We start from the raw sequence: 52,473 nt of genomic DNA on the forward strand, positions 1-52,473 counted from the left end.
AAGACCTCGACACCTATCCCGCGATCGCCGCGCGGCCCGACCTACACTCTCAACTGCGAAGAGCCCCGAATTGTCCGATCTGACCTTGGCCGAGAAGGCTTCCCTCGCCAGCGGCGCGGATTTTTGGAGCACCAAGACTACCCGCGGCCTTCCCGCTATCTATCTCACCGATGGGCCACACGGAGTCCGCAAGCAGGGTGACAGCGTCGACCACCTCGGCGTTGCGATGAGCCACCCGGCGACATGCTTTCCGCCGGCCTCCGGCCTAAGCCAGTCGTGGAATCCCGACCTTCTGCGCCGAATTGGTGTCGCGCTCGGCCAGGAGGCGAAGTCGCTCGAGGTGAATGTCCTGCTCGGCCCGGGGATCAACATCAAACGGCATCCCCTCGGTGGGCGCAACTTCGAATATTTCTCAGAGGATCCTCATCTCACGGCAGTCCTCGCTTCAGCGTGGGTCGACGGAATCCAATCGGAAGGGGTTGGAGCGTCGCTCAAACATTATGCCGCGAACAATCAAGAAACTGATCGCCACCGGATCAGCGCAGACATCGACCCACGCGTACTTCGGGAAATCTATCTTCGAGCATTCCAGAGGGTAGTCCAGGATGCGGATCCGTGGACTGTGATGGCGTCCTACAACCGCCTCAACGGGATCCCGGTATCCGAGAACGAATTCCTTCTCACTCAGGTGCTCCGTCATGAATGGGGATTCAGAGGCGTCGTCGTCAGCGACTGGGGAGCCGTAGACAACCGTGTCGAGGCGGCGCGCGCCGGACTCGATTTGGAGATGCCCGCGGCCGAGGGCACGGATGATCAGATGCTCGACGCTGTCATGGACGGATCGCTCGCGGTTGAAGTGCTTGACAGGATCGCGCAGCGGATGATCGACCTCGCGCACAAGGCGCGAACTGGGGCTCGATCTGCGGCAACACCGCCGGATCTTGAACAACACCACGCACTAGCCCAAGAAGCCGCATCCCAAAGTATCGTTCTCCTGAAAAACGAGGGTTCCCTGTTGCCGATCTCGGCGGATCGATCGGTTGCGGTGATTGGGGAGGCGGCACTAAAGCCACGGTTCCAGGGTGGCGGCAGCTCCTTTGTGAACGCGACGAGAGTCGATCTGCCTCTCGACGAGATTCGTCGGGTCGCCGGCGAAAGCCTTGTGAGCTTTGCGCGGGGATATTCCGCCGATCCAACGGCAAATCCCGAAGAGCTCGTCGATGGAGCCATGAAGGCGGCACGCGCGGCTGACGTGGCCGTCGTTTTTCTCGCGGCTCCCCTCGAATCCGAGGGAATTGATCGCCCCGACCTGGAGCTTCCTCAGGATCAGGTCGACCTCCTCCTGGCGGTTCATGCGACGAACCCGAACACTGTGGCCGTACTCGCGCACGGCGGCGTGGTGCGACTCGCTCCGATCTCTGTCGTGCCCGCAATCCTCGACGGCGCATTGCTCGGCCAAGGAGTGGGCCGCGCGATCGCCGACGTCCTGTACGGAAACGCCAACCCGTCCGGACGCCTCGCGGAAACCGTACCCCTCCGCATCGAGGACACCCCTGCCTTCGGCAGTTTCCCCGGTGAGCACGGACATGCACGCTACGGCGAAGGGCTACTGGTGGGATACCGCTGGTATGACACCCGCGAGATGGACGTCGAGTACCCGTTCGGTCACGGCCTTTCCTACACAACGTTCGCCTACTCGGACTTCGTACTCGACTCCAACGACAACGGCATTGACGTCACCATTACGATCACCAACAGTGGGGATCGATTCGGCCGCGAGGTCGCCCAGTTCTATGTGTCGCTTCCCGGCTCGGAGGTCCTACGCCCCAAGCGAGAACTCAAAGGGTTCGTCAGCCTCGAGCTTGAGCCAGGCGAAAGTCAGACAATCACTACCCGGCTGCATCGCGAGGATCTCGCCTACTGGGACACCCGAAGCGATCGATGGATACTCGAAGGTGGAACCTACCTGGTAGCAGCAGGCGCTTCCAGCCGCGATCTCCGTGCCATTGAAGCTGTCGAAGTCGAAGGAGATTACGTGCACGTGGAGTTGACAATGCATTCCACCATCGGCGAACTCCTCGCAAATCCGATCACAGCCCCCGCGATAGAGAGTGCGCTTACCGCTGCGTTCGGCGCGGTGGACAATGCGGCAGTCGGCGGAAACGTTGTTCAGATGATCGCACCAAGCCCACTGAATTCAGTTGTGGGACTCCTTGGCGATTCGTTTGACGCAGACGATTTCACCCGACTTCTGGACTCTGCAAACTCGAGCGCGATCGCCGTGGCGGGATGAGTCGGCGCCCCGCCGAAGACTGACGGTACCGACGCCAGACTGGACACGCTAGCCAGCCTCATCGCCAGCTCGCGAAGTCCCGGCGACCGCGGGGAGCGCATTCGTCGAAGGCAGCACGATGCTGCTGCCAGCGATGGTCTACACGAGGACTCGGATCTGGGCCCCGATCTGATCCATGATGTCGTCGACGCTAGAGTGTACGTTCTCGCTGGCCGCCATGCTGAGAAACATCACTGCCGAGACGACTCGAGCGGTCGTTGCGGCGCTCTCCTCGTCAATTCGCTCTGCACGCTTCAGCACGGACGCAATGGCCCCTTCGGTTCGCGCAACAATCTCAAGCGCTTCGCGATGACGCGGCTCGGTCGGGTCGCCGAAAACCATCTCCCGCAAGTAGGTGCGCCCATTGTCAATCTGAGTACGATTGCACTCCACGATCGGGCGGACGAGGGCCAGGACCGCATCGAGGACCCCCGGGGCGCCTTCGGCGTTGGCCCAGCCCCGGTCAAGCGCATCGGCGTAAGCCGCGTTCTGCACCAGGAGAAGGAGTTCACCCTTGGTCCTCACGTAGAGGAAGAGGGTGCCGGCACCAATGTCTGCCCTGTCAGCAATCTGTTGAGTTGTGACATCGTCGATGCCGTGTTCCGTGAACAGCTCACGAGCAGCATCGATGATTCGATCAAGCTTCTGCTGTTTGTTCCGCTCGCGCCGACCAATCGGCGGGGAGATGACAGACATGGAAAGTCCTTTGGAATAGTATTTGACTACGCTCAGTTATGAGCTGTGTCATTACTGTCTGGGTTCGAATATGCCTTCGGTCATTGTCCCATGTTCGCGGCGAGAATCGCTTGTCCGCCTGCAGCGATGACGCCAGTTACCGTGTTCAACCTTTAGGAACAGAGCCTCAATGCCCACACTTAACGGATCCGTCGTCCTCGTCACCGGCGCCAACGGCGGGATCGGCTCTCATTTCGTCCACGAAGCCCTCGCCCGCGGCGCATCAAAGGTCTACGCAACCGCCCGCAGGCCCCAGTCGTGGGACGACGAAAGGATAGTCCCCCTCGCCCTCGATGTCACCGACGCCGCTTCCGTTAACGCCGCACTTGTCGCCGCACCCGACGTGACGGTACTGATCAACAATGCCGGCGCCTCACCGTCCACTTCGAGCATCCTTTCTCACTCGGACGAAGAGATTCGTGCCAATGTGGAGACGAACTTTCTCGGCCCACTTTTTCTGGCCCGCGCGTTCGCGCCGGCCCTCTCGGCAAATGATGAATCGGTGATCATTGACATTCATTCCGCTCTGAGTTGGTGGGCTGTGGCCGGCATCTATAGCGCCACGAAAGCCGCGCTTTGGTCTGTCACGAACTCGTTGCGTTTGGAGCTCGCCCCCGCCGGCGTCCACGTCGTCGGGGTGCACGTCGGCTATGTCGACACGCCGATGGCAGCCCACGCAACCAGCCCAAAGCTTGACCCCGCTGACCTCGTGCGCCAGGTGTTCGACGCGACCGAAGCAGGCCAATACGAGGTCCTTGCCGACGATGCGTCTGTTCAGCTCAAAGCAGGCCTTAGTGCGCCCCTCGATGAGCTCTATCCGCAACTGGCTACGCGAACTGCGAAATAGCCTCCTATGGGGCTGCGGACTTGACCCGGACTAGGTCGCGGCCCCATAGTGTCGAACACGGCATCGGACCTCGGGTGCCCTCCAAGGAGTCAACCCATGACACTTGACGATCTCGCTGAACGGACCCCGATCGCGATCGGAGTGCCCGGACACCCCGCCCGGGCCGTTAGCCACGACAGCCAGGTCACTTCCGCTAAAGGCCTCAAGAAAGCCCTCGTGCGTGCGATGGAGGCCGATCCGGTGACGAGGCAGTTGTCTCTGCTGCACCTCGGGGTGACGACCGGGGTGGCTTTCGAAGCCATCCCGAGCTCCGGGCTTACTGTCGCCACCGCGGCTGCCCTCGGCGATCTTGCTGGAACCGGGAGAGCCGACTGATGTTCACCTCTTTGTCGACCAGGCGCGCAGTTCGTGCGATCCTCTTCGATACTTTTGGAACGCTCGTTGACTGGCGTTCGGGCATCGTCGCCGCAATCGATGAGTTCACGGTCTCCGCTGGGCTCCATCTAGATCCTGAACGGATTGCGGACAAGTGGCGGGCACGCTACCAACCCTCCATGGAACCGATTCGGACTGGTGAGCGGGATTACGTCACCCTTGACGTCCTCCACGACGAGAATCTTCGCGCGGTGCTCAACGACTCCGGCGTACACCCTGAGCGTTTTGACGCGGAGTTGCTCGAACGCTTGAGCCGGGCATGGCGGCGGCTGCGCCCATGGCCGGATGTCGCTGGGGGTGTCGACCAGTTGCGCCGGTCGTATCCAGTCGGACCGCTCTCCAATGCGAACACAGCGTTGCTCATCGACCTCTCCCGGTTCGCGAAACTCTCATGGGATGTAGTTCTCGGATCGGATGTGTTTCGCTCATATAAACCCGACCCGAAGGTGTATCGGAGAGCGGCTACCTTCCTGGGACTGGATCCGGGTGAAGTCATGCTGGTCGCCGCGCATAACGACGACTTGACTGGCGCGCGGCGGGCGGGGCTCGCGACCGGATTCGTGCTGCGCGCAAACGAGTACGGGGCGGGCCAGGTGAGCGACCTCACGGCCACGGGCGACTGGGATGTGATTGCGCGCAGCGTCCCGGACCTCGCTCAGTGGCTTGTCCGCTGAATCCCTGTGATGCACTGCGGAATCTGACCGCGCACTAAGTCCGGCGTTGGCTGTTGGGCGACACGGATGTATCGCCCAGAGGGTACTCCAGCCCGATATTCGCTTCCTCGGCGACGGCGCCTGCCGGCAGGCAGGGAACCCGTCAGAACCCTCGCTAGCTGGAAAGCGCGGTCGTGTGGGTGGGACGAATGAGGGGTTCGGAGACGCCGCCCCCGTGGCGACCGACCGCGCCGGGCCCTCGATCGTTTCCGCCGCCACGCGTGCAACGCCGGATGCTTGTCATCGCCAGGTCGGAGGCCCTAGTCAGTTTCACGAGATCCTCACAGCGGCACCGCCCACGACCCGCCGAGAAGGGTGGGCGTCCACCGCGGCGCGATCGAAATGAAGAAGCCCGGCCTTAACCTTCCGAGCGCAGCGAGTTCCTAGTCGTCGGCTTGTGCCTGACGATCTCAGTCAGAGGCGCGACCGTCTCACCGGCGACTGAGGTTCACGGATAGTCGGCGAAAGTGACGCGGCGATCCGTGGCGGGGCGCGCCCGCCTCTGATGGTGCTCCACGCCGTCTTGGTCACGCTCCTCGTCATTCGTGTTGCCGCACGCGAGATCCAGGATGCTCGCCCTTCGACTGCGCCGCCCGACGAGTCGGTTACGCGTCTTCGAGGGCGAGGAACCGCGCGGCAACCGGAGCGAACGCCTCGTGGTACTGGAAGATGCCGCCATGTCCGGAGTCGGGATAGATGATCAGCTCGGAACCCTTGATACGGCGGTGGAGGTCTTCCGAAAGGATCGAGGGAACCATCCGATCATGGTCGCCGTTCGCGATCAGGGTCGGCTGAGTGAGCCGCGACAGGTCCGACGGCTTCGAACGGCCATACCGTTGGATTGCTTTCAGCTGCGTCTGGAACGCCTTGAGGCTGATGTCCTTGTCGCGGTCAATCGTTCGTTCCTTCAACCGGTTCACAAACGCCTTGCCTGCCGCCTTGCCGACGGCGTTGCGGCTGAAGAACAGGAACTCCTTCGGATCCGACCGGGTGAGCGTGGCCCGAAGGATGTCCCAGTAGGTGGTGCCCACAACCTTGTCCATGTCCCTGCCGCCGCGCGGGCCGGTGCCGGTAAGTACCAGCTTGCGGACCAGGTCCGGGTGCTTGATGGCGAGGTCCTGGGCGATCATTGCCCCCAACGAGAAGGAGAAGACGTCGATCTTGTCGAACCCGAGGGCTTTGATGAACAAGTAGGCGTCATCAGCTGATTCCTCAATGGTTCCGGGTACTTTCCCCGTGGAGGCCCCGACACCAGCGTTGTCGAAGGTGATCACGTGCCGGTTCGCGGCGATTGGGTCAACGATGCGTGGGTCCCAGTTGTCGAGGGTCGCGGCGAGGTGGGTGAAGAAGACGACGGGAATGCCGCCCTTCGTCCCGAGCTCACGGTAAGCGAAGGTGATTCCGCCAGCCGTGATTGTCTTGGCGGGCGCTTTCGCGTAGGAGCTGATGGTGGGTTCGTTTCCGGTGGTGCTCATAGTAGGTGTTCTCCTTTGGGTGGTGGTGATGCGAGTGTTGGCGGTGCTTTTAGCGGGTTCCGGTGATGACCGCTTTTCCGCGGATGCCACCGCCAGCGAGGGCCTGCAACGCTTGCGGTGTCTCGTTGAACTCGAAGACCTTCCCGACGACCGGGCGCAGCATCCCCTCATCGACGAGGCCCGCGATCTGGCGGAGTTGGTCACCGCTGGCGCGCATGAAAAGGAATTGGTAGGACACGCCGAGCTTTCTTGCTTGTCCACGGATCTTTCTGCTGAGCGCGGTGATCGCCAGGCGCAGCACCGGGTTCAGTCCGGCTTCACGTGCAAAGTCGGGGTCAGGGGGGCCGGAGATGCCGATCGCTTTTCCGCCCGGCTTGAGGATCCGCAACGACTTCTCGAGGTTTGCCCCGCCAAGGCTGTCCAGTACGAGGTCGTAGCCGCTGAGGAGCTGCTCGAATTCCTGGGTCCGGTAGTCGATGATGATGTCGGCACCGAGGTCGCGGACGAAGTCCGCGTTGGCGGCGGAGGCTGTGGTGGCGACGGTCGCGCCGAGGTGCTTGGCGAGTTGGATGGCGATGGATCCGACCCCGCCGGCCCCAGCATGGATGAGGACTTTCTGCCCCTGCTGGACGTTGCCTCGCTCGACGAGCGCCTGCCACGCGGTCAACGCGACCAGCGGAAGGGAGGCCGCTTCCACGGCACCTATCGTCGTTGGTGCGAGGGCAAGGTCGGTTTTGGCGACAGCGACCCGTTCGGCGAACGTGCCGATCTGATCCTTGGCCGCCCGGGCGTAGACCTCGTCGCCGGGCTTGAAGCCGCGCACGCTCCTGCCGACGCGAATGACGGTGCCGGCGACGTCATGGCCGAGGGTCAGGGGCAGCCGATATCGCAGGATTTGCGCGAACTCGCTGGTCCGGATCTTCTCATCCAGCTGGTTCACTCCTGCGGCGTTCACCCGGACGAGGACGTCTCTGTCTCCGACGGTAGGTTCAGGCACGTCTGCTTCCTGTAGCGGACCCTTGTACTTGGTGATGACGAACGCTTTCATTGCGGTGCTGCTCCCTCTGTGGTTTCTTGTTGCTATCGATTCGCGCCGTCACCGGCGGAGAAACTCGCGTGCCCTGTCCACGAATGCCCGGTGGTTTTGGAAGACAACCCCGTGACCGGAATCGGGGAACACTGTCAGAGTCGCATCGGGCAGGGATCGCACCAGGACGGTCGCGTTCGCCGGTGGAACCATTCGGTCGTTGTCGCCGTGGACGATGAGCACCCGCGAGGCCAGTGCGGACAGGCCGGCCGGAGCCTGAGCACCCCAGGCGCGTACCGCAGAAAGCTGCGCCCGATACACGGCGGGGGTAATGGCATCGTCGCGCCCAACAACGCGATCCTTCAACCGCGCAATGTACTGATGCGCCGCCGACTTTTCTACTTTGGAACGGGTGAAGAACAACAGCGTTTTGGGATCGTTGAAGGTCAGCACCGCGCGCAGCACCGCGCGAACCGCGACACGGGTCATTCCGGTCAACCCTGGACCGCCTGCGGGTCCGGTCGCGGCGAGAATAAGCCGATCCACCAGTTCTGGCGCCTGGGCGGCGACGGCTTGCGCGACCATCCCACCCATTGAGAGACCGAACACATCGACCCGGTCATAGCCGAGCGCCCGGATGACGGCGCGCGTGTCGGCTGCGATCTGCTCGATCGTGTCGCGGATCGTCCCAGCCGAGGCTCCGACCCCGCGATAGTCCACCGCGATCACGTGCCGCTCGTCGGCTAGGCCGTCGACCACCGCCGGATCCCAGTTGTCCAGATTCCCTCCCAGATGGGTCAGAAGCACCAAAGGCACACCCGCCTGCGAACCGTATTCCCTGTAGGCGAAGGTTGTGCCGGACGCACCGATTGTCCGCGTTGCCACGTCCCGATACCTCAGGGCTGTGTGCTCGGTCATCTTCTTCTTCCGTGTTCGCGCCTGCTCGGCATTCCCGAGTACACTCAATTATGAGCACTCTCAATAATATTGTCAAGGAGACGACGATGCCAGCAAGTGGAAATCCGCCCGGTCGCCGGGAACGGGCCAAGCAAGACAAGCGCGGCAGGATCATGAACGCGGCACGCGAACTGTTCGCTGAGCGCGGCGTCAGCGCTGTCACGACGCAACAGATCGCGGACCGTGCCGATGTTGCGATCGGGACGCTCTACCTGTATGCGTCCACCAAGGCAGAACTGTTGATCATGGTGCAGAACGAGAAGTTCGCCGCCGCCATCGACGACGGACTCCAAACCGCGTCTACCGTTGTCGGGCAGGGCGCACTCAAGGAAGTCATTGCAGTCGTCCGCCCCGTCGTCGCGTGCTTGCGGGAGCAGGTAGAGAACGGCCGAACTTACCTGCACGAGCTCGTCTTCGGCGACCCGGCCGAGCCCAATCGGCGCGAGGGCCTCACCATCGCGGGCCGATTGGAGGACGGCATCGCCTTGCTCATAGCGCGCTGCGCGTCCACCGATCCGGCTGATGCAGTCACGCTCGCGCGGGTGGTCATCGCAGTCATCCATGTCAGCACCACCGCCACCATCTACCTGCCGAGCAGCGACGAAGACGTTCTCGCCAACATCAGCGCGCAAGTTCAGGCGATGCTCGCCCCACGGCAACTGCCGCCTAGTCACCCCTCAATACCCTTGAACCCCCAACGAAAGAGAATCCCATGAGCGACCACTACGACATCGTCATCCTCGGAGCCGGCCCGGGCGGCTACGTTGCTGCAGTGCGCGCCGCCCAGCTCGGCAAGCGGGTAGCCGTAATCGAGAAGCAGTACTGGGGAGGAGTCTGCCTGAACATCGGCTGCATCCCCTCCAAAGCGTTGCTGCGCAACGCAGAACTGGCCCACACATTCGCGCACCAGGCCGAACAATTCGGGATCTCAGGCGACGTGACCTTCAACTACGGGGCCGCCTACGAACGCAGCCGTCAGGTCGCCGACGGGCGCGTCAAGGGCGTGCATTTCCTGATGAAGAAGAACGCGATCACCGAGATCGACGGCCACGGCACCTTCACCGACGACCACACTGTTGACGTCGCCCTGAGCGGGGGCGGCACCGACACGGTCACCTTCGACAACGCCATCATCGCCACCGGCTCCACCGTCCGTCTGCTTCCCGGTGTCACGCTCAGCGAGAACGTTGTCACCTATGAAGCGCAGATCCTCTCCCGAGATCTACCGGGGTCCATCGTGATCGTCGGCGCCGGCGCCATCGGAATGGAGTTCGCCTATGTACTGGTGAACTATGGCGTCAAAGTCACCATCATCGAGTTCCTCGACCGGGCGCTCCCAAACGAAGACATCGAGGTATCGAAGGAGATCACCCGCCAGTACAAGAAGCTGGGCATCGACATCCTCACGTCGACCAAGGTCGAGACGATCGACGATGTCGGTGCTGGCGTCACAGTGACCTACGTCGCGCCATCGGGTGACCGGTCGAGTATCCGCGCCGGCAAAGTACTGATGTCTGTCGGATTCGCTCCCCGCACGGGTGGCTTTGGGCTCGAGACCACGGGCGTGGAACTCACCGACCGGGGCGCCATCGCCATCGACGACTACATGCGAACCAACATTCCGCACCTCTACGCGATCGGTGACGTCACCGCCAAGCTTCAACTCGCTCACGTCGCCGAAGCTCAAGGCGTCGTCGCCGCCGAAACAATTGCCGGGGCGGAAACCATGGCGCTCGGGGACTATCGAATGATGCCCCGCGCAACGTTTAGCCAGCCCCAGGTCGCCTCCTTTGGCCTCACTGAACAGCAAGCCCGCGACGAGGGGCATGACGTGAGAGTTGCGAAATTCCCCTTCAGCGCGAACGGCAAAGCTCAAGGCCTCGGCGAACCCGGCGGGTTCATCAAGCTCATCGCCGACGCCCGCTACGGCGAACTTCTCGGCGGACATATGGTCGGCTCGGATGTTGCCGAGCTTTTGCCCGAACTGACCCTCGCGCAGAAATGGGATCTCACCGCCACCGAACTCGCCCGCAACGTTCACACCCACCCCACCCTCGGCGAAGCACTCCAAGAAGGATTCCACGGACTCAACGGGCACATGATCAACATTTGAGATCCGGCCGATGACGGCGGCGGGCTCCGGGCATTGTCCGGGCACGGCGATCGGTTCGCTCCGCGGGGCCGGTCTCACCATTTCCTGACGGGATTCTCAACCGCTGCATCGCGGACGGCGCGGACCCAGACCGAGATGCGATCGACTTGTTCGCTCCGTGCGCACCAAACGCGCCATCGCCCTGCTTCGACTCGATCATCGCGGCATCGGCGTGGCATGAGAGGTTGCTCGGGAGTTGCGTGGGGCGAACGCGATCCTGAAGTACGCGGCGGTTTTTCTTCGCCGGAACTGAGCCTGACGTCGCTCATCCTCGCCTTCGTCGGTGGACGACGTCGCAACCACACTAGGGGCGTGCAGATCGCCGCAACCCCTCGGCCTGTGAGGTCGCCGATTCGCGGATCGATGGCGCGGATCACATCGGAGACGCCGTGACTTCTGCCAATCGATTGGGATGAAGGAAGACGCGGTAGTCATCGCTCGAGACTCGTCGCTCACAGATCATCGAAGACGCGCACCGTGAACGCTCTGATCCGGTACCGGCGACAGAGGCCTAAGGGACGGTTGCTTTGGGAGCCGCGAGTCCTCGACGTAATTGCGATAGTGCCGCGCACAGAGTAATCGCACCGTTTATTTCACCTGTTGCATCTGATACATTTACACCATCTGAGAAAGGCATTCTCTGCCATGCACACTATTGATAACGCCACTATTGCTACCGCGGATATTGACGACATCGTGAACGCCCTAGAGGCGCTCCCCCACAACACCGCTACGGACGAGATCCGTTCTTTTGCTGAGAAGCTTCGAAACACCACGATCACTCTCATTGAGGATGACGAGGAGCTCACACCGAATCAGGCTGCACAGTTTCTGCGTATGAGCCGCCCGATGGTGGTTGCCCTGATTGAGAAGGGCGAACTTCTCGCGAAAATCGTCGGCAAACGGGATCGTCGGATCCCAATGTCTGAGCTTCGCGACTTCCAGGCGCGCCGTAACCGCGCGTCGAAGCAGTTCGCCGAGGCGCTCGCGCAAAGCAGCGACGACACCCGTCGCGACTCCGTTTTGCGTCGCGCGGGAGTGTCCTCAGAGGACGCCGCCGAGCTGGGCTTCTAAGAGCGAAAGAGGATTTCGCGGACTAGTGAGTCCGCCTCGAGCTGGTCGAGGCAGGCATTGCATTCCGGCATGTTGTCTGGGTTCTGCCTGGAGACAAACCAAGTTCCACAGGCCGCGCGCATGGATGTGCCGAGAACTACGGAGCCCACGATTTCCCGCTTCGGCACGTAGTGCGCAACAGTCGTTGGGTGTGGATCCCGCAACTCTACGTCGGCGGCCATCTCCACGTCGGCAGCGAAAAGGAGCGCCCGAACATCCCGCATTGACAGGTCGACGCACAGCAGGTGAGAGGTGGGATTGGTCACCGACTCGATCGGGTTCCATCTGGTCTCGTCCGGCTCCAGAACGCCAACGATCGTTCGCAGTGCGTCCCGTCCGAAACCCTTGAAGAAGTTTGCCGGCGGGTTGATAGTCACCGCCACCGTGACGATCGAGTCGTCTGCGGTGATGTCCTGATTGTCGTTCCGGGCGACTTCGAAAATCAGGTAGCCGACGTTCTCGTCGCCCTCGCCGGGCATCGGTGGGATGTCACATGCGACAGCAGTGCCTCCTGACAGCCAGGCCCCCTTGAATCCGTGAAGGACGGTCATCGCGATTGTTTTTCGCCACTCGATGTGGTCCAGCGCGTATTGAGCATCGGCAAGTTTGAGGGCGCGCAGCTTCACGTCCTTGTCCGTCGGCTCCATCGCCTCACGGGACTGCTGTCGGCTGAAAAGGGAGGTCGCAGTCGAGTGAAACCGGTCATGTCGGTCGGCCATCACCGACCACCGAATGGAAAGGTGCGAGATCACTGCGGTGCGCCAGCCAGGACCGCTCCCGATGTCACGTGCTTCCCACACCGGATACTTTGCCTTGGCGGTTGCGGTCTTGTAGATGGTGAAGCGGTCGCTGTCTCGATTGCCCTCGAATCCATGTGTGGCACGAATCGCCGGGTGCGCAAGTGCGTCGAACAGGGGGAGTTCCTTCCACCGCTCGGCGCGTACCGCGGCTTCCTGTTCGGGGTCCTCCCAGCCTGAGTTGAGAGCGCGAAGGAAATGTAGTGTCGGCCAGGGCATGCTTCGACGCTAGCCGATAGCTCCGACGCCGTTGCGCAGTTGGCACCTTCATTGGGGCCGCCGACCGCCGCCGTGCCCGACCCGTTCACAGATCACCGAATGATGGACTGGAATCAGCAACCTCCAAGTTCTGTTGGGTGAGAGTACCGACAGGACGACGCCGAGGGCGCCGAGAAAGCGCGCGTCGCGGTCCAAGAGCAACGATCGTCGTCCGCACATGACCCGGTGGGCTCGATGAAGACGCCGACACACACACACACACACACACACACACGACGATCGACTGGCACGAGTTGGCAACAGGCTGGATGCCGGCGAGTCCTACTCGGCGACGCAGACCTTCGCGAGACCGAATTGGAGATTGCGCGCGCGCTCGATTGAACTCATATTGCGGGAAAGGCCCCAATCTCCCAAACCGTTACGACTCGTCGAGACCTAATTGCTTGCGAGTGGTCCGCAGCACATTATGGAGTCAGCCCTGGACCGGGTAGAGCACCAACCCAATGCCATTGCGTGCTGCAACATTGAGTATCCACGTTTGCGCGGCGCCCTCTACTTCGCTTGAATCTGGATTAGCCGCTCCTGGATTCGACTGCCGACCCGGCGCTCCGCAGGCGTCGCAGCCAACCAGCGTTCGAGCACCGCGATCTCCTCTTCACGCCGCTCACTTGTGCTTAGCTGTTGCGCGTAAATCTTCGGGTACTTCGAGGCTTAGATTCGCTGCGGTCCATCTCGTCGAAAGAACCGCGGTGCGCTCCTTCGCGTCTTCTGGATACCTCAAATGCGGAAACACGTCCCCGGTATGTTGGCTGAGTTGCGGAACTCGTTGACGCCGCTGACGGCCGAAGAGTTCCTCCGCGACGGGTTCTAGCGGGCGGATTCCCTGCCGTGCAACGTTCCCACCAAGCGCGGCGGGGCCCAACCGTCGAGCTCTTCGGCGAACCATGCTGGGACCTTTTCGTGGCTTTCCGCCGCATTGATCAGTGTGTTGATCGCGTTCTCCTCTTGGTCGTCGTCGATCTCGAATACACCGGCGATCAGCTCATCATTGAGAACCCGGTAAGCGATCCGTTTTCCACTTTGCGGGCTCTTCCCAAGCCCGACCATCGGATACGGTGAACCCTCTTCGACGATGACGATGCCTGGCTGCTCTAACCACGCGCGACCGACGTTGCCGTCCGGGACGGTCCACCCCGCCGCGGCAAACAGGCCAGCGAGGCTGTCGCTGATTTCTGCGATGACTTGGTGGTATCCGGTCTCGTGAGCGCCTTCGACGACCGCGGCGAGCAGCCGCGGTCCGACCTCGTCAAGATCTGAGGCGGTCTGCAGGTGCATCTCCCGGATGACAAGTGTGTTCCCGCTCATAAGTAGTTCGCCGGTGTCGTTCGCCTCTTCGAAGTGAGGGGTGGACACGACCAACCCGATGAAGGAGGCGTCGTCGGCTTCGGCGACAACGGTGATGCGGGCGTCTCGGAATGCGCGGACGGCGTGTGCGAGGTCGGGTGCGGGGTCGTCAACGAGTGTGTAGGTGAATGGTTCCCGCTCGACCGCGGACGCTTCCTGACCTTCGAAGAATCGAATTGTGAGCGAGTCGTCAACGTAGTGATGCATGTGGATCTCCTGCCGCGCATAGGTGCATTTGTCAATTTGTCCCAACCGAAAGGCACCGATCATGACCTCCGCTGAGAACGCGAACCCGTCGATCCGAGAAGTGATGCACAACGTTCCGATCCTGCTGTTTATCACGAAAGGTAGGAATGTCGTGTCCATCACAGAGCACTACCGTGGTCAGCGGCGGCAGCTGCCGAAAGACAGCCATTTCGTTGTGATCGGGGGACGCTCAGAGAACTATCGGCAGCCGACCCCGCTCGGTTAGCGTCCGCTCGTCATCGCGATTCACGGCGAGGCTCGATCGGAAGTCGCATGACCCTGACGGCAGGCCATTTGGGTCTACGTGGACCGGTGACGGCCTCGCCGAGTCCGTACCCGTACCCGTACGCTCGAGACAGCGCGTTGGCCTCCTAGCCGACGCTTTCCTGCCATGACTCGAAGGAGCCATCGACATGTATGAGAGGTATGGGGCCAGCGCGCGCGTCGCCCGCTACGACGTCGTCCTCTTCGGAGCGGGTGTTTCGGTGGATCCGCCATCGAGCATCCCCAACGGCGACGCGCTCATGCGAAACACCTGGCACCGCCTGATCCGAGATGGTCTCACCGACACGGAACGGAATGCGATCGCCACCGTTACCGAGTCGATCAACGGGACGCGTGCCCCGATTTGGTTGGAGCCGTTTGCTGAGGTGATTGACTCCCAGGTCCGTGACCGCGAGGTCCTCGTCAGCACGTATGTCGACGTGAGCACACAGGAGGCCAATACAAATCATGTGATGCTCGCCCATTTGGACGCGGAATTGATCACGGTGAACATGGACACCCTGATCGAGGCTGCAGGTGGTTCCGTGTGGCACCTGCACGGACGATGGGACGACCCCGAAAGTGTCGTCACGACGGTACGCCAATATGCTGATGGCCTGTCGCCGAAGGTGCAAGGCGAACTTCTGGAAACGCTCCGGGAAAGGAACGTGCTCGTCCTCGGCTACTCCGGACGCGACACCGACGTGATGCCTCTGTTGATGCGTTCAACTTCCGCTCAGCTCCATTGGCTGCATTACGGATCTGACCCAGTAGCGGCAACGGTTCAGCGGCTTAAGAACACCCTGGGTGATCGGATGGACATTTTTGGTGGTGGCGCCCAGGATGTACTTCCGTTGCTTCCCCAGAAAAGGTCGAAGGTCAACGACGTCAACACAGGAACACCAACGGTGGCGCCACTAGATCTTTTTGCCACGATCCCTCGAAACATCCGACTGCTTGCCGTGGCCGGCGTCTCCTTTGACCTCGGACACCACGACGTGGTGTCCGCACTTTTGGACCCTGTCCGTTTTCACGGCGACCCGGAGATCCGCCGTCGAAAGCTTCTCGCTCGCGCCGCGCGCCGAAGCGGCCACCCAAAACATGCGGTGTCCGTGCTTGTGTCAGCTCCGAGGGATGCCGGGACTCTTCTTGCTTGGCCTGGTGTTCTCAACGAACTTGCGGCGACCCTCCCGTCGGCGGGTCATCCGGTTCTGGGCCGAGCGTTGGACTCAGTCGTCACAGCACGTCGTTCGGACCGTGATGCCGCCCTCATTCGTTCCGCGTCGGTCAAGCAGACACGCGGCAATCTGAGAGCGTCAGAACGCATCATGAGCAAAATGACGGCCGACAAGTTCTTGTACCAACGAATCGGTGTGACTGGCGTTGTCGATGCGTTGACGGTCTACGCAGACACATTGAAACTGAGAGGTCGTTATGCGGATGCTCTCGCGATCGCCGCCGAAGCGACCAGACAGGTCAGCTACGCGAACAGCTCGCAACGCGGTTTCGCGATCCGACGACTGGCCGAACTCGCTCATGTGTCGGGAACGCCGACGATTCGAATATCCGAAGAGCATCCAGAGCAGACCCCGTCGCAACTTCTCCACCAGGTATTCGACGACGCAGTGGTGTCCCGTGACCGTAGCCTGGCGTTCTGGTCGGCAGCCTGCCTAGCCGATCTTGCGAACCTCACCTCCGACGCTGAGTCGCAGCGTTGGATGACCGTCGCTAACCAGTGGGGTCCCGACAGTTCGCGCGTGGCAACCGTGTATCTACTCCTCGTTGATGCGGAGCGACAGAAACGGTGGGGCTCACCAACTGCCGCGCTACGAACTGCCCGGGACGCCGTCAAACATTCGCAAGGAGCGCCACTGCTGACCTCTGTCTCGCGTCTGGTCACGGTGGAGTGCCAAGCGCTTGGCGGGGACAATGCGGGTGTCGCGGTATTGTCCAACGACCTTTCGAAGCGATTCCGACAGGTTGGCGCACCGGTTCTCGCTGCCCGGGCGGAGTTGGTCATGAGCGCATTCGCCGGTTGGGCCACGAAAGCACACATTAATTCATTCGCCACCGGCGGTTGGAACCAGGAAGCTCACGCTGCGAGCCTGGACCGGCGAGAATTGCTCCGGTTTCCGTGGCCGGTTCTGCTGTGAGGCGGTCATCATAGCGGCACTGCCCTTATGTATGCGGCGACGCCGAATCTGACTGGCGGCCTCATTGCCCGAGCAGCTCCTTGTCGAGAAGCGGCTGGAAATCGTCGCGGAACCGATAGCTGTGTGTGGTCGGGTCGTACCAGCTGTCACGCCGGAGGACCTGGCGTGCGTCGTAGCAGATGACTTTGAATCCGACTTCGTCGTTGTGGACTACCGATCGGTGAATCTCTTGGTTGTTGACCGTGCAAGCTGGCGAGCCGTCGGCAACTGAGATGACGACCTCTTCAAGTGTCTTGGGTGTGTATTGGACGTTCACATGGACTCTTTCGAGCCTGGTTTCGTCGTGGCTCGCCGCGAACGCCAGCACCTTCTGGTCGAAGAGTTCGATCAGTCGGAAGTACGCTCCCTCGATACCGGCCGCACGCACGGACTCGAGATGCTTCACGTGGGCACGCGCAGTCCAGAAAAGGTCCTCATCGCTAAGGTTGTCGGACGAGAACGTCAACCGGCCGTTGCCGTCAATGTGCGGATCGATCTCCTCTTCAAATATGATCGCGGCCTCGATCGGATCCTTGGCGAGTACAAGCTTGTCCAACGCTTCCGCGACTTCTTCCAACTCCCCCAGGAGACGATCCGCGGCCTTCTTCTGCCGCAGCAGTCCGTCCGCGATGTCTCCGTAGCCGTTCAGGATCGGCAGCATGTAGTCAGGATGAATCTGATCCCGTGTCGGGCGTTGAACGCCGAGGTTGCGCAAGTATCGTCGGTTGTCGCTAAAGTCCGCAGCTCGTAGCGCGTGATCGATCCTTCCGAGTGCGAGCGCTCTAGATTTCACCTCAAAGTTGCTGTTCTTGAGGATCCGGTCGGCGCGGCACACGAAGACTCCTCGACCTTCACGAGTCTTCCTGCGGAAATGTGTCGCGATGTCCGCAGCGGAGAGAAGGAACAGCCGCGCGTCATCGTCACGTCCGGTTGCGACGATCAAAAAGAACTCGCCTGCGGGGCTTCCATCGCTTGCGCGCGTGTATTCGACCGGCACGGAGATCGAGGTGTCCTTATCCTGTACGAACTTCACCTGGATGACGCCCAGTCGAGGAGGACGCGGATCGAGCATCGAATGCAGAAGCGTGTTTCGTTGGATGAGAAGGTCCGCTCCCTGCACGTCAACGGATCGCTCAAGAACCCAGAACCGGTCCATAAGGAAGGCCTTCGCGCGGGCCTCGCCAATGGCCCCGTTCTGCATCCGTTTCAACCACGGCGTTTCAGACATGCTGCAGCTCACCAATCGTTCAGTTTCGGAATCAACGGGCGCTAATGGCCGCGATCATGTTATTGGGTTGGATGCAGCGCTACGGGACAAGCCGCCCCGGTCGAGCCAGCCGCCGAACAAATGTGACCATCGTGGAAGGCATCCGTGCGTTCCTCCGCTTATGCACCATTTGGAGTCGGCGATACGCTGCGTTCACCTCAGCGACGTTCAACACCCGATGTCTTCGGTAAGTCGTGATGTGAGATCGTGGCGACGGCCGAGCCTCGCCGGGGCGGTCGACGCGTTTACGGTTCTTCGGCGTGATCGGTCGCGGTCGTGGGGATGTCGTCATCGGCCGTCGCGTTTCGGCCGCGGTACCCCTTCCGCGAATGGATTTCGTCGGCGATACGTTCCAGACGTTGCCGTTCCGACGCTTCCAACGCCAGCCGGTTGCTTTCCGGGCCGAGGGGAGCGGAGTACTTCGCCCGGTCCCCGCCGTACGGGTCAGCGGTGGGAGCGTCGGCCGCCCACAGTAACAGCTGCGCCACCCGGACGCCGGGGCGAAGCACAATCGGGATATTGCCAGTGTTGACCAATTCCAGAGTGAGCACACCCTTGAACCCCGGCTGCACGGCAACAGCGGTGGCGACAAGAAGACCAAGACGGCCCCAGGAGGATCGGCTGACGACTTGCCCTGCGAGGTTCGCTGGGAGCTGCAGGAACTCAAGTGTGCATCCGAGGACGAACTGTCCGGGGTGGATGACGAATCGATCGGCGAGCGGCACGAACGTCTTAGAGTCGGTACGGCCGGCGGTTGCCGCTTCGATGTGGTCATCGAACGGGTCGATCTCCACAGCGGTCTGCCGGGTCGATTCGAGAAACTCTGTTCCGAGCCGCAGGTCGATGCTGCCGGGTCCAATCTGAACGTCTCGGTCCAGGAGCGGGGTGATCACCAGCCGTTCATCGGGGTCCGGGCGCGACATGGCTTCGAGGATCTGCTCACGTAGCAGGATGGTCATGTTCGTTTCCACCAGTCGACGACGGCCGCGAGCTCAACCGATTTAAGAATGAGACGGTTGAAGTTGGCGTCGGCCACCCCTTCGGCGAGCGAAGAAAGCTTGTCGCCGTGGGACTGGAACACGACGACCCAGGCGGCGACGACGATAGTCCAGGTGTCGAAGGGTTCTCCGTCTATCTCAACGGCGGGGATGCCGCGGGTCATCAGGTCGACGGCATGGTTGAAGGAGTCTACGTCGGGCACCGGCATAGGTGACACGACATGGCCGATCCCCAGCTGAATCAGGTTGGGAAGGACGAGTTCGGCTGCCTCGAGGAGGAACTTCTCGCGGGGCTGAACCGCCGGAATGGGGCGGTTAGCTTCCGCGGTGATGCTGGCCAGAATTGTTGGGGCGTGCGTGTTGAGAAAGTCGGTCCACCCCAACTGGTCGAGAGCGGTGAGGAACATTTTCCATCGCAGGGGACCGGCAGGATGCGTGGGAGAGAACACGGGCACACTTGACGGGGGGACGAACGGGATGAAGGCGAATGCGAACGCCGGGCCGGTCACGGCCACACCGACGACATCGCAGAGAAGCTCTTCGGACCAGTTCAACAGTTGGTCCCGCCAGATCGTGCGGATCGGTGCGCGATCAGGAGCAGGTACCGCCTCTAGATGCTTTGCCATGGTCTTGCCGACCGTGTCGATGAGCACCCGGGGAACCATTTGGTCTCGGAGACCCTGGTTGATGGCCGAATGGGTGACCTCATGGGCGAGAATCGCCGAGTACAGCGCGTTTTCCGGGTCGAGTTCTGGGAGGTAGAACGCGATCGGATGAGGCTGATCGAAGTCGAAATGTTCGTTCTGCGCCGCAAAGTAGTTTTTCAACTGCGTTGCCAGGTCGATGGTCGAATACATCCTGGTGGGATCCAAACGGACCAGCGGGTCGCTGGCGTCGATGAGGACAACATCCATCAACTGATCGATGAGATGCAGGTAGCCGACCGGGAGGTCCGTTCTGCCGACCCCTGAGGCGTACAAGGCGACGATTTCGTGGAGCACCCCCATCGGCGGCCACAGACGTTCGTACTTGCGTGCGAGGACGTCCTCCAAGCGAGGGTCTCCCTGCACCGTCGGGATCTGCTCCGTCAGTTCGTCCAGACGTTGCCGCAGACGGTCCAGCAGGAAATCGATCAGCACAACCAGCTGGCGTCCACGTCCGTCCGGGAGCCGGGCGACTGCAGCGTGAAGTTTGTCGATGCTGCCTTTCAGCAACGCCGCGTAGAGCTCTATTCGCTCCATCGGTGGACCGGAAGTTGGCCTTCCGTGACGTCCCTGGCCGCCACAAGCGTTGTCTCCGCCAGTCGAGAGAACTCCCGTTCGACGTATCGGAGACTGTCTGCTTTGTCGCCGGCCAACACCTCATCAAGCGCCGACGTTAGTTTCTCAAACCAGTTGCGGACGTCGAATCCATCATTTCCTGGCGGTGCGAACTCGCTGACAGCGTCCAGCGACGCAAGACGCGACAGCAACGTGTTCGACGGCAAAGAAATCGACGCGTTCTCGTCTCGGTCGGCGTCGACCGCAGCATGAAACAGCCGGTGCGCGTAGGTGAGCGCCGGACTCTTCGACGCGTCAAGCCGGCCGGACTCGACACGGATCGTGTCCATCAGGACGTCATCTGCGAAAGAGCCGAGCCCGCTCATCTCGGACACCAGACGGATAACATCCTCGAAACGTCGTGCCGATGTGGACTCTACTGCAACTGACATCCGACTCCTCCGTCGTGTCCGACCGCCGGACCACGCGTGCTGCGTTCCCCGGGCGATGCAGACGAATCGTGTATTAGCTGACTTGGCAGCAGTGTACATGTCGCCGTCACCGCTCTCCGGTATTGATCGATGTTCCACACGATGCTAAATGCGGCGGTAATCGCACCCGTAATGGCGATCTTATTCTCGCGCGGAGCACCGACAGTAATACTGTCCGAAAAACGGCACTGATTGCATGGCCCCATTTCCGGTGGCACAACACCGGCACAGCAGAAAAATCGGGTACGCAGTCCTCTCACCGATGTGGGCACCAACAAAGCAGGCCGAAACTTGCACGGTACTCCACACAGAATTCGACGGAAACGCCGGCGAGACGCCGACTTCGGGGCCGTGCTGTATCCCCCCGCTCAACCGGGTGGGCGACGGACGGCATCCAACATTGACGCCAACCGTCGCCCGGATACAGGCGAGACAACCCGATCGACGTGGTCACTTAGTCGCGGCCCGCTTCACCGGCAACGGCTTGGCGTCGCCGACACCGAAGCGGGCAGGACCGCACCACCGGCAGTCGGGATCCTTTCGGGTCACATCCGCCAGCACCTCCCCGTTCAGACTGTCGACGTGCACCCACTCCGGCGCACCCACACGGTGAGCGACGCCCACCGTCCGCAGTAGCCATTCGTTCACGGCAAAACTCGCCGCGATCGAGTTCAACGTGATCACACTCGGGGCGTGGACATCCTCCCCGTCCACATACCGTTGCCGGACTCGGTCCGCTTCAGACTTCCCCTCATCAGTCAGCTGTGACCGGGAGATCAAGCCGTTGCACCAGAGACAGCCCTGCCCCGGCACGATCAGTCTCGACACCGAGAACACCGACGTGAGCTCACCGGTGACCGAACCAACGGTCACCTTCGCACCTAACTGCGTCACCGGCACAAGATATTGATGTGCGATCGCGTTCACAACGTGACGAGCGGTGTGCGAATCCGCGGCGAGGAAGATGTGATCACAATCTCGCAGTCTCTCCGCCACACCCGGGTCCTCCACATTCCCGGACACGGTCTCCACCGTCACCGACGGCGACGCCCGCCTGGCTACACGAGCAGCAACACGCACCTTCGTCGACGACAGCCGCTCCCCCAACCGTCGCACCCAGCCGGGATTTCCGGTCCGGGTCAACCAGGTGTGCGCGTCGAAGCGTGTCGCTCCGACGACTCGTGACAAGTTGCTTTCATCGACTCGGTCCGAGTCGATGAGCAGGACGTGTCCGACGCCGAGTCGTGCTGTCATCTGGTTGATGAGGGAGCCTGCGCCGCCGAGGCCGATGATCGCGATTTTCTGGTTTGCGAGGATCTGTTGTCCGCGGCGGCCGAACATGAGTCCTTGCCGGTTGTATTGTTCGGCGATGGGCTGGTCGGGTCGTGGTGTTGCTGTCAGTTCTGTTCGTTGCGGGTCGGTGATGATCAGTTTGTCGAGTGTGTGTCGTTGCCCGTCGGGGGTCCAGAGGTCGCCGGCGACGGAGTTGACGGCGAAGACGAGCGCTCCGACGGCGGGTCCGCCGATGAGTTGGAGCAGTCCTGGGTACCCGTGTTCGTGTGAGCGGAGGTCGGTTTCGGAGAATGCGACTCGGTCGTCGCCACCGTGGCAGTGGACGGCGAGGTAGGCGGATCCGTCTTCGGCGAATTGGAGTGCGTTGCCGGCGATGAAGTCGGCGGTGAGCGTCCGGTTGGATCGCCTGCCGGGGAGGTAGTCGGTCACCTCGTTGGCGGGTATGACTTCTCTGACGAGGAGTCGTCTGTGGGTGGTTGTTTCGACGTATCCGCAGCGGAGGATCGCACCGTGTTCTTGGTGGTCGCCGGGGAACAGGTGCTGTCGGAGTTGCTGCCAGTGTTCTCCGGTGATGACGACATCCCAGTTCATCGTTCCTCCAACCATTGGAGCACTTTGAGTGCTTTGCCTGCGGCGGTGTGCGTGCCGGCGTCGAGCTGATTGGTCCGTCGGGACACTTGGGTGGCTTGGATAGCCCCGCCTGGTCCGGCGCCGACAGGCTGGTGGAGACCTTCGCCGAGGAGTGCCCCGTCGGCACGTTTCAGGTTGGGGGTAACGAAATGCGGGTAGATGTCGGCGTCAGGGTAGTTGTAAGGGATCTGGAACAGCAGCCAGGTTGTCGATGGGGTGAAGGCTTTACCGGTCGGTACCGGTTCGAGGCGCACCCATGCGCTGCCGTCCCCGGACTCCTCCACGGTGATGGAGGAGCCCGGGAACGTGACGCTGAGTTCGCCGATGGCAGTCTGAATGTCTTCGATGAGAGCCACGGCGGGTGCCTTACGAGTTGTCGTCGCCGGAATTGGCGACGAACGCCGATTCTTTGTTTACCTGGACGTGTTCGCGGTCGGCGATGATCTCGCGCCGGCCGTTGTGTTTGAGCTCGAACAGGATGTAGTCGAGGCGGATGTCCACTCCCTGGCGGATCGCTTCCTGTTTGAGCTCGAGCCCGCTGTATGCGCGCTGTTCGAGGCGGATCGGTTTGCGATTGAACGGGACGGTGACGGTGTGGTGCGTGTCGTGATGCGTTTCGTTGACGGTTGTCATTTGAACCCCTCCAAGGGGTGTCACGGCACCTGTCTGCTAGAGTCGCGGCATTCCGTGATTGGAAGAATGCAACCTCTTCGGCAGGCAGTGCCTGGTGAGTTGTTGTTGTGATGCCCAGTTCGCGTTCCAGCGCGGCTGGGCATCATGTTTTAACACCAATGAGACCAGGCACTACATCTAGTGGATAGAATTGCTCGTATCGCCTAGATCTAGTTGTTCGACCAACTTTGCCAAGTTTCATCTGCGCTGCTTAGTAGCCTAAGCGGACGTGTTTGCCGTGTCAAGCCGATTCTGCTTGCAATGCTAAGCAAACCCGCCGACAATGGTGTCATGGGAGAAACACGGAACAGCGAGCACCCCACTGAGCCTTCGCTCGGCGCGTACCTCAAGGAAGCACGACGAGCGACCGGGCTCACCCTTCGGCAGGTGGAGGAGGAGACCTCCAAAGCGGTCACCAATGGTTACCTCAGCCAGATTGAGAACGACGACATTATTCAACCGTCGCCGCGGATTCTCTACAGCCTGGCCACCACCTACGGCATCGACTACTCCGACCTGCTGCGTCGCGCCGGTCACACGGTCCCGAACGAAACCGACGATCAGTACAGCGACGCCCGCGCGCTGGGCGCCGTCAACGGCTTCCCTTTGCGTTCGCTCCAGGATCTGACCGAAACCGAAACCGAGCACCTGCTGGCATACATCGAGTTCATGAAATCGAGACGGTGACGATGTACGCCGAGCCGGTCGAGGGAGCGGACGAGATCCGTCAGCTTGCCCGTGGGGCGCTCACCGCAGCGGGCGTTGGCGACATCGATCGCGTTCCGCTGGAGCAGGTCACCGCTGCGGTCGACCTGCACCAGCGTGACCTGTTCGCCCTCGGTGACAATCCTCCGCCGGCGCTGCGTCGCGCGATGAAACTGCTGTCCTCCAAAGTTCTCGGCATTCTTGCCGTGAAACAGAAGGCCATCTATGTGGACCCGGACCTCGAGGAGTCACGAAAACGCTTCACGATCGCTCACGAGATCGGCCACAAGGCGTTGCCGTGGCAGGAAGGTTCGTTCGCGGACGACAAGCACACCCTTGCGCCAGCGACGAAGAAAGCATTCGAACGGGAAGCGAATGCGTTTGGTGGCGAGCTCCTTTTCGGCGCCGGGCGATTCAACGACCAGGCTGACGATGAGGCCCCCGGAATCGAGGTGCCCCTTGCGGCTGCGTCTCGTTACGGTGCGAGCGTCGCTGCGACGCTCCGGCAGTATGTCGAATACAGTCGCCGCCCGATGGCTCTACTGGCGGTCGGGGTCCTAACCGACCGTACGGTGAACGGGCCGAGGCTGCCGCTGTTCCGCGGTTTGTGCGTCGTTTCGGATCGGTTCGCCGAACGATACGGGCCGTTGGAGGGCGCATTCCCCACCGGACGGCTCGCCCCGTCCAGCCCGCTTTTCCACGTCCTGGAGAAGCTCACCGTCAGTGTCGGAGAGAGTATCGAAGTTCCGTTGGAAACACGTCGTGGCCTGGTGACGTTCCGGGCTGACACGTTCTGCAACACCTATCAGCGCTTTGTTCTCCTTTACCGCCGCACTCGGCTGTCCGGACGCCAGACCCTGCTCGTCGACGCGAACGGGAAACCCCTCCGGTGACCCGAGTCACCGCTGCCCCTATCGATCAGGGCCCTGTTGAGCAGGTGGAGCCGGCACCGCCGTTGACATTCCGGGAGAGTCTCGGCGCGATCGCCTACCTCGGGTTCGGCTACGTGTACGTTCATCTGACCGCCCTATGGGTTTGGAACGTGATCCACCACACGATGGCGAGCACCTGGACGGACTTCATCACCGCTGGGACGGCGCTCACCGCAGACGTCGGCTGGGTCATCCCGACCGCCGTGGGGTCGATCTTCGCCGCCTATGTCGCGCTGTTCGGTGAGAGTTTTGCCCGTCGCAGGTTCGCTCAACGCACCAAGGATATGGCGGTGCTCAGCGCGTTGGCCGTTGCGTCGGTCTTGCTCGGGTATGCGACAGCGACCTGCATCGCAATCCTCGCGGGTGCGGAGAACGCCGCTCGCGCGTTCCCCATCGTTGGCTTCACGCTCCTTACCGTCCTGTTGGCGGCGGGAGCAGGCACTGCATTCTGGGGAAATCCGGCCGGGCAGGTACGGACCGCCGTCCAGGAGGAGGCCGACCTGCGGGTCATGCGGCTGCGGCTGGAGAGCCCGAGCGGGAAGCTCGGGCCGCGAGTGGCGGCGGCGACCGCATGGACGGTGCTTCCAGCCACCCTTTTCGGCTGCATCTACGCTTTCACCGGCACCGGCCCAGTCCCGACGATCCTGCTAACCGTCTCCGCTTTGGTGATCACGGCGCTGACCGTGTGGGGTCTATTCTTCTATGTTCGCTCGCGAGCATTCAGCCCCCGCCGCTACCTGCGCGTGTTGAATGCGTTCGCCCTCGCGGTCACCGTCGCAAGCGTCGTCCTATCCGTCGGCGCGATCTGGCCTCTCCTCGGCCCGTTCGGACAAGTTACCCTGGTGACGTTGATTGTTCTCATCGGGTGTTCGGCGTTCGTTTCCGCCGGGCGATGGCTCACCATTCGCGCCCTGGCGCAGGCAAGCGCATACAACCGCCTTTCTCTCCGCATCCCAAAGGCACGCGTGAACACTCGTAGCGCACGCGCGCGATTGGCGACAGAATCCACAAGCGGTTGACCCAGACCGGTGGTCACGGGTTTCTGGAATCTTACCGTTTCCTGAGTGTAAGCTGGGAGCCATGGAACCTCGCCCGCATGCCCAGCCCGCAAAAACGCCGACCGCCCAAACGGACCACCCCATCGTCGCCCTGCTCGGCGCCCCCGCCCGGTTTGCACTCGGCCCGACGGCCGTCACGGGTCCCGCCTGGTGCGTCGTTCTGGTTGCGATTCCGATTCTGATTTTCGCGGGTGCCTACCTCGCCGCCCAGCTGCACTGAGCTCGGAACCGTCGTTACCTGCATCAGGCGCGCACCCCATACATGCTCGCATTGAGCACCCGAGACTCCGATCCGGGCCTCCAATACGGTTTCCTAGCGTCCGCGAACAGCGTCAGCAGCACCTGCGCCCGAGCGAACCGGGCATCCGCACAGGTCGGATCTTCCGCAACGGGAGACGTCCAACAGTCGAATCTTCCCCAAATCGACGATATTGTCCTACGATTTCGCAGTTGTCTGGGCGCCCACCAGACAATTTCTGCCCCTCAAACACTGGGTGAGAGCGCTCTCAGGGGCAGTTGTACTTAACTTTTTGTAGAGAGTACTCGTATAGAAAGAAGAAGGTATATATATCTCCAAGCTGAATAGATATATATACCTTCTCCTTTGTATATATAGGTGCCGGAAAGACCAGACACCGGACAAACCCTTCGAAGGGCCTTCCTTCCCAGTGCTGGCGTGAAGAAAAGTGTCTGGGCGCCCACCAGACACCACCAGACACTTTTCGTCGACGCCGCCGAAGCCGGGACCGTCGGCTCGAATCGCTCCCGGCGTCGGCAACGATGGTCCTCCGATCAGAACGGCGCCGCACACATATCAGCTAGACAACGGTCGCCGAACCCTGCAGGCAATTTCACGCACGGATTCACACCAATTTTCGAAGAACCTCGAATATCGCCGCATTTACCATGCATGACAACGAAACACTCAAAGAACGCTCACACGTAACGAAGTCCCATACACCTTTGAAAACTCCACAGAGGAACCACCAGCCAGGGCGACCTGCTGCCCATCGTGAACACCGCCACGACATAACGAAAGCCAACTCGCGAGGACGAGTAGCCCAATCCACGGATGCCGCGCCTGAGGCGAAAGGATCCGCTGTCCGGTACCACCCCTCCAACAGGCTTCGAGTCCGTCGAGCGGACCGCGTAGCTCCCGAATTTCGGTCTTCCCCGGCTGGTTGCGGCGCCCCTCACGATGGCCCAGCGGCCGCAGCCGCAGCCACACGATTTCAGTTGTCGGCCTCGTTCTCGCGGACGAAAGAAATGCTCTGGATGTACGTGGTCGTCCGTCTCGTGAATGCAACCACGCTCGGGTCCCCCAATGTTTCGACGTCGACGACCATCGGCACCCCGCATCGTAAAACGATTACCCGGAGGAGCTTCAATGCTTCACCGTCACGTCGAAGATGCGCGGCAGGTAACACCTCGGGATCGTCTGAGTCGGTCGTGCCGCGCAGTCGGGTGACCAGACCCAAATCACAGTCGATCTCGTAGCGGCTCAAACTCTCCGTGGTGACGACGTAGCGCCCCCGGAGCGGGACCGTGATGTCCCTGCCAACCTCCCAATCCGCGGGCGGCAGAAACAGTGCGATCGGCACGGGTTCGATTTCGGAGTCGTCGGTGCTCATCTGCCACCAGACTTCACGGGCACGATGTGTCGGATGATCGAACTTTCGTGCCACAACTGATCGGCGTTCGGTTCGAGGTCCTCAACCGCCCACCGGCCACGCTCCCCCAATCGGCACCGGTCGATAGATCGAAGGCGGCGAACTCTGTCGGAGGGCTCGGGCTGCGCGTCGGGCCCTAGGATGCGGTCGACTGTGCCGGCGTCGAGGTCGAACCTATGTCGACTGTCGCGGGTGTGAACTACCCATTCACCGGTCATCGACTCCGTCAGCTCTGTGAGCGGCTCCCGAACTGGGAGTTCTTCACCGTCGGCGGTGAGGAACCGGATCGCGAGCGAGCCGGTATCGATCATCGCGACTGAGGCTGTCCCGACGTGTTGGAGGGTGTCGAGGACGACGACTCTGGTGGCGAAACCGTGGTCGCCGACGGCGTAGCCGACGGCTTCATCGATCGGCAGGTGGTAGTGCCCGCCGACCGAGAGCTTTGGCCGGACTTGCAAGAACCCGCGGTGGAACATCGCCCGGCCTGCCTGCGAGTACGCAATGCCGATTTGCGGCCACATGAATGCGGTCTTGTCGAGGTAGTTATCGAGCGCGAGGACGTCCTCGGGTGCGTCGTGTGAGATAATCAGATCCGCATATCCTGGCCCGAGTGTGGCCAAATCAGTGCCCGAGACGGACTCCGCCGGCCACCAGGTTGAACGCTGCGATCTGTCGACGCTGTTGGCACCGCCCAATGCTGCGAGGGCCCGTCCGCTCGCGAGGGTGACGCGGTGCCCGCGAGGAAGATGGATGAAGTTGGTCGAGATCGGTCTCCGGCCACGCCGGTCGGTTGGGTACGTCGCTATCAAGGTATGGTTCTCGTGGTTTCCGTCCACCCAGTAGAACGTCTGCTCATTTGCTGAGAGGCGAGCCTCGACCTTCTGAACGTCCCGGTTCGAGTTGCGTCCCCAGAGGATTCCAACATCGCCGAGACCGATAACGCAGCGGATGCCGCTGTCGGCGAGAACGTCGAGGAGGCGAAACAACGCAGGAACATCTCCGTGCACATCGCCGACTGCGGCCAGTGTGGTCGCTGACTCGATAGGGGCGAACGGCTGCTTTTCCATGTGACCTCTTCCTCGCAGCTCACGAGGTGGTTATTGTATTAAACAATTCACTGGAATGTGAGGTCTGTCAATGGCCGAATACCCTCACCTCGATGAGTTGCCCGAGGTGGAACTCGGGCTGGAGGGCTCGAAAATACTCGGCGCCCAACACGAGGGCGGCATCGGCCGGTCGAGGAACGCGTTCAACCTCGCGTACACGATCCGGTCGTTGCAGCCACGCGCGACCGTGACCATGCGTCAAAGCGTCAACATGCTGAACGTCGACATCGCCGGCGGAAGAACACTCGACGCTGACAGCGGCGAATCGATTGAGAAAGCGATCGCCGTACTCGTTCGAGGCCGTCTGCGAAGCACTCGACACCACGTCCGAACAGTTACTCGACCACATCGCACAGCTGAAGATCCTCTGGATCGCCTCCAACGGCAGGCAACTGTCTCCCCTGTTCGCGTTCGGCCCCGGCCCCTCCCCGGTCCCCGATCTCGCAGACGTCCTCAAACTCCTGACCGAGATCGTCGACGACCCGTGGACATGGGCACAATACGTGGCCGCGAAACCACACGGCCGGTCCGCGATCGAAGGTCTCCTCTCCGGCGACGTCGACGCGGTCGTCTCCCATGCTCGAACCGTCGCCTCCGCCTGGAACGCCTGACATGAACTCCGACTGGGCGACCGTCATCAGGATCGCAGACCACGCAGGACTCAACGGGGTCGAACTCGCCGCGGCAGCGACCCGCCACGGAGTATCCGCAGAACTGGTGGCGGAAGGGTTCGCGAGGGCGACACGTCTCAGGTCGGAACGCGGCGACGGCGACCCGTACCCGTTCACCGTCTTCGAGGCGACCCCGCCAGGGATGATCGATCTGCGGGTGCTTGACCAGGCGGACTGGTGGGTAGATGTCCTTCGAACCCCGCATCGCATTTCCGATCGCGTTGACTTCTCGGACCTCTACCTAGCGAACGTGATCCGTCACCTCATCCGATCGGCCGGCGCGTACTGGGTCCGCGTGGCCGTCTACGATCCCGCAGCATCGTTTTCCGACCCGTTGTCGTGGATGAAGGGAACGGTCCTGATGGGTGCGCTCCGTGGAGAGGCGTCGCGTCGACTCGTCGCAGACCTCAACCCTCCAATGGCGGAGAGCCCGCGCGCAGCGTCATCCGGCGATGGCGCCCCTCGTGGCTGAGCGGACGGGCTGGAATGAACCGGTCACGTATCGCGCCAGGAAATAGGCCGATGATCTCGCGGTCCAGAAATGCCGTCGTCGACATGGCCATCGCCAGGCTGCCGCCTGCGCAGTTCGATCTGTCGGTGAAAACCTTCTGCATTGGGAGGCAGGTCTCGGAGGAAGTCGTCTTCTCTCTCATGCCATCCTCGCGCGCGTCACCACAGCTCGGCTTCACAATCGGTCGCTTGCATGAATGTTCCCAAGGACCGATCTTGTTACACGACAGGTCCCAATTTTCTGGCGGTCTTTCGAGAGCAAGAGCCAATACGTGCTCGTTATGCGTCGCTTCGGTCGCGTCTTATCGATCCTACGGAACACGCAGTTCTTTGACTGGATCCTGCATTGAGGCCGCGATAGCAGGCGGGAGGGTCCCGAGGCATTGGACGAAGGCGGCCAAGACAGTGGTGGCAAGGAAGAAGACCAGGTTGGGCGCTGGCGCGCCGACAATTGCGAGCACGGCTACGCCTGCGGCACTACCGAGAGTCGCGCCAGCTATGGCAAGGATCATGGCCTGACCAGTGACGAGGATAATGACCAAACGACGGGACGCTCCGAGCGCTCGCCGTCTTCCAAAGTCTTTCCTTCGTAACAGTACGAGTCCCCAGGTCGTGGCACAGACTACGAACGCCATTAGGCCGAAGACAATCAGGACTAGGTTGTTTCCAAACGCCCCGAGCTGTGTACTCACGAGATCGTGAAGCGTCGCGAGTTGTTCGCTCGACGCGATTCGAACCTTGGAGCGATCCGTGACCCCGAGCAGTGAAATTACTGCGCTGCTTCTCGCCACACCATCCTCGGTTGCACCCCAGGATCGGGTTCTACATTTGACCACTATGAGAGTCTGGTACGACGCGTTCGCCCCGCTGTTCACTGCCCTCGTGCTCGCAGTGATCACTGTTGGACTTTGGAGTGTGGACGCCAATTTGGCAACCGACCGCGAGCTATACGTCGTCGTGCGCCCGCTCACTCACACGCTCTCGAGCGCTGCGTTGGCGCTCGCATTGAGCTCTGCGAGCATCGCCTTCCTCATTGCCGGAAAACGCACCATCAACCTCATGATTGTCCGGCGCGCGCGCTAGATGGCCGAATGCGATGTAGTGCTGGGCGCACCCGGGTGGATCGCCCTTCCTTCCACAACCGTTCGCCCCGCGCCAACTTTCGGAGCCGTCCAGGACTGGCCACGAAACGAGAATGGTCAAACCTATGGCCAGCAGGGTTCCAGCCCGGTGGCTCCGGATCTACTTGAAGTACAAGGCCTGAACACACAGGGTGAGCCCGTTACCGGCTACGTCTTGAGCAGTCGCCTCGCTCTAGCGGAATGGGGCGGTCCAGAACCCACTTCACCCTCGCAAGCGCTCAAACAGCAGGAGACGCGATTGAAGTTGTATCCCGATGGTCAGTGGTTGCCCGTTTACGCAAGCGACGGCCGGACTGTGCTCGGACGCTTTCTCGTTGCGCCGGGAAACTAAAAGCGTGAGCCGCACCGCCACGTCAGACCGTTCGGACCCGCAAGTCCCGGGCTAGCGACCTTCGAAAGGTAGATGGAACACCCTAACGAGCTAACCCCGATTGACGAGACGAGATGCCTCGGCGAACATAGTCTTCACTTGGGTCTAGATCATCCCGCTGCAGTCAGTCCGAGCCGTTCGCAAAACTTTGACGTGTCGCCTTCGGTGTTCGGGAACACGGCGTAGACCCCGTCTGGTCTGACGCATGCCTCAAGTGTCGGGACCGCATGTGCCCGTCCGTCGTCGCTTGCGGGTGATGCGCTGTCAAAGTATCCGATCTGCCACAGCCCCGCGCACCGGTCGACAGCCTGGCCTGCTGCTGAGGTCGTTTCGTCGGTTGCCGCGACTGTTGCGTATCGGGCGTTTACGTCTGCCTTGGCGTAGCAGTACGTGGCCCTTTCTCTCAGGTGTTGGTTGGCGAGCACGATCCAAGCGGTCCCCGCTCCGAGTGTGATTGCGAGCGCTGTTGCGCCGGCCACCCATCTGTGACGACGCGTTCTTCTCCGACTGGACGCCTTCAATTCTGTGAAGAACTCCGCTTCGAGACGGTCGAAGTCTTGGTTATCTGGCGCTTCAAAGTCTGAGCCGTTCATCGTTCGTCGTCTCCTTTCAGCGTGTCGAGTTCGATTCGTAGTCGTAGCCGGAGGCGTGAGAGCCGGTTCCGGACAGATGCGTGACTGACCCCGAGTTGGTACGCAGCCTGTTTGTAGCTGAGGTCCTCGACCATGCAGAGTTTGAAGATCTGTTGATCAAGTGGTGAGGTTCGGCTCATGCTGTCGTGAATGATGGTCAGTGCCTCGTCGTTGATGGCGCGTTCCTCCACGGACGGGGTGGCGTCGGCGACGTCGGTCGTGTCGTCGAACGCGACGCTCGCCTTTCGAGCTTCGGAACGCTTCCGGTTGAGCGCGAGATACCTTGCGGTGGTAATGAGCCACGGCAACGTTGAGTCGGCGACGATGGTGATCGCGGCTCGTTTGTTCCAGAACGTCATGAACGTGTCCTGCAGGACCTCCTCTGCGTCAGATTTCGAGCTGAGTACCGCGTGGGCCGCCCAGTAGACGGGTCTGCTATGCCGCTTGTAGATGACCCGAAGCGCATCTCGGTCGCCGCGCTGAACCTGTGCGAAAAGGGCGCGCTCGTCCGGCGCTGCGTCGGTCTCACTTTCGACCGGTGCGTCATCCGTCATGCTTGCGCTTTCGCCACTGTTCTCACTAAGTCATGTGCAGTCAACCGGTATTCGTCTCAAACCCGTTCGACCGTCGAGCGGCGAGTTCTTGTTCGCAGTGTGCGATCGCAACAATGCGTCTCAAAGACGTCAATCGGGCGGCGGGTCGGCAATTGCTTCATTGACGTACAACCGCTTGAGGAGTTGGCTGATGATGCGTGCGAACGAAATCGGATGCCGAACCGGTGGCGTCATTCAGAGCCTCACTAATGTTCATTCCCTTCCCGTGCGCTTTCATCCTCACTCGCGTCCGCAAAACTACGAGCAGTCCCAAGGTCGCCGAAAGAAGGGCACCCAATTGGCTACTTACACCGTGACCAAGGTTCGACGTGAACGTTCGGCTGACGGCACACACCGCCACCTCGAAGGAGTGATCACGAGCACCGGCACTCACTACACGCGACGACAAGTAGCGGACAGCATCAACGTTGGCAACACTTGGGTCACCAGCGCGGGCGCCTCTACGGCAATCATTCACACGCTGAGGTACTGTCCTGCACGAGCCTGCATCGCCTCGCCGTACCTCGCCACAAATCCCGACAGCACCAAGCTGGACAACCTCGAGAACCTGCCCGAAGGCTAGCCCCGGACGGACCCTCGCCGGAGGGACGGGCTGCTCTCGATTTCTCTGCCTTGGTCAACTGGCGCGGCTATTCGCCCAGCGAACGGAACCGTCCAATTCTCAACCCGAGATGCGAGCCTCGCGCGCAGTGAGTCGGAATCCTGGCTCGCCACCGCGGTGCGATGACCCCGAGTCGGCCGCCTGGGGCCTCCGCACTCGCCTGTTGCCCGCCGATCGGTCTGCGCATTCACGGTAGCCACAGAGTGCTCCCGGTCACGTCTAGATATTTTCGCATCGACTATCGTCGGCGCTCAAGACACCATGTCATTCCGTCGGTTCAGGAAGCACAATGTCAGATTGAACCGATGTGTCTCAAACAGCGTCATCTACCGGCGTGTCGAGATCTCCCGAATTGACGCAGGGTCGGCCTTACCGCTTGTCTGATCGTGCGTGGTCAGAGAACTCTCGCAGAGAAGGGGTAACAGTGCGGAGTCGCTGGTCATCGGTCGCAGTCTCGCTCACAATGTTCGTCCTCGTGGGATTCGGGACGACCGCTGGTGCGGGTGTTCAAGCATCGGGGGGAGCCTCAACACCCGCACCCGTATCGAAAGAGACGTGCTGGGCTGACCTCACCACCGCACAAAGCCTCTGCGTCCCAACCGGCACCGACCTCGTTACAGCCGTCGCCGAAACCACCGGCATACGCCTGGTCGTCCCCGACGGCACCGTCATCGGAGGGGTCGTCAGCGAACGCTCCCAGCTGAAGACCCCAACCGTGGCGACTTCCACAGTCACCGGCATCCTTTACGACGACATCAACTATGGCGGCGGGTCTTTCGTTGCCAGTTCAAGCGGCACGTGTTCCGTCGGCTCATATAGTTTCGCGGACCTCTCGCCATTCGGGTGGAACGATCGCGCGTCCTCGTTCCGTAGCTACGCCGGGTGCTCCGGCGCCGTCTACCAAAACATCAACTTCGGTGGGTCCACCTACGGCTTCGTCGTGAACGCGCCAAGCTTGGGAAGCATGAACGACCAGGCGAGCTCCTGGCGGATGCAGTAGCAACGCCCGCTGAGAAATGGAGTTCTAAGCGCTGAATGGATGATCAATCGACAGCCCAAGCGGTCCGGGCAGCCTTCGACGCGGCCACCGTCGAACATCTCGGATCCGGAACCTTCGGTGACACGTGGAAAGTTGACGCCGTCGAGGTGGCCGGAACTTCGATCACGTGTGCCGTGAAATTGCTACGACCGGAGTACTTTCGAGCGCATCTCGTTGAACGAGAGGTGGGAGGTCTTCGTGAATTCGATGACCCTCGAATAGTCAAACTTCACGACGTGCGGGAGATCAGTATCAACGACGTCACGCACACGGCGTTGATCTGCGAATACATCCCCGGGGGCGACGTTCACGCAAACCTTTCAGCCAATATGCCGACCCAGGACGAAGTTCTCACCTTCGCGGTCGGCCTTCTGGGCGCAGTCAGCATGTTGCACAAGGTTGATCGCGTCCATCGCGACCTAAAACTTGCGAACGTCATCCTCCGCAATGGCGACTGGGCAAACCCGGTCCTCATCGACTTCGGGCTGTCCAAGGGTGCCGGCGACGCGACCGTCACCCTCTACCCGAGCCGGATCGGATCTCTGCCGTTCATGTCTCCTGAGCAGCTCGCTGGAGAGAAAGCACGCAAAGCATCCGACTTGTGGGCATGCGGTGTGATCCTTTACATGGCTCTCACCCAACGACACCCGTATGTTGACGACTTCAGGGGCCTGAGCGAGGACGACATCGCCGACCTGGTATCCGGCCCGCCCAGACCCCTTCCTTCAGATACCATTCCGGTCTTGGCGGCGATCACAACCCGACTCTTAAGCGAGGAGCCGTTCGAACGAGGCACCGCTAGCCGAGCCTTCAAGGATCTCCGGAAGGCAGCAAAGTGAATAACAAACCTACCCCGCAACCGGAGCTGGGGGCTCCGTTGAAACGAATCCTCTCAGGCAAGGTCCCGGTGTACATCATTCATCGGGGGGCCCAGTTCCAGAACCGAATCCCTGAAGTTTTCACCGGCCTCGCAGCTTCGAGCGGAACCGCGCTGGGTCTTGGAACCGTGGCGAAGATGCAGAGCATGGCACCGAAGTCCCTCTCCGAATACCTTGGCGGTGTCGGAGTACCCCTCCGAATTGCCGACCCCGAGCTGTTCCGCAGAGCGGATTCCGGATGGGACGGATTCGACACAACAAGGGAGCGCAAGCGCGCCCTCCCCTGGCGGTTCTACGACAACGTGCCCACGAAACCGGACCGAACATGGATCGGCACAGTTATCCAATCCCAATACGATTCCGGCGCCACCGTCGCGCTGTCCGCGACAGGCTGGGTTGACGCAACGAAGGCGAACATCCAGCTTGCGAATGCGATGGCGTTCGTGAACGCGAGCCGGCAAGTCGTCCAGAACGATCCAATGTTCGTGAATCTAACGCTCGATTACCGCTGGCTGACCGACAAAGAACTCCGCGGCATGCTGCTCCAAGAAATCGTTGAGAGTTCAGAAAAGCACTGGTACCTGCGGTTCTGGTGGCCGATCATCACCGTTCGCTACGGGCAGCTTCTCGACCCGGACGTCCTCCGGGGCTACCGCATTCTCGCTCGCACTGCAGCGCTCGAGGGTAAGCGGCTATACCTCCCTAATTCCGGTTTGACCGGTTGGATCGCGACATCACTCGGCGCGACTGGTTTCTCAACCGGAACCTCATGGCCAGATCAGGCGTTCGCACGGCAGCGCCCGATGGGCGGACGGAAAGGTCAGAAACCTCCACCCCACACTCCGCGCATGTTCGATCGTTCAATTCTGCACACCGTTGACCACACTGTCTTTGAACGTTTGTTGTCGCAGAGCGGTCATCGGCCGTTTCCTACGTCGTTCTCAAGCGAGATCGCGGCGACAGGGCACACCAAAGAGCTTGCAGGGTTGCACTATCTCGAGTCTGCGGGGAACCTACAAGCCAAACTTGCAGGGAAGGATCCAACGATCACGGTCGAAAAAGCGGTCCGTCGCGGAACGCGCTTCCTCGATTCCCTGGACCCGTTGGACAAGCCAACTGGCGGCAACAGCCCCGTCCATCTGAACGAGTGGACGCAACTGCTCAACTAGTCATCGAGGCGCTCTAGGCATTCGGGGCGCTCGATGGATCCTTGTTCTTAGGCACCAGGCGGGAACCAGCCAAACACCGGTGCCACCTGGCCGGCACGCTCGCCTCGGAGATACAGTTCGAGGCTTCGTTCGGCGATGAGGGCACGACCCACCTGGGTTTGGTTTCGAGGCAGAACGGTTTTCGGACGAGCTATCACCGAATGCCGGCCGGTCGCCGCGTCGACCACGATTATTCCGATCCCGCGAGCGGCGATCGCCGAAGCCTGCTCGACGGCGCCTCGCGCGTGCGCGAGGTCCAAGGCAATGTAGGCCGCGTCGGCGGAAAGCTGCTGGTGGCGGGCCTGATTGAAAGCACGCAACCAGTCGCGGAGTTTGGCCTCAACAGTGACTACCCGCCGGCCGGCCGGCCGCGCCTCATCTCGCAAAACGACGAGCGGTCCGACTTCTTTCAGCCATCCAAGCTGGAAAAGCATCGGCACGAGTGAGCGACGAACATACTCTCGCGAAGAGTTGACGCGCTCCGCGATTTCAGGAATCGAAAGAGGGCCCCGTCGAAGAGCCAGCACGGCTCGGACTTCAATGTCGGTAGTCAGGCACCTAACGCCGCCCGCGACTCTCGCATCAATGACGTTCTGATCAAAACGAACCGCAGTGAGGTCGGGCACTCCACGCGCGGCCGGCACCTCCCGGAACGTCGCAACTCTAGGGTCGTTGCGCCGGAACACCGACAACGCGAACCTGGGCTCCAACGCATCGACCAAGTCGATCTCGTAGCGGAATCCCGTAGCGCGACTGCGACGGCCGATTTCAGATGTCAACGTCATCCAAACCAGCCTTCCCTAATTTCGATCGGCAGCCGATCGCCGCCCATGGGCAACGTCCCTGCCAGCGATGGGTTCCTCGTACGACTGACAACTCGCCCAGCGCTCCATCTTGCGTTCACACCATAGTAGATGCGGCGAACTTCCCGGGAAGAGATTCCGGAAGCAAGGCCCAGATGGATCCCCGAACGATCGGAGCCGCACAGATCCCGCTGAAAGGCCCTAGTCAGGCCATTCGATCGATCACAACCGGCTTGCCCCTTCACTGTCGGTACCCCGACCGATACACCGCCGAGTAACACAAGTTACTCCGCGGCACTCGCTCGCCTACGCTGGACAGATACGACCGAACAGCCTTGAGACTCGACTCGCGTGCTGGATATGGAAGTCAGGGAGGCGCGACTTCGATGCTCCGCACGATGTTCAAATCGAAGATCCATCGGGCAACAGTGACCGACGCCTCGCTCCACTATGTCGGCTCGCTTACTGTCGATCTCGACTTGATCGACGCGGCGGACCTGCTTCCAGGCGAAAAGGTCAGCGTGGTCAACATCGCCAACGGCAACCGATTTGAGACGTACCTGATTGCCGGCGAACGCGGATCAGGCGTGATCGGGGTAAACGGTGCGGCCGCGCACCTCGCGCGCATCGGCGACCTGGTGATCGTCATCTCCTATGCCCAACTCTCGACCGACGAGCTCGGTTGGTTTCAGCCGTCGGTCGTCCACGTAGACGCGAAGAACAGAATCGTCACGGTAGACGCCGATCCGGCCGGGGCGGTCATCGAGGGTGTCGCTGCCCCGCCTCACCTCGCGTGACCAACGTGCGTCACCAGAAGACTTGGCCGCACCGGCCCGCGCAAAGCGTGAGCCGGCGTCGACTCCTCGGACCGTCAGTCCGGCGCCCAGCCTGAGTTAATTGCCGGGTCGACCCGGCCAAAGGTCCTTACCGAGCCCCTGCTCGAGTCTCGCGATGGTGTACAAATCCGGCCACACGTCCCCGACAAGGATCGACCGCAGAACCGTATGGTTCATCCCGAGCTCCCGCGCCACTTCCCGCACCGGCCGGTCACCAATCGCGTCTCTGAGGTTGTTTGCGAACTGTCGGGCGACTTCACCGATCGGGTTCTCCGAACTCACCGTCGGCCACCCGCGCGTGAGTTCGCGCGGGGCGGGACGGTCCGATCTCGGCATGTTCCGAGCATAGGTGCGCCCGATCTGGTCACGCTTTCCCCTCGCCGCACATGCTAGCTATCGAGCACGCTAGACGGTTATTGTATTAAACACTTCAGAGTTCACCTTAGTCAGTTAGCGCCTTCGATCCCATCCAAGTCGCACGACTTTCGAGATCGGAACCCTCGATGACCGAGTTTCAACCACACCTGCCCAACGACCGATGGGCGAGCCTCAAGCCGTTCGTCGACGCAGTCATCGCCGACAGCGCCGGCCTCACCGCCTACAACGACCGCGAACTCTACGCTGCTGTCACCCCCCTCGCGAATTGGCTCGTCTACCACGTCGCGCTTCCCCTCGACCGCGATGTCGCCTTCGACCCGCACACAGTCGACCGGTTCTGCGTCGAAGGGCTCGCCCACTACACGAAGGCAGGACGTGGAACGATACGGTCCCGACTGCGACGCGTCGCCGAGGCGCTCCTCCCCGAAATGGATGAGTTGGCGCGAGAGCGGCCGATGGGGCCTTCCGCACCTGAGTCGCCATACGTTGAGGAGGAAGTCACCTCACTCTGGTCATGGGCGAACGCGCTTCCAGGCGCGGTCGGTTCGAACGCGATGCGGCTGCTTGCGCTTGGTCTAGGCGGTGGACTTTTCGGTGCGGAGATCGGCCGTGTCCGAAACGGAGACATCGTCGAACAGAACGGCGTCCTCGCCATTCGAGTTGGCGGTCTACGGCAGCGACTAGTTCCAGTCCTCTCCGACTGGCGTGCCCCCCTTCAGAGTTTTCGATTAGCACCTTCGGGTGGTTGGGTGTTCCGCGAAGGTCGCGACACCAACAATCGCAACCTGGTCACCGACTTCGTCGGCAGGCATCCCTGCCCGGTGGAACTCCATGCCGGCCGGATGCGAACCACCTGGATCGTGCATCACCTGAGCATCGGCACACCACTCGCGGTACTCCTCGCCATCGCAGGACTTCGAAAGGCGGAAGGGCTGGATCGCTACCTACGATTCGTCAGTCCACCCACCCAGCAGGAGGTACTAGGGCTCGGAAAAGGGCACCAGCTGCAAAGTCTTACGACGTGGGAAGCGTCGCAGCAGCCCGAGAGTTGAAGGCCAGCCTGCCAATTTTGTGCACATCGGACGCGGTATCTCGATGCGCACACTGCACCCTTGGGACCCGGTCGCCAGCTGCAGGGGGGTGGGCTGGCGACCGGGCTACTTCGAACGCCTCCGAATGTCGCGCAAATCAGCCTTGCCGCGACCGTCCGGAGGCGTGTCAACATATTCGGCTATGGATGCGGCATCAAGACTGCGCGATACATTCCGTAACACTTGCGCAGCCGAACGCAACTCCACTTCTTGCACAGCAGTGAGCGGCGAGCGCACCCCACACAGTTCTTGAGGCGGCCAACTCAGCCGATCATGAGGTGAGAGCTTTCGTGGAGCCGGCAGCCACACGCCCACTAGGCCAATGGATTCGATAAGGTGACCTGTTCAGCCCTTGGGCGGATACGGGTCCTTCTTGCCAACGGTGTCCGTGTTCCGGATCTGATTGTTGTCCTTGCGATGGTCGCGAACTTCCCCACCGCCACTGTTCTCAGCAAGCGCACGAGCGGCGGCATGCGCTTCGGCTTGAGTTTCAAAACGTCCGGAAGCGCGCGAGGCTCCCTCGCGTTTCGCACCCCAGTCGCCCTTGTCCTTGTCGAACTGCACGTCATAGTCAGCCACGGCAACCTCCTCGATAGATGGGATGCGATGAACCTACTCCCCTGGCTTCGTCATCCCAACCGACCGACGAGGTCGACAATCTCGCGGTGAGGAGTTTCCCTTATTAACAGGTGATCACCACAGCACCTTTGCGCTCCCACTCGCTCCAACCCCGTCTCGTGTGCTGGTTGGCGAGATCGCTTAAGCGATTCCCTGCGAGCATGGTCCTGCACTCGGTGCACAGCCGGGGACCATCAATTGCGACAGCTGGGCCACCGGGTGTGCAACGAAGTGGTTCGGGTGCAATTCGGTCCACTGCCACACAAACGTGGGCTGTCTCCCTGGTAACTCTGCACTTCAGTTCGACTTTGACAAATGAACTAGGCATCTCGTCCTCAATGAAGAAGCCGTTCGGGCGGCCCTTCACCAACAACGCTACCGGCGCCCACCGACAGAGAACCGTTGCCGGACGTTCAGACGCGGACTAGGCCCCCGGGGTGCCGGGCGCGTCGACTTTCGACGAGGGTTGAAACCCTCTCCATTTTCGACTGACGCGATGTGAGGTGAGGTGCCAACCACCGCAGTCCGTACACGGGTAGATGGCGAGTCGACCGATGAAGCTTGGCTTCGATCTGATCGCTTGGATCGCCTTTGCTGCGGCGGCCCGTGTAGGGTGACGGAATTTTGTGCACATGCAATCTCCTTGGAGGGAGGGCGCCACAAATAGCGCCCGATGATTGCACTGCGTATCTGAATCGGTCGATCTGAAGGTAGCAGACGTGTCCACTGCTGCAACAGTGCTGTCTCCGCGGTCCAACCGGATTCAAAAGAAGCGCCGCCCCTCCTCTCAAGAGAGGGAGGACGGCACTCCAGGAAGGACTCAAGCCAGACTTGGGGTGACAGTTGCGACCGTCGTGACGGTCTTCCCGTTGATGCGTGCCGGACGATCGCCTGGCCGATGTTCCCAAGCAGGAGCATGAGGACGTAGCGCAATTCGTACGCGACTGGCAGCAGCTCTTACACCTTCAACGAAGGTCACCGGGAGCTCGAGCGCGCCCGCCTGCGTCTGGGGATACACGCTCGCGGTCAATCTCGCATACCGCGGCGGCGGCTACACCACACCCAACGCGATCGTTACGAACGGAACGGGGATCCTAGGCAACGAGACAACTGTGATCCAGATCGCCAACTACAGCGGCACAGTCCCCTACGTGGGTGGCCACCACCAGTTCGCCAGCGGACAGAGGAACAGCTAGACACGTGTAGAGCAATCCTGCTCGGCCCGCGAGCAGTGGCTTTGGCGAATTTCTTCGCTATTCATTGCACTGCTCCACATGGGCTATCGGTTCGTCGGGAGGCAGATCCCGGAAGAGGTCGCCGTCGTTCTTGCGAGCGTAGTTGGAGTTGACCGAAGCCTGACCGCGATCGAGTTCGAGTTGAAGTACCCGTTTCAGGAAAACGTGAAGTGGATTTTCGACGGACTGGTTCGCTATCGAGACCGCATACTCCTGCCGGCCAAGCCATCACCCTCGCGTGCGCATAACCGCAACATCGAACAGGGCCCGGACGCATCAGCCGGGCCCCAAAGGCACTTGACAAGCGGCCTTTTCCCGGACACAGTGCCGACCACGGATCTCTGCCGCATTTCGCAGCGCGGCCCCCGAAAGCGGCGTATCTGCAATCGTCTACTGAGCGTCAGGAGTCTCGTAGCCCTGGGCCTCGCGAAAATGTCGGGCGCTAGTGGCGCGCGCATACGGTGGCCGACATCGACCGCGCCTCGAGTGCAAGACGGCCAGTCTAGGGTGCGGTCAGAACCGTCCTCGAACAAAACATGGCGGCCTAGGTTCCCTGAACACAGCGGCCACTAGGCGACGCAGCTTTGGACCTGTTCAACCAGAGCTGAAGTCCCGGATGGCAGATGAGGTGCCGGTGCTAGATGAAGGCCAAAATTCGAGGTAGACAGTATGGTATATCCAGACGTGCCAGGAGAGTCAGATCAAGTAGAGAGATTGGTGCCTTGTGACGCGGAAACACGGGCTTTTTGGGCAGCTCGCGAACGCGGCATTATGCCTCATCGCACTGGGGGCACTGGCTGGTTGCGCGACAACGGCGTCCGCGGAGCCAAACGCGAGTTTGGCACCTACGCCGACACCGCTCGCCGTGACCGTGCCGATCCCCGACCTAGGGTCTTCGCCAGCCCCGGCGCCGCAGACCCCGACCCAGATCGAACAGATTCGTCTCTCCATTGCCGATCAGGCCTGGCGTCAGGTGCTGCTCCAGTACCCCGCGGCCCTTCGGCCTCCGGTGGCCTTCGGTGGGTACATCACCGACGCCGCCGAGGTCTCCGTGATGTCCCAGTGCTACTCCGAGCACGGCGTCCCGATCGCTAACGGGTACCCGGCCGGGGCGAAGAAGGGCGACCCGCCCACCAGTGTCGGCGCCGACGCGAGCGATGAGCAGGAGGCGATCGGTGCTTGGCTCTGCAATGCCGAACATCCCTACCGTCCAACCCCGCCACCGACTCCGCAACAACTTGAGTATCTCTACGATTACCTCACCGAGTTCCTGGTGCCCTGCTACGAGGCCAACGGCATCACTGAACCGCCGGCCCCGTCGCGCGCCGACTTCGTGGCAAAGTGGCCACACCAAAACTGGTATCCAGCGGACGGCGCCGGCATGGATGGCGACAAAGCTGCGGCGATCACCAAGGCGTGCCCGCTACCGAAATAGGAAGCACAAATCCCCGATCGGTGTCGAGTAGACCGGCTGGCTGTGCCGCGCATAGACGGGGGAGAGTGACCGGCCGGGGCAAGTCGGACGCCCCATCCAAGTGGACGACGAATCGAACCGATCGGCTGCCTACGATAAAGAAGGAGATGTAATGGGGAAACTGACACACTCGCCGGCACTACTTGCGACGGCTTTCGCAGGTCTTGCTTTCTTGGCTGGGTGCACCGCCGACGAGCCGGCCGTCCACCACGTCACATCAAACAGCCACACACCAGCTCACACCGATGACGGCAAAGCGGCGACGACCTCCGTCACGGTTGCGACGGGAACCCTCGCGTCACCGGACCAGGCAACTTCCGGAACGGTCAAGATTGAGGAGACTGACGGCCGTTTCAGTATCACGGTGTCGGACTTCGTCTCCAGCCATCCCGGCCAGGTATCCATTCTCTTGAACGAACCGGAGACGTCGGTATGTGAGCAGGCTGCTTACGCGTGGAACGCTGGCGAAACAGCTCCAGAAAGCGTCCTCACCGCCCTGCTTCCGTCAACGTCGCCCGGCTGGACCAATCCCAGCAACTTTGTTGCCCTCACAATCGCGCAAACCGACCCTGCATCGTCCGAGGGATGCGACCTCAAGGGGATCGCGTCCGCGCCTCTGAAGTGGACGCTAACCGACCCGCGACCCTCGCTACGTCCCATCGATTCAGGAAGCGAACCCGGCGCAGAAGGGACGGTAACTTCCGCAGGTGGAATCCCCACGTCGTACCTAGTCGCTGCTGACGACACCTATCGTGACATCGCGAAACGGCTCGGGATCTCCGTCGACGACCTCGAATACCTCAACCCCGACCGCGCCCAGGGCGACTACACCCACCCGACCGTCAACCTAGGAACTACGCTCAACCTCGATCCGGCGAGACGCTGACCATGGACTCAACGAAGTCAAGGGGCAGAGGGACGTTATCAGCTTCCGGGGGCAGCAACGATCGTTTTGGCGCGAAAAACGCGCATTGCCTCAATCCTTTAGGTCCTTGGTAATAGCGCGATTAAGTCCTTGGTGATAGCGCGATGCTATCCGCCTGGCATCGTCGAAATTGCGAAGGTTTCGGTTCCGTTCGCCGTTCAGGCGTTCTGCACTTTCAACATGTCGTCGCGGAACGGTGCGCCGTCTGGATTGAAGGACGCACCGGCAACAATCGGTGCAGTATGTGCAGTGTCCGCGATGAGGCTCGCGATTTCGTCGCGCAGCCCCGCGTCCGGCCGTTGAGTGATGCCTTTGAGTTGAAACGGGATGAGATTCACTATCCCCGCGAATTGAGCATCAGTGAGCGTTCCGGCAGTGCGCTCCGTCATTGCGCCGTTGATAGCTGTCTGGATGGCCGACACCGCTGAGCAGGTGACGGCTATACCTGAATCTTCGGTTGTGTGCGTTGCGCTCGGCTTCGGTGCGGCAACCGCTTGGTCGGCGAGGGCAGAGCATCCCGAGAAAAGGAGCACACCGGCGAGTGCTGCGGTGCTTGCGAAACCGACCCTTCGGGCCAGACTGGCGCTACGAAGTCGGATTGTTGGGCTAGTCATCAATGATCGCCTTCCATATTCTTTTTCAGTTGCGGAACGGCGGCGGGCCGTTGACGACCCGCCGCCGCGATCACATGTTAGTAGGGGAGGTTCCACTCGGATATACCCAAGCGTGCATGGCCCGTTGGCCCCGACTTGCTGGATCGCGCGTGCGAGTATCAGAATTCCTTCCCGCCGCACGTGCGGACTGGCTGAAAGCTGCACTAGTGCAACTTCCTTTGGCTACCTCGCTTGTCTGCCGCCGGCCTTCAGCGGGCCGAAGGACTCGATCGCTACATGAGATTCGCGGCAGCACCTACCGTCGAAGAAGTACTCAGGCTGACCCACCGAAAACAATGACTCTGTAGTGCGAGCCCGTGCGCGAACCCCTCGGACTCTGCGATCCGCGACCGGTTCCTCCGATCAGATCGCATCTCGCGACGAAGTGAGCGGTGACTAGCGGGGAGCCACCGCGATGCCAGATCTCTTCTGAGAATGCGTTTATTGATGAGCTTCGAAGGGGGAGTCGATTCTCCGTTCGGAACGGTGCGAACGCCCAACCGGTCGGGCTCCATTCGATTGTCCGAGGCTTCCGGCAAGCTGATGGCATGACAGATCTCGCCTATATGGTCCGCGAAGACTGGGGACAACACGGAACCGGCATGGCACCTCAAAGCAAGATCATTCGTGACTGGCTCGGTGACCTCCCGACTGTCTTCGCGACGACCGATCTGAAGAAATACGCTTCGCTGAACAGCGCTGACCGTGAGTTCGTCGAATACGTTGTCGGAAGCGCTCACTCCGCGAAGGTCGTCCAGTTCCAAGACTTTCGGCAACTTCGACAACCGGGCGAACCGGTCGAGGGTGCCCTTGTGGCACTTCATCCCTACCTGGAACACGACTGCCAGACGCTTAACGACGTTGTCGATGTCGGACGCGTGTCACGTCTGTTTGTCATTGTCTGGTCGCGCAAAGACATGGTACGCATCATGCTGGACGGACTCGGCGCGATCGACCTCCACACGGGCGGAGCCGCCCCATTGGTCGACCCCGTCCAACTTGAGGCCGCGAAGTGCATGGTCTCCGAACAGTACAACGGGCTCTCGTCAGGAAACGGAAAGGCCGCGGTCGTCCAACTTGTCCGAGCGTTCACGGCGGAGGGGTACCCTCTCGACACAGATTCCTGGCTACGTGCGTTTTTCGCGGCCAAAGGTGAGGTCCGCCACGCCGAGTCCATCAGCAAACTGGTTATGGAAATGCAGAAGGGCGTCAAGCATCGCGTCCGCGAGCGCTACCGTCCCGAGATCGTGTCCATTCTCCGCGAGCGAGCAGCGAAAGAACCCTCTGCCTGAACTAAGTGAGCGGACGCCTCCTCTGACCAGTTGGTCCGATCGGACAGCGCGCCTCGGCGAAGCGAGCGGGTAACCCATTCCGGCGGCGACGGCAACATCAGGATCTCGTCGAGGATTTCCTCGCGTGCATGACCAGCCTTGAATGGCACAGTCAATGCCGCTTCTCCGTTCGCTTGAGCAACGGCTCCGTAGCCCTGTTCTCGTTCAGGCTCCATCGACACGAGGCGCGCGTCGAATCCGTCCGACTTGTTGGCCGTTCTATTCGAGGGCGTGCTGTACGAGGAAGCTTCAAGCCACGACCATCCGGTCGCGCTCACGGTGAAGCCTGCGGCTTCGAATAGCGACTCCATGCCCAAGGGCACTTGGGCGATCAACTGCTGGTATCGATGGAAACGCACCCACTCGAGGGCACTTTTCAGGAGGGCGCGCCCATACCGTTGCCCACGATATTCGGCGGCGACCGCGAGTGAACGCACCTCGATCGTCGAGTCCGACACGTAGGGAACGCCGGTCAGAACCCGGGTCTGGCGTTGCCCGCACACATACCCAACGAGGTCGTTTGGTCGTCCGATGACGAAAACCGGGCGGCGACGGAGTTCCGGAGATTCCTCGACTACCAGATCCACTAGGTCGTCAATTCGGGTGTCGTCGCCGAACAAGTTTCGCGCCAGGTGAACGATGGCGAGAGCATCATCCTCGGTGATCGTCTCACGGACTTTCCGCATTGATTTCGGGCCTCTCTGCCTGCCGCGCATAGAGCGTCGACAGCATCAACTTGAACAGAACGGGATTACACGCATGTCTGAAATCACACCTCGGGTCGCTTCAATTGAAATGACCGGAGAACAGATCACCCGCCTCGGCTACATCGAGGCTGGACAGTATAGGGACGCATCCCCGGAGGAAGTCTCCCTGATCCTCGGGGAGCCGCTCCCGGCGGATTCCCCGATCTTCCAGCTCCCGGACATGAGCCGCCTGTTGAAACTATCGGACGCCAGTTCGATGTCGTTAGCAGGCGAGGTGTCCTCGACCGAAACTTGCCAATAGTTCACACGGGCGATCCGGGAATCCGCCTCCAGCGTCTGATGGTGATGTCCTCAATGACGATCAACGAACTCAGTCGGGCCAAGCCGTCGTGCGGCTGCGCCGATCGGTAGCACCGATCAGCTAGAACTCGGACGATTCGCGCCGTGGGTACCGGCGGGAACTAAACTCGGCAGGATTCCAAGCCCAAATGCCCGATCCGCCCACGCGACGTCTTCGAGCCGCATGATGATGTCGCCTCGTAGAAGCCGGCCGAGCCGGCCGTAGTCGATGTTGTTCTCTGCCGCCGCGTCCTCGATGGTCAGACCTGCTCGCAGGATCGCGCGTCGGACATTCACGGCAACGCTGTGCTGTATCTGAGCCGAAGCAAGGTTGTCGAGTTCCGTCGCGGACATCCTCACCGAGGGTTTCCAACCGATCGTTTCAGCGCTGCCGAACTTCTTCGGTTCCAGCGCGTACGACTTTGGAACGAAACGGGGCGACGACATCCTGCGATCGTATTAGTGTTTGCGCCTTTGGCGCAAACCTTCGAGGTATGGGAGATACCTCCACGCTTCACGAATGCCGCGCATAGGCCTGTTGCACAAGAAAAACAATTGAGAAAGGTGCCCATGTCCGACAACTCCGAGATCATTCACCGCTGCAACCCCTTCGAGCGTTTCCGGCGCCTGCTCGAGTTGGCCAACTTGAACGAAGGCGAGTTGCTCCAAGCTGAACGATCCTGCGACTGCGAATCCAGTTGAGAATGGCCGCGCGGATCAATCTTCCGGTTATTGCTTCCGCGCCCTGGGTCTTCGCCGCATTTACTTCCATGGAGGATGCTATGGGTATTTCTGTACGGCGGGCTGTGGCTTGTGTTGCAATTGTTCTAGCCGCAGCAGCTATTGGTGCTGTCATCGCTGCTGCTGGGCCCGCGTGGTCCATTGCTGGCGCATCGAAAGCGACAGTCGCGTTCTGTCAGGCCGCCGGAGGCGCTGCCTTTGGGCTAGAGGCTGGAGGAACGCTGGCCGGCCTCTGGTGGCTATGCGGATTCCCATTCCCGACTAGGCGGGTAGGCGATCCTCCTTCCTGGTCCGTAATCGAATCCGAAACGCTCGTGGTAATAGATTCGGGCCAGCCGCTTCGTCTGAGCGGTGCTTCGGATCTGGATATTCCCGACGTCGTCAACCTGTTTGAGAAGAGAACGCACCATCGCGTCGGCTAGATGCTCACCCCGCCTGACGGCAACAAGGTCCTTCGGCCTAAGAATCCAGGAATCACCTGATCTGGACCGCTCGAAGCTGACCGTCATGAAAGCTCTTCCCGGGTCGCATAGGACAATGCAGTTCGGTCTTCGCGGTGACAGGTAGATGGCCTTCCAGGCAGGAAAGATCACAAAGGCCGCAAAGATCACTACTACACCGCAGCTGAAGGCTGGAATCAACGACAACCACGTTTGCCAGCCACCGTCGCCCGCCTGAGTCAAGAGGATCCAAAGGATCAAGAACGCCGGGCTGAGACCGACGCCGAGACCGAGGAGCCAGGCAGGGAACCAGATACGCGTCGGAAATAGGGCGCCCGGATGTTGACCAAAGCAACGCAACGCCGTCCGAAACGCCTCCCACTGGTTTGAATCAGTGACTTCGTAACCTGCCGCCAAGGCGGCGACTCCGGCAATTTCGACTTGATCCATGCGCATCGTTTGTCCACTATCGACCGCCCAAGTATTCGGGTTAGGCCGCGGGATTCGCGGAGGACAACCCAATCCGCGCGAATCGGATGGAGCAGCCTCGCGTTTGCCCTAAAAGCGCATTTGCGCCAAAGGCGCAACTCGCGATCGCATCTACCCTCGTGTGACCAACCCAACCAATCCCGAACCGACCCTAGCCGCGACGCCTTCCACTGGTTATTCTAACCAACAGGAAGAAAACCGCCGTGTCATCGCCGCGTACCGGTACCGCAACGCAGGCGAACACTGGGACGCGATAGCCGACTTCGTACGTGCAACCGTGGTCCAGCTCGCATACCTGCCGACCAGGGTCGTCAGAAGCTACCTGACCTCCCTATCGAAACTTGCCCTCTGGGCGTACCTCCACGGAATGCCCCTCCAGGATCCTGCCGACATCCTCACCCCTTCCGTTCTGTTCCGCTTCGACAAGGAGGAGCTCAGCAAACACACCCCGGCTGCGCGTCGGAACGAACGGACCAGACTTCGAAATCTGATCGGGAGAATAGGTGACGACGACCCCACCTATCCCCGCAAACCTCCCCAGAGAGACATCCGCCCGTCCCTCTGGTACTACAGCCCAGACGAACAGGTCGCCTTCGTCAGTTCGACCAATACCCGCAACACCGAACGGCAACGCAACAACATGCGCGTATTCCTCGGGCTCGGCTTCGGCGCCGGCCTAACCGCCAAGGAGATCAACGACGCGAGAGTCGGAGACATCACCCAAATCGCGGGCCACACCGTCGTCCGCGTCCACGGCAAGCACCCGAGAACGGTGCCCGTACGCGCCGACTGGGCGGGACTACTCATCCGAGGACTCGGCAACCGGGACCCAGACGACGTCGCCATCGACGGGTACCGCGAATCTCGCAAGGCCGACTCGCTCGCCTACTACCTCCACCGCGATGCACCCAACGAACCACACCCGCACGCATCCGGCATGCGAGCCACCTGGATCATCGAACACCTCATGCGTGGGCTCCGACCCGACGTCCTAGCCGGCCTCGCCGGAGTTTCCGTCGACGGGCTCGTCGCCTACATGCCGCGGATGCCCGACTACGACCTCGACGACTACCTCGACCAGATCGTCGGCGGTGACGCATGAACGACCTCATCGAAGGCTTCGACGTCGACACCGATCTTCTCCTCACCGAACAGGAGATGCACACCTTCAGCGGTCGACACGCAGTGTTCCCCCACCATGAAGTGCTCACCACGGACAAGTGCATCCAGATCACCGGGGTGCTCCCAAAAATCAAAGAATGGCGCGACGAAGACCGAGCCGGCAAACACCCCGGAGGCCCCGCACCATACGTCGACGACAGGACGATACTCGTCGTCCTCCTGCTACTCGCCCGAGAACACGCACCACTCAACGAAACAGCGATCGCTGAAGTCATGCACCGAAGACTGACCAAAGAATCCCGCGACTTCCTCGGCATCCCCCAGGCTCTTCCACCCAGAAACCCGGAAAAGGGCGGGACCGAGGAGAAAAACTGGCAGAACCACGCCTACAACGCCTTCCAGCGCATCCTCGACACGATGGACCCCCACCTCGACACCAAAGGCAACCGCCGCCGACTCCTCAACAACGCAGAACGTCAAGCCATCCTCACCGCCCGCGACCTGAACACGATGCGCCGCAAGAAGGAACGCCTCGACTGGTTCAGCCAACAGCTCCTACAAATGACGTTCACCATGCAGCCGCGACGCCTCCGCCGTCGGCAGCGGGTCGCGAACATCTCCGTCGATCAGACGCCTGTGCCCGTGTACACGAAACGCGGAACTAGGAAGAACCAGCAGACGGGCGAAGAGTACGAACGTCTGGTCAAGGAGATGGACGCCGCCTGGTACAAAAAGCCCGACGATTATGTGTGGGGTTTCGCCGCGAACTTCGCAGTTAGCTGCGGAAGCAACCTCGGCGAGGAGACAGACTTCCCGATCACCATCCGAGCATTCACACTGAGTGTTCCGAACGTCGACATCCCCGGCGAGGCCGTGAAGCTCGGACAGCAGCTCCTGAACGCCGGCCACTCCGCGGGACGATTCTCCGTCGACCGCGGCTACTCCTCCAACTCATCAGTCGACCAATTCCACAAACCGGTCCGAAACATGGGCTATCAGCCCGTCTTCGACTTCACAAAGAGGGAACTTGGCGAGAAGGAGGGCGGCCAGAACGGATCCATCTACGTTGAAGGTGCACACCTGTGTCCGGGCACGCCGGAAGAACTGATCAACGCGTCAATCCGCGCCAACGAACTCGAATTCGACGAGAAGACCTACCGCGCGCTCATCCAGGAGCGGTCACTCTACGAACTCCGAAACAAAGAGGCACCCGACGTCTCCGGCAAAGTGAAGAAGATGTGCCCGGCCCTCGGAAAGCAAGCGAAGATTGAGTGCCCACTACGGGAAATCCACCCGGAATCTTCCGAGAAACCGAAGCCGCGTGTACTCAAGCGGAACGTTCCAACGAAGCCGGACAAGATCTGCTGCAACACCTCGGCAACGTTCGTCGAAAACGACGAAACGATCAAGTCAAAGCAGCATCTTCGATACGGCACCCGCGAGTGGGCAACCGTCTACCAGGCCGACCGGAACATGGTCGAAGGCATGAACGGGTACATCAAAGACGAACACGCCGAGAACCTTGCATCCGCCGGACGTCGGTCCGCGTCCGGGCTCGCCGCCCAGCAGGTCCTGGTCACCATGTTGATCGTGTCCGCCAACATGCGAAAACTCCAGTCGTTCCTGAAGCGTGAAGCGCAAGAAGCAATCAAGACGATCAAGGCAATTTATCCACGCTCGCGTCGCCGCGACTTCGCCGGCTGGGGGACTTACAAGCGCAGGTGGGGACCGAAGCACGAAAGCATATACGTCCCCGGTCGAGACCAACCGCTTGAGATCACCGCGCTGCGAACATAGACCGACGCTCGTCTACACGAACAATCGCGCCCACGCATGTAGGCGCTATTTGGCGTGCCCGGGAGCACCCGACGCGCATGTCCGCGCATACGATCGGCGCCAGCCTGCCCAGAATCCCCTCCAACCCGACCGCATCAGCCTAAAAGCCAGTGCTACCAGAGCCAACATGAGCTCAAATCCCGCATGAACACGAAGAAACGGCTCCGCAGTAGCGGAGCCGTTCTCTTTTGGGGGTAGTTCTTAGATCAATTTCGTGAAGACCTTAGAAGGCCCCCGTGGCGGTGACGGTGGGATTTGAACCCACGGTAGGGGGTTACCCTACACAACTTTTCGAGAGTTGCACCTTCGGCCGCTCGGACACGTCACCGCGGAATAGCTTACGCGACGCCGCGGTCACGCGCGAATCGAGCGGATCGCTGCTCCCGACTCCGCCGGGTGCACCGGATCCTGCCGAGTGCACGGCTTGTCTGCGTGAAGATCCCGTGCACTGGGCAGGATCCCGTGCAGTCGCGGGTGCGGGGCGCGGGGGACACGCGATGCCGGGATCCAGCGCGAATCAGGGCGCCTCACCAGCCCGCGGCGACCTCGGCGTGGGTGCGCAGGATCCCCTCGGTGGATCCGGCGGGGGCACGGCCGATGCCGCACTCCGTCGCGACGCCGAACTCTGCGACGTGCGCGGAGGCGGCGGCGATGCGGCGGTTGGCGCCCTCGGCACCGTCCTCGCGGTGCACGAGTCCGAGGTAGAGCTCGGTGCCCTCGGCGAGCGCGAGGGCGTCTAGGGCGTGTCTCCTATTAGGGTTGCCCAGGTGAGGCAGGCGTGTAGGACGGCGCCGGCGCGGT

General features: G+C 61.3%; 51 protein-coding genes, 1 tRNA gene and 1 pseudogene. 28 read left to right on the forward strand and 25 right to left on the reverse strand.

Annotation, left to right across the window (positions count from 1 at the left end; translation table 11 throughout):
- Nucleotides 1-70 precede the first annotated feature (70 nt).
- A complete protein-coding gene (locus tag ABD882_RS04610) occupies nucleotides 71-2,293 on the forward strand; it encodes a glycoside hydrolase family 3 C-terminal domain-containing protein (RefSeq protein WP_345184840.1) in 2,223 nt (740 codons plus the stop codon).
- Between the two features lie 138 nt (nucleotides 2,294-2,431).
- Here ABD882_RS04610 and ABD882_RS04615 read toward each other — a convergent pair whose 3' ends face one another.
- Complete coding sequence (locus ABD882_RS04615) at nucleotides 2,432-3,028, reverse strand: TetR/AcrR family transcriptional regulator (RefSeq protein ID WP_345184843.1); 597 nt, start codon at nucleotides 3,026-3,028, stop codon at nucleotides 2,432-2,434.
- 169 nt (nucleotides 3,029-3,197) lie between these two features.
- Between ABD882_RS04615 and ABD882_RS04620 the strand changes: the two genes are divergently transcribed.
- The 3 genes from ABD882_RS04620 (at nucleotide 3,198) to ABD882_RS04630 (ending at nucleotide 5,023) form a co-directional block, all read left to right on the forward strand.
- Nucleotides 3,198-3,914: an SDR family oxidoreductase gene (locus ABD882_RS04620; protein WP_345184845.1), complete on the forward strand. Its 717-nt coding sequence runs from the start codon at nucleotides 3,198-3,200 to the stop codon at nucleotides 3,912-3,914.
- 96 nt (nucleotides 3,915-4,010) lie between these two features.
- Nucleotides 4,011-4,289 carry a hypothetical protein gene (locus ABD882_RS04625; protein ID WP_345184847.1) on the forward strand — a complete coding sequence of 93 codons (279 nt, stop codon included), beginning with the start codon at nucleotides 4,011-4,013 and terminating at the stop codon, nucleotides 4,287-4,289.
- Nucleotides 4,289-5,023, forward strand: coding sequence for a haloacid dehalogenase type II (locus ABD882_RS04630; protein WP_345184849.1), 735 nt, complete (start codon nucleotides 4,289-4,291; stop codon nucleotides 5,021-5,023). The genes ABD882_RS04625 and ABD882_RS04630 overlap by 1 nt, the downstream gene beginning before the upstream one ends.
- Before the next feature lie 644 nt (nucleotides 5,024-5,667).
- Here ABD882_RS04630 and ABD882_RS04635 read toward each other — a convergent pair.
- From ABD882_RS04635 to ABD882_RS04645, 3 genes are read right to left on the reverse strand one after another with little or no spacing between them, the layout of a single operon-like run.
- The gene (locus ABD882_RS04635; protein ID WP_345184851.1) at nucleotides 5,668-6,537 is read right to left on the reverse strand and encodes an alpha/beta fold hydrolase; all 870 of its coding nucleotides are present in this window, start codon (nucleotides 6,535-6,537) and stop codon (nucleotides 5,668-5,670) included.
- Nucleotides 6,538-6,586: 49 nt separating this feature from the next.
- A complete protein-coding gene (locus ABD882_RS04640; RefSeq protein WP_345184852.1) occupies nucleotides 6,587-7,585 on the reverse strand; it encodes an NADP-dependent oxidoreductase in 999 nt (332 codons plus the stop codon).
- A gap of 48 nt (nucleotides 7,586-7,633) precedes the next feature.
- Nucleotides 7,634-8,482, reverse strand: a complete 849-nt coding sequence (locus tag ABD882_RS04645; protein ID WP_345184854.1) for an alpha/beta fold hydrolase — start codon at nucleotides 8,480-8,482, stop codon at nucleotides 7,634-7,636.
- Nucleotides 8,483-8,532: 50 nt separating this feature from the next.
- Between ABD882_RS04645 and ABD882_RS04650 the strand changes: the two genes are divergently transcribed.
- The 3 genes from ABD882_RS04650 to ABD882_RS04660 all read left to right on the forward strand — a co-directional run bounded on the left by ABD882_RS04650 (nucleotide 8,533) and on the right by ABD882_RS04660 (nucleotide 11,747).
- The gene (locus ABD882_RS04650) at nucleotides 8,533-9,237 is read left to right on the forward strand and encodes a TetR/AcrR family transcriptional regulator (RefSeq protein ID WP_345184857.1); all 705 of its coding nucleotides are present in this window, start codon (nucleotides 8,533-8,535) and stop codon (nucleotides 9,235-9,237) included.
- A complete protein-coding gene (lpdA, locus tag ABD882_RS04655) occupies nucleotides 9,234-10,634 on the forward strand; it encodes a dihydrolipoyl dehydrogenase (protein WP_345184859.1) in 1,401 nt (466 codons plus the stop codon). Before ABD882_RS04650 ends, lpdA begins: the two co-directional genes overlap by 4 nt.
- Before the next feature lie 684 nt (nucleotides 10,635-11,318).
- A complete protein-coding gene (locus ABD882_RS04660) occupies nucleotides 11,319-11,747 on the forward strand; it encodes a helix-turn-helix domain-containing protein (RefSeq protein ID WP_345184861.1) in 429 nt (142 codons plus the stop codon).
- On the opposite strand, the gene ABD882_RS04665 is transcribed toward ABD882_RS04660, so the two are convergent.
- Together ABD882_RS04665 and ABD882_RS04670 are read right to left on the reverse strand one after the other, a co-directional pair.
- A complete protein-coding gene (locus ABD882_RS04665; protein WP_345184863.1) occupies nucleotides 11,744-12,802 on the reverse strand; it encodes a DUF3039 domain-containing protein in 1,059 nt (352 codons plus the stop codon). The two genes, ABD882_RS04660 and ABD882_RS04665, sit on opposite strands and share 4 nt — an antisense overlap.
- An 867-nt stretch (nucleotides 12,803-13,669) precedes the next feature.
- Nucleotides 13,670-14,413: a hypothetical protein gene (locus tag ABD882_RS04670; protein WP_345184864.1), complete on the reverse strand. Its 744-nt coding sequence runs from the start codon at nucleotides 14,411-14,413 to the stop codon at nucleotides 13,670-13,672.
- A 61-nt stretch (nucleotides 14,414-14,474) separates the two neighbouring features.
- Between ABD882_RS04670 and ABD882_RS04675 the strand changes: the two genes are divergently transcribed.
- A complete protein-coding gene (locus ABD882_RS04675) occupies nucleotides 14,475-14,678 on the forward strand; it encodes a hypothetical protein (RefSeq protein WP_345184866.1) in 204 nt (67 codons plus the stop codon).
- Between the two features lie 187 nt (nucleotides 14,679-14,865).
- On the forward strand, nucleotides 14,866-16,869 hold the full coding sequence (locus ABD882_RS04680; RefSeq protein WP_345184868.1) for an SIR2 family protein: 2,004 nt from the start codon (nucleotides 14,866-14,868) through the stop codon (nucleotides 16,867-16,869).
- 61 nt (nucleotides 16,870-16,930) lie between these two features.
- Here ABD882_RS04680 and ABD882_RS04685 read toward each other — a convergent pair whose 3' ends face one another.
- The 7 genes from ABD882_RS04685 to ABD882_RS04715 form a co-directional block, all read right to left on the reverse strand.
- Nucleotides 16,931-18,136, reverse strand: coding sequence for a hypothetical protein (locus tag ABD882_RS04685; protein ID WP_345184870.1), 1,206 nt, complete (start codon nucleotides 18,134-18,136; stop codon nucleotides 16,931-16,933).
- Between the two features lie 284 nt (nucleotides 18,137-18,420).
- Nucleotides 18,421-19,134 (reverse strand): dCTP deaminase, encoded by a 714-nt coding sequence (gene dcd, locus ABD882_RS04690; RefSeq protein ID WP_345184872.1) that lies wholly within the window; start codon nucleotides 19,132-19,134, stop codon nucleotides 18,421-18,423.
- Nucleotides 19,131-20,414, reverse strand: coding sequence for a hypothetical protein (locus ABD882_RS04695; RefSeq protein ID WP_345184873.1), 1,284 nt, complete (start codon nucleotides 20,412-20,414; stop codon nucleotides 19,131-19,133). Before ABD882_RS04695 ends, dcd begins: the two co-directional genes overlap by 4 nt.
- Entirely contained in the window at nucleotides 20,402-20,827 is a 426-nt protein-coding gene (locus ABD882_RS04700) for a hypothetical protein (RefSeq protein ID WP_345184875.1), read from the reverse strand. The genes ABD882_RS04695 and ABD882_RS04700 overlap by 13 nt, the downstream gene beginning before the upstream one ends.
- Before the next feature lie 546 nt (nucleotides 20,828-21,373).
- Nucleotides 21,374-22,807 (reverse strand): HesA/MoeB/ThiF family protein, encoded by a 1,434-nt coding sequence (locus ABD882_RS04705; protein ID WP_345184877.1) that lies wholly within the window; start codon nucleotides 22,805-22,807, stop codon nucleotides 21,374-21,376.
- The gene (locus ABD882_RS04710) at nucleotides 22,804-23,202 is read right to left on the reverse strand and encodes an E2/UBC family protein (RefSeq protein WP_345184879.1); all 399 of its coding nucleotides are present in this window, start codon (nucleotides 23,200-23,202) and stop codon (nucleotides 22,804-22,806) included. The genes ABD882_RS04705 and ABD882_RS04710 overlap by 4 nt, the downstream gene beginning before the upstream one ends.
- 10 nt (nucleotides 23,203-23,212) lie before the next feature.
- Entirely contained in the window at nucleotides 23,213-23,479 is a 267-nt protein-coding gene (locus ABD882_RS04715; RefSeq protein ID WP_345184881.1) for a hypothetical protein, read from the reverse strand.
- Nucleotides 23,480-23,809: 330 nt separating this feature from the next.
- Between ABD882_RS04715 and ABD882_RS04720 the strand changes: the two genes are divergently transcribed.
- The 4 genes from ABD882_RS04720 to ABD882_RS04735 all read left to right on the forward strand — a co-directional run bounded on the left by ABD882_RS04720 (nucleotide 23,810) and on the right by ABD882_RS04735 (nucleotide 26,433).
- Nucleotides 23,810-24,205, forward strand: a complete 396-nt coding sequence (locus tag ABD882_RS04720) for a helix-turn-helix domain-containing protein (RefSeq protein ID WP_345184882.1) — start codon at nucleotides 23,810-23,812, stop codon at nucleotides 24,203-24,205.
- 2 nt (nucleotides 24,206-24,207) lie between these two features.
- Nucleotides 24,208-25,116: an ImmA/IrrE family metallo-endopeptidase gene (locus tag ABD882_RS04725; RefSeq protein WP_345184884.1), complete on the forward strand. Its 909-nt coding sequence runs from the start codon at nucleotides 24,208-24,210 to the stop codon at nucleotides 25,114-25,116.
- Nucleotides 25,113-26,174 (forward strand): hypothetical protein, encoded by a 1,062-nt coding sequence (locus ABD882_RS04730; RefSeq protein WP_345184887.1) that lies wholly within the window; start codon nucleotides 25,113-25,115, stop codon nucleotides 26,172-26,174. Before ABD882_RS04725 ends, ABD882_RS04730 begins: the two co-directional genes overlap by 4 nt.
- Before the next feature lie 61 nt (nucleotides 26,175-26,235).
- Entirely contained in the window at nucleotides 26,236-26,433 is a 198-nt protein-coding gene (locus tag ABD882_RS04735; protein ID WP_345184889.1) for a hypothetical protein, read from the forward strand.
- A 1,012-nt stretch (nucleotides 26,434-27,445) separates the two neighbouring features.
- Here ABD882_RS04735 and ABD882_RS04740 read toward each other — a convergent pair.
- Nucleotides 27,446-27,844: a hypothetical protein gene (locus ABD882_RS04740; protein ID WP_345184891.1), complete on the reverse strand. Its 399-nt coding sequence runs from the start codon at nucleotides 27,842-27,844 to the stop codon at nucleotides 27,446-27,448.
- The gene (locus ABD882_RS04745) at nucleotides 27,841-28,950 is read right to left on the reverse strand and encodes a metallophosphoesterase (RefSeq protein WP_345184893.1); all 1,110 of its coding nucleotides are present in this window, start codon (nucleotides 28,948-28,950) and stop codon (nucleotides 27,841-27,843) included. The genes ABD882_RS04740 and ABD882_RS04745 overlap by 4 nt, the downstream gene beginning before the upstream one ends.
- Nucleotides 28,951-29,258: 308 nt before the next feature.
- Between ABD882_RS04745 and ABD882_RS04750 the strand changes: the two genes are divergently transcribed.
- Together ABD882_RS04750 and ABD882_RS04755 are read left to right on the forward strand one after the other, a co-directional pair.
- Entirely contained in the window at nucleotides 29,259-29,600 is a 342-nt protein-coding gene (locus ABD882_RS04750; RefSeq protein WP_345184895.1) for a hypothetical protein, read from the forward strand.
- Nucleotide 29,601: 1 nt separating this feature from the next.
- The gene (locus tag ABD882_RS04755; protein ID WP_345184897.1) at nucleotides 29,602-30,132 is read left to right on the forward strand and encodes a hypothetical protein; all 531 of its coding nucleotides are present in this window, start codon (nucleotides 29,602-29,604) and stop codon (nucleotides 30,130-30,132) included.
- Nucleotides 30,133-30,481: 349 nt separating this feature from the next.
- On the opposite strand, the gene ABD882_RS19080 is transcribed toward ABD882_RS04755, so the two are convergent.
- Nucleotides 30,482-31,069, reverse strand: coding sequence for an ABC transporter permease (locus ABD882_RS19080; RefSeq protein WP_425563329.1), 588 nt, complete (start codon nucleotides 31,067-31,069; stop codon nucleotides 30,482-30,484).
- Here ABD882_RS19080 and ABD882_RS04760 point away from each other — a divergent pair.
- Complete coding sequence (locus ABD882_RS04760; RefSeq protein WP_345184898.1) at nucleotides 31,008-31,253, forward strand: hypothetical protein; 246 nt, start codon at nucleotides 31,008-31,010, stop codon at nucleotides 31,251-31,253. The genes ABD882_RS19080 and ABD882_RS04760 overlap by 62 nt on opposite strands.
- Nucleotides 31,254-32,271: 1,018 nt before the next feature.
- Here the strand turns inward: ABD882_RS04760 and ABD882_RS04765 are convergent.
- A complete protein-coding gene (locus ABD882_RS04765) occupies nucleotides 32,272-32,868 on the reverse strand; it encodes an RNA polymerase sigma factor (RefSeq protein WP_345184900.1) in 597 nt (198 codons plus the stop codon).
- A gap of 190 nt (nucleotides 32,869-33,058) precedes the next feature.
- Between ABD882_RS04765 and ABD882_RS04770 the strand changes: the two genes are divergently transcribed.
- From ABD882_RS04770 to ABD882_RS04785, 4 genes are all read left to right on the forward strand, one after another.
- On the forward strand, nucleotides 33,059-33,490 hold the full coding sequence (locus ABD882_RS04770; protein ID WP_345184902.1) for a DUF3892 domain-containing protein: 432 nt from the start codon (nucleotides 33,059-33,061) through the stop codon (nucleotides 33,488-33,490).
- A 502-nt stretch (nucleotides 33,491-33,992) separates the two neighbouring features.
- A complete protein-coding gene (locus ABD882_RS04775) occupies nucleotides 33,993-34,529 on the forward strand; it encodes a hypothetical protein (protein ID WP_345184904.1) in 537 nt (178 codons plus the stop codon).
- 35 nt (nucleotides 34,530-34,564) lie between these two features.
- Nucleotides 34,565-35,407: a serine/threonine-protein kinase gene (locus ABD882_RS04780; protein WP_345184906.1), complete on the forward strand. Its 843-nt coding sequence runs from the start codon at nucleotides 34,565-34,567 to the stop codon at nucleotides 35,405-35,407.
- A complete protein-coding gene (locus ABD882_RS04785) occupies nucleotides 35,404-36,615 on the forward strand; it encodes a hypothetical protein (RefSeq protein WP_345184907.1) in 1,212 nt (403 codons plus the stop codon). The genes ABD882_RS04780 and ABD882_RS04785 overlap by 4 nt, the downstream gene beginning before the upstream one ends.
- A 47-nt stretch (nucleotides 36,616-36,662) precedes the next feature.
- Here the strand turns inward: ABD882_RS04785 and ABD882_RS04790 are convergent, their stop codons facing one another.
- On the reverse strand, nucleotides 36,663-37,439 hold the full coding sequence (locus ABD882_RS04790) for a hypothetical protein (RefSeq protein ID WP_345184909.1): 777 nt from the start codon (nucleotides 37,437-37,439) through the stop codon (nucleotides 36,663-36,665).
- A 404-nt stretch (nucleotides 37,440-37,843) separates the two neighbouring features.
- On the opposite strand from ABD882_RS04790, the gene panD reads away from it, so the two are divergent.
- A complete protein-coding gene (panD, locus tag ABD882_RS04795) occupies nucleotides 37,844-38,254 on the forward strand; it encodes an aspartate 1-decarboxylase (RefSeq protein ID WP_345184911.1) in 411 nt (136 codons plus the stop codon).
- A gap of 542 nt (nucleotides 38,255-38,796) precedes the next feature.
- Nucleotides 38,797-39,723 (forward strand): hypothetical protein, encoded by a 927-nt coding sequence (locus ABD882_RS04800; RefSeq protein WP_345184913.1) that lies wholly within the window; start codon nucleotides 38,797-38,799, stop codon nucleotides 39,721-39,723.
- 384 nt (nucleotides 39,724-40,107) lie between these two features.
- On the opposite strand, the gene ABD882_RS04805 is transcribed toward ABD882_RS04800, so the two are convergent.
- Nucleotides 40,108-40,341, reverse strand: coding sequence for a DUF2188 domain-containing protein (locus ABD882_RS04805; RefSeq protein ID WP_345184915.1), 234 nt, complete (start codon nucleotides 40,339-40,341; stop codon nucleotides 40,108-40,110).
- A gap of 2,139 nt (nucleotides 40,342-42,480) precedes the next feature.
- Here ABD882_RS04805 and ABD882_RS04810 point away from each other — a divergent pair.
- Nucleotides 42,481-43,050: a hypothetical protein gene (locus tag ABD882_RS04810; protein ID WP_345184917.1), complete on the forward strand. Its 570-nt coding sequence runs from the start codon at nucleotides 42,481-42,483 to the stop codon at nucleotides 43,048-43,050.
- 151 nt (nucleotides 43,051-43,201) lie between these two features.
- Nucleotides 43,202-43,975, forward strand: coding sequence for a LysM peptidoglycan-binding domain-containing protein (locus tag ABD882_RS04815; protein WP_345184919.1), 774 nt, complete (start codon nucleotides 43,202-43,204; stop codon nucleotides 43,973-43,975).
- A 197-nt stretch (nucleotides 43,976-44,172) separates the two neighbouring features.
- Here ABD882_RS04815 and ABD882_RS04820 read toward each other — a convergent pair whose 3' ends face one another.
- Nucleotides 44,173-44,403, reverse strand: coding sequence for a hypothetical protein (locus ABD882_RS04820; RefSeq protein ID WP_345184920.1), 231 nt, complete (start codon nucleotides 44,401-44,403; stop codon nucleotides 44,173-44,175).
- 812 nt (nucleotides 44,404-45,215) lie between these two features.
- On the opposite strand from ABD882_RS04820, the gene ABD882_RS04825 reads away from it, so the two are divergent.
- A complete protein-coding gene (locus tag ABD882_RS04825; protein ID WP_345184921.1) occupies nucleotides 45,216-45,959 on the forward strand; it encodes a hypothetical protein in 744 nt (247 codons plus the stop codon).
- On the opposite strand, the gene ABD882_RS04830 is transcribed toward ABD882_RS04825, so the two are convergent.
- Nucleotides 45,899-46,684, reverse strand: a complete 786-nt coding sequence (locus ABD882_RS04830; RefSeq protein ID WP_345184923.1) for a GNAT family N-acetyltransferase — start codon at nucleotides 46,682-46,684, stop codon at nucleotides 45,899-45,901. The genes ABD882_RS04825 and ABD882_RS04830 overlap by 61 nt on opposite strands.
- A 73-nt stretch (nucleotides 46,685-46,757) precedes the next feature.
- Here ABD882_RS04830 and ABD882_RS04835 point away from each other — a divergent pair, with 73 nt between their 5' ends.
- The gene (locus tag ABD882_RS04835) at nucleotides 46,758-47,006 is read left to right on the forward strand and encodes a hypothetical protein (protein WP_345184926.1); all 249 of its coding nucleotides are present in this window, start codon (nucleotides 46,758-46,760) and stop codon (nucleotides 47,004-47,006) included.
- Between the two features lie 116 nt (nucleotides 47,007-47,122).
- Here the strand turns inward: ABD882_RS04835 and ABD882_RS04840 are convergent, their stop codons facing one another.
- Both ABD882_RS04840 and ABD882_RS04845 read right to left on the reverse strand, forming a co-directional pair.
- A complete protein-coding gene (locus ABD882_RS04840) occupies nucleotides 47,123-47,491 on the reverse strand; it encodes a helix-turn-helix domain-containing protein (protein ID WP_345184928.1) in 369 nt (122 codons plus the stop codon).
- A 533-nt stretch (nucleotides 47,492-48,024) separates the two neighbouring features.
- The gene (locus ABD882_RS04845) at nucleotides 48,025-48,675 is read right to left on the reverse strand and encodes a hypothetical protein (protein ID WP_345184930.1); all 651 of its coding nucleotides are present in this window, start codon (nucleotides 48,673-48,675) and stop codon (nucleotides 48,025-48,027) included.
- Nucleotides 48,676-48,835: 160 nt separating this feature from the next.
- On the opposite strand from ABD882_RS04845, the gene ABD882_RS04850 reads away from it, so the two are divergent.
- Nucleotides 48,836-49,816 carry a hypothetical protein gene (locus ABD882_RS04850; RefSeq protein ID WP_345184932.1) on the forward strand — a complete coding sequence of 327 codons (981 nt, stop codon included), beginning with the start codon at nucleotides 48,836-48,838 and terminating at the stop codon, nucleotides 49,814-49,816.
- Nucleotides 49,813-51,633, forward strand: a complete 1,821-nt coding sequence (locus ABD882_RS04855; protein ID WP_345184934.1) for a hypothetical protein — start codon at nucleotides 49,813-49,815, stop codon at nucleotides 51,631-51,633. The genes ABD882_RS04850 and ABD882_RS04855 overlap by 4 nt, the downstream gene beginning before the upstream one ends.
- A 276-nt stretch (nucleotides 51,634-51,909) precedes the next feature.
- On the opposite strand, the gene ABD882_RS04860 is transcribed toward ABD882_RS04855, so the two are convergent.
- Nucleotides 51,910-52,000: transfer RNA gene (locus tag ABD882_RS04860), tRNA-Ser, on the reverse strand.
- Between the two features lie 199 nt (nucleotides 52,001-52,199).
- Nucleotides 52,200-52,473: pseudogene (locus ABD882_RS04865) on the reverse strand (hypothetical protein); the annotation flags it as partial.

This window comes from Microbacterium panaciterrae (assembly GCF_039541635.1).
In the GTDB taxonomy this organism is placed as follows: domain Bacteria; phylum Actinomycetota; class Actinomycetes; order Actinomycetales; family Microbacteriaceae; genus Microbacterium; species Microbacterium panaciterrae.

What these genes read in the sequence shown, in the direction of transcription:
- ABD882_RS04615 (WP_345184843.1), bottom strand. Translation starts at nt 3,028, where the DNA reads ATGTCTGTCATCTCCCCGCCGATTGGTCGGCGCGAGCGGAACAAACAG.
- ABD882_RS04620 (WP_345184845.1), top strand. Translation starts at nt 3,198, where the DNA reads ATGCCCACACTTAACGGATCCGTCGTCCTCGTCACCGGCGCCAACGGC.
- ABD882_RS04625 (WP_345184847.1), top strand. Translation starts at nt 4,011, where the DNA reads ATGACACTTGACGATCTCGCTGAACGGACCCCGATCGCGATCGGAGTG.
- ABD882_RS04630 (WP_345184849.1), top strand. Translation starts at nt 4,289, where the DNA reads ATGTTCACCTCTTTGTCGACCAGGCGCGCAGTTCGTGCGATCCTCTTC.
- ABD882_RS04635 (WP_345184851.1), bottom strand. Translation starts at nt 6,537, where the DNA reads ATGAGCACCACCGGAAACGAACCCACCATCAGCTCCTACGCGAAAGCG.
- ABD882_RS04640 (WP_345184852.1), bottom strand. Translation starts at nt 7,585, where the DNA reads ATGAAAGCGTTCGTCATCACCAAGTACAAGGGTCCGCTACAGGAAGCA.
- ABD882_RS04645 (WP_345184854.1), bottom strand. Translation starts at nt 8,482, where the DNA reads ATGACCGAGCACACAGCCCTGAGGTATCGGGACGTGGCAACGCGGACA.
- ABD882_RS04650 (WP_345184857.1), top strand. Translation starts at nt 8,533, where the DNA reads ATGAGCACTCTCAATAATATTGTCAAGGAGACGACGATGCCAGCAAGT.
- lpdA (WP_345184859.1), top strand. Translation starts at nt 9,234, where the DNA reads ATGAGCGACCACTACGACATCGTCATCCTCGGAGCCGGCCCGGGCGGC.
- ABD882_RS04660 (WP_345184861.1), top strand. Translation starts at nt 11,319, where the DNA reads ATGCACACTATTGATAACGCCACTATTGCTACCGCGGATATTGACGAC.
- ABD882_RS04665 (WP_345184863.1), bottom strand. Translation starts at nt 12,802, where the DNA reads ATGCCCTGGCCGACACTACATTTCCTTCGCGCTCTCAACTCAGGCTGG.
- ABD882_RS04670 (WP_345184864.1), bottom strand. Translation starts at nt 14,413, where the DNA reads ATGCATCACTACGTTGACGACTCGCTCACAATTCGATTCTTCGAAGGT.
- ABD882_RS04675 (WP_345184866.1), top strand. Translation starts at nt 14,475, where the DNA reads ATGACCTCCGCTGAGAACGCGAACCCGTCGATCCGAGAAGTGATGCAC.
- ABD882_RS04680 (WP_345184868.1), top strand. Translation starts at nt 14,866, where the DNA reads ATGTATGAGAGGTATGGGGCCAGCGCGCGCGTCGCCCGCTACGACGTC.
- ABD882_RS04685 (WP_345184870.1), bottom strand. Translation starts at nt 18,136, where the DNA reads ATGTCTGAAACGCCGTGGTTGAAACGGATGCAGAACGGGGCCATTGGC.
- dcd (WP_345184872.1), bottom strand. Translation starts at nt 19,134, where the DNA reads ATGACCATCCTGCTACGTGAGCAGATCCTCGAAGCCATGTCGCGCCCG.
- ABD882_RS04695 (WP_345184873.1), bottom strand. Translation starts at nt 20,414, where the DNA reads ATGGAGCGAATAGAGCTCTACGCGGCGTTGCTGAAAGGCAGCATCGAC.
- ABD882_RS04705 (WP_345184877.1), bottom strand. Translation starts at nt 22,807, where the DNA reads ATGAACTGGGATGTCGTCATCACCGGAGAACACTGGCAGCAACTCCGA.
- ABD882_RS04715 (WP_345184881.1), bottom strand. Translation starts at nt 23,479, where the DNA reads ATGACAACCGTCAACGAAACGCATCACGACACGCACCACACCGTCACC.
- ABD882_RS04720 (WP_345184882.1), top strand. Translation starts at nt 23,810, where the DNA reads ATGGGAGAAACACGGAACAGCGAGCACCCCACTGAGCCTTCGCTCGGC.
- ABD882_RS04725 (WP_345184884.1), top strand. Translation starts at nt 24,208, where the DNA reads ATGTACGCCGAGCCGGTCGAGGGAGCGGACGAGATCCGTCAGCTTGCC.
- ABD882_RS04735 (WP_345184889.1), top strand. Translation starts at nt 26,236, where the DNA reads ATGGAACCTCGCCCGCATGCCCAGCCCGCAAAAACGCCGACCGCCCAA.
- ABD882_RS04740 (WP_345184891.1), bottom strand. Translation starts at nt 27,844, where the DNA reads ATGAGCACCGACGACTCCGAAATCGAACCCGTGCCGATCGCACTGTTT.
- ABD882_RS04745 (WP_345184893.1), bottom strand. Translation starts at nt 28,950, where the DNA reads ATGGAAAAGCAGCCGTTCGCCCCTATCGAGTCAGCGACCACACTGGCC.
- ABD882_RS04755 (WP_345184897.1), top strand. Translation starts at nt 29,602, where the DNA reads ATGAACTCCGACTGGGCGACCGTCATCAGGATCGCAGACCACGCAGGA.
- ABD882_RS04760 (WP_345184898.1), top strand. Translation starts at nt 31,008, where the DNA reads ATGAGAGTCTGGTACGACGCGTTCGCCCCGCTGTTCACTGCCCTCGTG.
- ABD882_RS04765 (WP_345184900.1), bottom strand. Translation starts at nt 32,868, where the DNA reads ATGACGGATGACGCACCGGTCGAAAGTGAGACCGACGCAGCGCCGGAC.
- ABD882_RS04770 (WP_345184902.1), top strand. Translation starts at nt 33,059, where the DNA reads ATGATGCGTGCGAACGAAATCGGATGCCGAACCGGTGGCGTCATTCAG.
- ABD882_RS04775 (WP_345184904.1), top strand. Translation starts at nt 33,993, where the DNA reads ATGTTCGTCCTCGTGGGATTCGGGACGACCGCTGGTGCGGGTGTTCAA.
- ABD882_RS04780 (WP_345184906.1), top strand. Translation starts at nt 34,565, where the DNA reads ATGGATGATCAATCGACAGCCCAAGCGGTCCGGGCAGCCTTCGACGCG.
- ABD882_RS04790 (WP_345184909.1), bottom strand. Translation starts at nt 37,439, where the DNA reads ATGACGTTGACATCTGAAATCGGCCGTCGCAGTCGCGCTACGGGATTC.
- panD (WP_345184911.1), top strand. Translation starts at nt 37,844, where the DNA reads ATGCTCCGCACGATGTTCAAATCGAAGATCCATCGGGCAACAGTGACC.
- ABD882_RS04800 (WP_345184913.1), top strand. Translation starts at nt 38,797, where the DNA reads ATGACCGAGTTTCAACCACACCTGCCCAACGACCGATGGGCGAGCCTC.
- ABD882_RS04815 (WP_345184919.1), top strand. Translation starts at nt 43,202, where the DNA reads ATGGGGAAACTGACACACTCGCCGGCACTACTTGCGACGGCTTTCGCA.
- ABD882_RS04820 (WP_345184920.1), bottom strand. Translation starts at nt 44,403, where the DNA reads ATGACGGAGCGCACTGCCGGAACGCTCACTGATGCTCAATTCGCGGGG.
- ABD882_RS04825 (WP_345184921.1), top strand. Translation starts at nt 45,216, where the DNA reads ATGACAGATCTCGCCTATATGGTCCGCGAAGACTGGGGACAACACGGA.
- ABD882_RS04830 (WP_345184923.1), bottom strand. Translation starts at nt 46,684, where the DNA reads ATGCGGAAAGTCCGTGAGACGATCACCGAGGATGATGCTCTCGCCATC.
- ABD882_RS04835 (WP_345184926.1), top strand. Translation starts at nt 46,758, where the DNA reads ATGTCTGAAATCACACCTCGGGTCGCTTCAATTGAAATGACCGGAGAA.
- ABD882_RS04840 (WP_345184928.1), bottom strand. Translation starts at nt 47,491, where the DNA reads ATGTCGTCGCCCCGTTTCGTTCCAAAGTCGTACGCGCTGGAACCGAAG.
- ABD882_RS04845 (WP_345184930.1), bottom strand. Translation starts at nt 48,675, where the DNA reads ATGGATCAAGTCGAAATTGCCGGAGTCGCCGCCTTGGCGGCAGGTTAC.
- ABD882_RS04855 (WP_345184934.1), top strand. Translation starts at nt 49,813, where the DNA reads ATGAACGACCTCATCGAAGGCTTCGACGTCGACACCGATCTTCTCCTC.